Here is a 55,745-nt window from a genome sequence, read left to right as displayed (position 1 = left end):
GCAGGTTTCAGGCGGGTGTTGCGCGATGGTCACTGCTCGCGGCTAAGATTGTCGCTCACGCGGCTCTTTGTTGCGTCTGCGAGCAGGCCGTGGCTACGATTCCGGCCAATCGCGCAGCGTATGTCTCCAGGGAAAACATCGATGAGATCGAACGGCCGTCACACCGCCGGCGCCAGCCAGTTGTCCGCCCTCCGTGCATGGGCGATGGGGCTGATCCTGCTGTCAGCTGTTGCCATCAACCCGACCCCCGCCAGGGCCGCGCCGAGCCAGGCCGCGGCCGCGACCACCCACGTCTATCTGCTCCGTGGCGTGCTCAACATCTTCTCGCTCGGGCTCGACACGATCGGCGCCCGGCTCCAGGCGCAGGGCATCCCGGTGACGGTCGCCAATTTCGTGTCCTGGTCCTCGCTCGCCGACGAAGCCGCGGCCGCCTACAAGGCCGGCCGGCTCAAGACCATCGTCCTGGTCGGCCATTCCTCCGGCGCGACCGCGCTGCCGGACATGATCGCCAAGCTCAACCAGCTCGGCGTGCCCGTGAAGCTCGCGATCGGTCTCGACTCCGTGTTCAAGACCAAGCTCTCGACCGGGGCCGAGCGCTACATCAACATCTATATCGGTGACGGTCCCGGCGAGCCGGTGCGGGCCGCGGCGGGCCTTCGCGGCAAGCTCGACAATGTCGACGTGCGCGGCTCCGGCGTCGGTCACATCTCGATCGACAAGAACGAGGCGATCCAGCGCCGCGTCATCGCCGAGATCGATGCCGCGATCATGCGCTCGCGCGCTCCGGCCTTGCCGGTCGCCGAACACGGCGCCCCGCGGCAGGCGCGCTCGGCGGCCGCGACCGCCCCGGCCAGGAACTGAGGCAAACCAGGAGCTGAGGCAAATCGACTCGGCTTCGGCGCCGCAAAATCCGCCAAATCCGCGGTCATGAAGCCCCGGGGGAGGCCTTTGCCTCCCGCGGTGGGACTGCTGGACTGATGATTGATCTGAGGCGACTAGTCGTGCTGGCAGCGATTGCGCTGCTCGCCTGGGGCCCCGGCGTAGCCGCTGCCTCGCCCGCCAAGTCCAAGACCAATGCGGCCGTACCTGCCGCGCCGCCGCCCCCGCCATTCGAGCCGTTGCCGCCGCCGAAGGTCTACCTGTTCCGCGGTGCCATGGGGCCGATCTTCTCGACCGGGATGGACCGGCTCGAAGAGAAACTGACGAAGGCTGGCTTCTCGGCCAACGTCTACGAATTCACCATCTGCCGGTGGATCGGCGATCGCGCCATCTCCAGCTATAAGGAATCGCCGGCGCCGATCGTGTTGATCGGCCATTCCATGGGCGGGCTGTGCTCGATCGTCATCTCCGAGATGGCGGCCAAGGAAAACATTCCGATCAGCCTCGTCATCGCCATCGACCCCGCGCACGCGACCGGCGACGTGCCGCTCAATGTCGAGCGCTTCATCAACATCTTCCTGTCCGACAGCGTGCTCGGCGGCGGCGACGTCGTCGCGGTGCCCGGATTCCGCGGCCATTACGCGAGCTACGACCTGAAGGAAAACGCGCGCGTTTCCCACATCAATATCGAGAAGTCCGACGACATCCATCGCCAGATCGTCGAGATGGTGACGCGGCTGCCGCGCATTCCACCGCAGACAGAAGCCGATGCCGTGCCGCTGCGTTATCTCGTGCCCGCGGATACGTTGGTCGAATTGTGGGATTCCGGTGTGCGGGTCCCGGTGCGCCGCGGCGACACCATGGAGAGCATCGCCGCCGCCAATCGCGTGCCGCTGTGGACGCTCGCGCAGAGCAATTCGCTTGCGGAGAATGCACAGCTCACGCCCGGGCAAACCATCATCGTCCCGCGCCACCTGACGCCGCCCGAGCCAGCAGCCGCGATGGCGATGCCGCCGGCGGCTCCGGCAAAGCGGAAGTAGCTGCTTCGCTCCTCCTCCCATGCGAGGAGAGGAGAGCGCTACTCATTCGTTCCGTGGATCGCCTCGACCACGGCGTCCGTGACTTCCTTCGTCGTCGCCTTGCCGCCGACGTCGGGCGTCAGCACGCCGGCCGCGCAGACGCGCTCGACCGCCGCCATCAGGCGGGCTGCGGCGTCCTTCTCGCCGAGATGCTCGAGCATCTGCGCGCCGGTCCAGAAGGTCGCGACCGGGTTGGCGATGCCCTTGCCGGTGATGTCGAAGGCCGAACCGTGGATCGGCTCGAACATCGAGGGGAAGCGGCGCTGCGGATCGATGTTGCCGGTCGGCGCCACGCCGAGGCTTCCCGCCAGCGCACCGGCAAGGTCCGAGAGGATGTCGGCGTGCAGATTGGTCGCGACGATGGTGTCGAGGCTCTTCGGATGCAGCGTCATGCGCACCGTCATGGCGTCGACCAGCATCTTGTCCCAGGTGACGTCGGGGAATTCGCTCGCGACCTCGGCGGCGATCTCGTCCCACATCACCATGCCGTGGCGCTGGGCGTTCGACTTGGTCACCACGGTCAGGAATTTGCGCGGGCGCGACTGCGCGAGCTGGAAGGCATAGCGCATGATGCGGGTGACGCCGACGCGGGTGAACACGGCGACTTCGGTGCCGACCTCTTCCGGCAGGCCCTTGTGGGCGCGACCGCCCATGCCGGCATATTCGCCTTCCGAATTCTCGCGCACGATCACCCAATCGAGGTCGCCGACACCGACATTGCGCAGCGGCGAGGCGACGCCGGGCAGGATCTTCGTCGGCCGCACATTGGCGTATTGGTCGAAGCCCTGGCAGATCGGCAGGCGCAGCCCCCACAGCGTGATGTGATCGGGCACATCAGGCGCGCCGACCGCGCCGAAATAGATCGCGTCGAACTTCTTCAACTCGGCGAGACCGTCGGCCGGCATCATGACGCCGTGCTTCTTGTAATAGTCCGAACCCCAGTCGAACGTCTTGACGTTGAAGGCGAGATCGCCGCTGCGCTTTGCCAGAGCCTCCAGCACGCGGATCCCGGCCGAGATCACCTCGGGGCCGATGCCGTCGGCGGGAATGGCTGCGATCGAATGAGTGCGCATGAGGACCTCCATCGGGACACATCAGCGGTTCGCGCCGGCGGGTCGCGCTCCAGGCCGCAGCAAGGCCTGGTAGGCTGGCAAGGCAAACCAATTCGGGCTGGCTTATACAGAAAATGTTGCGCTATGACATCAGCCAACGAGAAAGCAGGATGCCATGGCTGGACAGGAAGCCTCGAACGAATTGCGGGTTGCCATCGCAGGGCTGGGCTCGATCGGCACCAAGGTCGCGACCGCGCTCGATCAGGGCATCGAAGGACTGAGCCTGTCGGCCGTCGCCGTGCGCGATCCCGCCAAGCATCAGGCTTTCATCAGCAGCCTGCGCCGCCCGCCGCAAGTTCTGCCGATCGAGCAGCTCGGCGATGCTGCCGACATCGTGGTCGAATGCGCGCCGAGCCATCATCTGCGGTCCATCGTCGAGCCGGCGGTGAAGCGCGGCAAGGCCGCGGTCGTGGTCAGCGTCGGCGGCCTGCTCGACAATTTCGACCTCGTCGATCTCGCCCGCGCCAATGGCGGCCGCATTCTCGTGCCGACCGGCGCGCTGATCGGGCTCGATGCCGTCAACGCCGCCGCGGTCGGCACCATCCGTTCGGTGCAGATGGTGACTCGCAAGCCGATCGACGGGCTGAAGGGCGCGCCGTTCATCGTGCAGAACAACATCGACATCGACAATCTGCGCGAGCCGCTCAAGCTGTTCGAAGGCAGCGCGCGCGAAGCGGCGAAGGGCTTTCCGGCGAACGTCAACGTCGCCGTCGCGCTGTCGCTGGCGGGCATCGGTCCCGATCGGACCCGGATCCAGGTTTGGGCCGACCCGACCGTGACGCGCAACGTTCACCGCATCGAGGTCGAGGCGGATTCGGCGCGGTTCTCGATGGGCATCGAGAATATCCCGTCGGAGAATCCCAAGACCGGCCTGATCACTGCGCTTTCGGTGATTGCGCTGCTGCGCAAGCAGCGCGCCACGCTGTGCGTGGGGACGTGAGCTCCTACGCCCCCGTCACACGCCAGATCACGTTGCCGACGTCGTCGGCCATCAGCAGCGACGTCTTGTCGGGGCCGATCGCAACGCCGACCGGGCGGCCATAGGATTCCTTCTCGTCGGGTGACAGGAAGCCCGACAGGATGTCGCGACCGGGACCGGACGGCTTTCCGTTCTCGAACGGGACGAACACCAGCTTGTAGCCGGACAGCTTGCTGCGATTCCACGAGCCGTGCTGGCCGATCACCATGCCGTCGCCGAAGCCGGGCAGGGTTCCTGCGGGCATCCAGCACAGGCCGAGCGAGGCGGTGTGGCCGCCAAGCGCGTAGTCCGGCTGAAGCGCCTTGGCGACCATCGCCGGATCCTGCGGCACGCGGTCGTCCACCGTCTTGCCCCAATAGCAATAGGGCCAGCCGTAGAAGCCGCCGTCGCGCACCGAGGTGAGATAATCCGGCGGCGTCTCGTCGCCGAGCCCGTCGCGCTCGTTGACGACGGTCCAGAGCACGTTCGTGCTCGGCTCCCAGGCAAGGCCCACGGGATTGCGCAGGCCCGCGCCGAAGATGCGGTGCGTGCCGGCGACGAGGTCGAGCTCGTACACCGCGGCACGACCTTCCTCGACCTCCATGCCCATCTCGGCGATGTTGCTGAGCGAGCCGACGCCGGCATAGAGCTTCTTGCCGTCGGGACTGGCGAGCAGGCTGCGCGTCCAGTGTCCGCCCGGCTTGAAGGTCGTGAGCCTTCTGCCCGGCGCGGTGATGCGGTCGGCGCCCGCGACATAGGGAAACGCCATCACGCCGTCGGTGTTGCCGACATAGAAGGTGTCGCCGACCAGCGCCATGCCGAAGGGCTGGCTGAGGTTCTCCATGAAGGCGCCGCGGTGTTCGGCGACGCCGTCGCCGTCCTTGTCGCGCAAGAGCGTGATGCGGTCGGCGGACACGCCAAGCGCGGCGGCGCGGCGCATCGTCGCCTGCATCGCATAGTGGAACACGCTGCGGGGGGCGCCTGCGATCTGGGTCGCTTCCGCGATCAGCACGTCGCCGTTCGGCAGCACCTCGATCCAGCGCGGATGGTCGAGCCCGGTCGCGAACGCATTGACCTTGAGTCCGGGAGCAACGGTCGGCTTCTGGCCCTCGCTCCAGCCGCGCGCGGTCGGCATCTTCAAGGTCGGGATCGCGCCTTGCGGCTTCGCTTCCGGAATGGCGGGGGTCCCTCCCCAAGCCGGCGCGGGCTCGGTGCCCGTCATCTTGCGCCATTGCAGCGCCACGCCGCCGATGATCGCGACGAACTGCGCGAAGATGCTGGAGAAGGTCATGAGGAGCCCCTGTTTGCGCGCGCATCCAACTGGCTGGCGCGGCAGACGTCAACCGGTGCGGCCTGCCGCCGGGGCCTAATCCCGCGGAATGGCAGCCGATCGAATTTGCATGGGAGAAGCGTCGGGGAGTCGTGCCCGGAGATCAGTGGCCAATCTGCCGCTCGAGCTGCCGTGCCGTGCGAAAATCGTCGAGGTGTTGGATGTTCGGCGCCAGAGCGGCCTCCCTGGACAGCAGGTGATAGACCCGCGCCACCGTGCGCTGCTTCTGCTTCGATCGCCCAGGCGGCAGCGCCCGCGCCTTGCGCAGGGCGGCGATCGCGTGCGCGCGAAAATAATCGTAGGCATCCGACATGGCTCGATGCTCTGCGCATGTTGCAGGTGTCGAAGGGCTAACGGGCGAATGGAGGGGCGGTTCCTTGTCGCTGGACGATACGTCCGTGCCCCGGACGCGGCGCAGCGCGTCTTCGCGGTGCGCTGCAGAGCCGGGGCCCATATCACAGCGTTCCTATGTTGCCTTGGGTCCCGGCTCTGCGCAGCAGCGTTGCACGCTGCAGCGCGTCCGGGACACGAGAGTGAGGCGGTTGCTACGCCCTTAACGCGGCGACAGGAACGGGATGATCATCGGCACGCGGCGGCAATAGGCGCCGTAGGCGTCTTCGCCGAGCTCCTTGGAGAGGAACACCTCTTCCATCCGGCCCTTCTGCCACATGCCGAGCGAGATCAGGATGGCGCCGAGGATCGTCGTCACCAAGCCGATCGCAACGCCGGTCACCAGCATACCGAAGATCAGGCCGGTGTAGATCGGGTGACGGACGATACCGTAGGGGCCGGTGTCGATGACGCGGTGGTCTTCCTTGTGGGTGATGGTGTTGGACCAGAATTTTCCGAGATGCAGCCGCCCCCACCAGGCGAAGGCAATGCCGGCGACTGAGAGGACCGCAGCGATGATGATGCCGGTGTTGCCGAGCACCCAAAGCGGCTTCCAACCCATGGCTTCCGCAATGAACGGTGTGTACAGAATGCCGCCGACCAGGATCGGCAAGCGATAGCGCTGAGACTCCAGCGTCATCACCTGCTTCTTGGTCTGCCCCTGCCAGAACGAGGCGCCGACCCAGCTGGCCAGAAAAGCGAGCCAGATCAGGGCGAGCAATTGCGTCGGCCAGGTCGTGGTCCAGCCGCCCCAGGCGACAGAGAGAAGCTTGCTGAAATCGAAGGACATGAAGGTTCTTTGCGTTGGGGGCGGCTTCAGCCCGCGCGCGAGGAGAGCGCGCGATGTTCGATGGCGCCGGTGGGCTGCTGGCCGTTGCGGGCGAGCAGGTGGGTGATGGTTTCGCGCAGGACCGGCTCGATCGGACGCGGCGAATAGCCGAGCTCGGTGCGCGCCTTGCCGATCGAAAGATCGCTCGCGGCGAGCGCGATGCGCACGCCTTCGGCGGTGCCGTTCGGGGGCTTGCGCGTGAAGTTGTCGGCCAGATATTCGAGCATGATGCCGGAGAGCTCGGCGAGCTTGCCGGGCACGACGATCGGGTACTGCCGGCGGCCGCTCATCGCCGACATCATCCGCAGGATGTTGCCGAGCGGAACGCAGTCGCCGCCGAGGATGTAGCGCTGGCCCTGGCGGCCGCGTTCCATGGCCAGCACCAAGCCCATGGCAACGTCGCGAACGTCCACGAGGTTGACCAGGAAGTTGAGATGCGGCTGCACCTTCTTCTGGAGGAAGTACCAGAGCATCGCGGTCGGCGGCGTCAGATTGTGGTCGGCGGCGCCGATCGGCATGGTCGGCGTGCCGATCACGAGCGGAAAACCGCTGGCCGCGGCCTTGGCGGCGCAATGCTCGGCGAGCGACTTCGAGCGCGTATAGGCGCCGGGCATGGCGTCGGCCGGCTGCAGCGCCTCTTCGGCGGGAACGCCTTTGAGGTCGGAATAGGGGAACAGGATCGATTCCGTCGAGCAGTGCAAGAAGCGCGACACGCCGCGCTTCATTGCGGCCGCGAGCACGATCTCGGTGCCGCGGCAATTGACCTCGTGAAAGTCCTGCTTGTTGGCGACCCACATGCCGGGCAGGCCGGCGAGGTGATAGACCTGATCGACCCCGGCAAGCGCCGCATCGACGGCGGCGCCATCCAGCACCGAGCCATGGACGTGCTCGACGTCGGCGTTCGCCGCGGCCGGCGCACGGACGTCGAGAACACGCACCCGCTGTCCACGGGCGCGGAGCGCTTCGACGAGATGATGTCCGATGAAGCCAAAGCCACCGGTAACCAGGACGAGAGCCATGCAGAAGGTTGCTGTTTCGCTTCTAGAGCTATCGGGTTGAAAGGGAATTGGTCGGAAGAGGCGCCAGAATCGCGGCAAGGTCGCGACGGAAGCCCAAGGCAATGAACAATTTTGCCATCACGAACATCGGTCCAAGGAAAAGATGCGAAGGAAAAGTGAACAGCGAGGCTTCGCGCCCCTCAAAAACCTTGTGGCCGATGGTCTGCGCGGCGAGGCCGAGCACCACCAGCGTGGCGAAAATCGCCCACATCGCCGCGGTGCTGACCTGCGCCGCGATGCTGGACGCAACCGAGAACAGCACGATGGAGATCGCCAGAATGCCGATCCCGAGCGCCACATCGAGCAGCAGCCAATAGACCAGAACCGGCAAGGCCAGGATCACCGCCAGGCTGACATCGAAACCGAACAGCGGAAGCCTGACCAGCGTCAGCGGCAGCACCGCGCCGGTGAACAACAGGAGAATGCCGACCACATGCATCGCCGTGTTGCGGGGATCGCGATGGTACTCGACGTAAACGGCAAGTTGGCGCTGAAACAAGCCACCCATTTTGGTCTCATGCAACACGGGATCGGGAAGGGCGAACAGTCGCTATAGCACTGGACCGGGCGGTGCACAAACCGGCACTATTGTCGCGCAAGGCGGCATTGGTGCGCGGCAGACAGGCACCAAAACGAGCAGGATTTCAAGAGGTTCCGCCAGGCACGCAGCCGGATCCGCTCAGCGCTTCTTGGCGGGCTTTTTCGCCGCAGGTGCCGCCGCCGCCGGATGTGGCGCCTCCTCCGGCAGCTTGGCATAGGTCAGGATTTGCAACTGGCCGTTGACGGCCGAAGTCGGCTTGGCCCGGTCGAGCAATTGCTCCTCGCCGAGGCCGATCGGATGCAGGCGCTTGGTCGAGATCTTGAACGTGTTCACCAGCACGTCGCGGATCGCGTCGGCGCGGCGCTGGCTCAGGATCGCATTGGCCTCGCGCGTCTTCGAATTGGATTCGACATGGCCGACGATCAGGAACGTGTAGGGCAGCAGCGAGGAATGAACCAGCGCGTCCGCGATGCGGCCGACGGTCTGGTAGGAGGCCGGCTGGATGATGGGCGTGTCGGCATCGAACTGGATCTGCGCATTGAAGGCCGGCAGCCTGGCGAGATCGGGCGCGATCAGCGGCCGGTTCACGGGTCCCGGATCGTTCTTGATCCTGGTCTTGGCGCGCTCCATCACCTGCTGCTTCAGCGCGGGCAGATCGACCTCGGAAGCCTGCTCGAAACGGTTCAGCTTGGCGACGATGTCGTCGCGGGTCGGTGCCGCCGTCTGCGCACGTGCAGGGCCGGCGAGCAGCGCGAAGCCCAGCGCAATGCCCAGTGCCGCGATGGTGAGCCGTTTCGCGCGCATCAGCGATACCCCGCGTCGTCGACGGCCTTAAGGCAGTTGTTGCTGATGCCCTTGGGGGTCGAGACCAGGCAGGGGACCGACTTGCTGGTCTCCTTGGTCGAGCCGCCGCAGACCTTGACGATCTCGCGCTGGCAGGCGTTCGCCACGGTGACGCGCGCGGCAACGCGTTTCTGGATGGCATCGAAGACGCCGAGATAGTCGCTCGCGCATTGCGGCGAGAGCACGTCGCGGTTGCGCGACAGGCATTCCTTCAGCCGGTTTGAATCCGGGTTGACGCCGCGGCAATTGGCGACGATTTCCGCGCCGCAGCTCGCCGCCAGCTTGCCGATCGAATCGCCAAAGCTCATGGTCTCCGCCGCCGCCAGCGACGGCATCCCCAATGCCAGCAAGATCAGTGCGATGCCCCGGACCATGGCCGCATCTGATACGGGGAAGTTGGCGATGGTCAAGACCTGTTCGGCGCAGAACCGTCGAAGGCGAGGGGAGTGCGGCGAACAATCCTCACTCGGCGGCGTCGAGGGGCGGCCATTCAATCAAGGCGACCGTGTGGTCTCTGAGGTCGTCGGCCACATCGGCGTCTGCCTTGAGCTCCTCCAGCGTCCGCGGCGGGGGAAGCGCGCGGCCGTCCGCGGCGAGGTCCTGAGCGTAGAGCGCGAGGGCCTCGGGCGCATTCTCCAGCGCTTCGTCGATATCGTCACCTCCCGAAAAGCAGCCGGGCAGGTCCGGAAACCACAGGCTCACGGCTTCGTCCGGATCGGTATCCTCGATGATGGCGACGTACTGAGCCAAATCGGGGCCTCACGCCCGCTGCACAAAACTGTCCACGACCTTCTTCTCGCCGGCCTTGTCGAAGGCGATGGTGAGCTTGTTGCCGTCGATCTTGGTGACGCGGCCGTAGCCGAACTTCTGGTGGAAGACGCGATCGGACAGCGAGAATTCCGACGTCGTGCCGGTCGACTTGGCGACCAGTTCGCCCTCGATCGTCAGCGGACCGCGACGCCGCGAGGCGAAGCTGCCGAAATCGGGACCGGCCGATGAGGACGATGAGAACGTCGCGGTCTCGTCCTCGAAGCCGCCGTAACCGCCGCCGCTATTGCGGCCGCCGCCGCGGTTGCGGTTGGCCTGGGCGCGCTGCCAACCAGGCGTGGTGTAGCTGGAGCCGAACGCCTCCATGTCGTCGAAGCGCGAGGCGCCGTAGCCGCCGGTGCCGCCCCAGGCCGAGCCGCCCTTGGACTCCGTGATCTCGACATTGGCCGCCGGCAATTCGTCGAGGAAGCGCGAGGGGATCGTGGTCGACCAGGTGCCGTGGATGCGCCGGTTGGTGGCGAAATAAATCATGGCGCGGCGGCGGGCGCGGGTCAGGCCGACATGGCCGAGCCGGCGCTCTTCTTCCAGGCCGGCGCGGCCTTGCTCGTCCAGCGTGCGCTGGCTCGGGAACAGGCCTTCCTCCCAGCCGGGCAGGAACACGTTGTCGAACTCGAGCCCCTTGGCCGAATGCAATGTCATGAGCGACACCGCATCCTCCTCGGCGCCGCCCTCGCGATCCATCACCAGCGAGATATGTTCGAGGAACCCTTGCAGGTTCTCGAACTCCTCCATCGAGCGCACCAGCTCTTTCAGGTTCTCCAGCCGGCCCGCGGCGTCCGCCGAACGGTCCTTCTGCCACATCTCGGTATAGCCGCTCTCGTCGAGCACGATCTGGGCAAGATCGGTGTGTGCGGTGACCTCGCGCTGGGCGCGCCAGCGGTCGAACTGGGCGACGACGTCGCGAAGCGAGCCGCGCGCCTTCGGCTTCAGCTCGTCGGTCTCGACCACCGCGCGTGCCGCCTCGAACAGGGGGATGCGGCGCTTGCGGGCGTGGTCGTGCAGCATCTGCACCGTGGCGTCGCCGAGACCGCGTTTGGGCACGTTGACGATGCGCTCGAAGGCGAGGTCGTCGGCCGGGGAGTTGATGACGCGCAGGTACGCCAGCGCATCGCGGATTTCCGCGCGCTCGTAGAAGCGTGGGCCGCCAATGACGCGGTAGGGCAGGCCGAGCGTGACGAAGCGGTCTTCGAACTCGCGCATCTGGTAGGAGGCGCGCACCAGGATCGCGATCTCGTTGAGTTTCTCGCCGCGGCGCTGCAGCTGCTCGATCTCCTCGCCGATGCCGCGCGCTTCCTCCTCGGAATCCCACGAGCCGGTGACCGTGACCTTCTCGCCGTCCTGGTCCTCGGTGCGCAGCGTCTTGCCGAGCCGGCCTTCATTGTGCGCGATCAGGTGCGAGGCGGCGGCGAGGATGTGGCCGGTCGAGCGGTAATTGCGCTCCAGGCGAATGACCTTGGCGCCGGGGAAATCGTGCTCGAAGCGCAGGATGTTGTCGACCTCGGCGCCGCGCCAGCCATAGATCGACTGGTCGTCGTCGCCGACGCAGCAGATGTTCTTGGTGGGAGCTGCCGTAGCCGCGGCGATCGCCGCTTGCTCCGTCATGCCAGGGCGATGCGCAGCATCGAACCCGGAATTTCGAGATTCCGGGTTCGCGTCTTCGACGCGCCCCGGAATGACTGTCGGCGGGGCGGGCTTCGCCGGCGCCTGCGAGAGCAGCCGCAGCCACAGATATTGCGCGACGTTGGTGTCTTGGTACTCGTCGACCAAGATGTACTTGAAGCGCTGCTGGTACTGCCGGAGGATATCCGGGTGCTCGCGGAAGATGCGGATGTTCTCCAGCAGGAGATCGCCGAAATCGGCCGCGTTCAGAATCTTCAGCCGCTCCTGATAGCTCGCATAGAGCTTGCCGCCCTTGCCGTTGGCGAACGTGGCGGCTTCGCCCGAGGGCACCTGCGAGGGCGTCAGGCCGCGGTTCTTCCAGCCGTCGATCAGGCCGGCGAGCATGCGCGCCGGCCAGCGCTTGTCGTCGATGTTCTCGGCTTGAAGCAGCTGCTTCAGCAGCCGGACCTGGTCGTCGACGTCGAGCACGGTGAAGTTCGACTTGAGCTGCGCCAGCTCGGCATGGAAACGCAGGATGCGCCCGCCGATGGAGTGGAAGGTGCCGAGCCACGGCATGCCTTCGACGGCGTGGCCGAGCATCTGGCCGAGCCGGTGCTTCATCTCGCGCGCGGCCTTGTTGGTGAAGGTCACCGACAGGATCTCGGCGGGACGGGCGCGGCCCTGGCTCAGGATATGGGCGATGCGCGTCGTCAGGACGCGGGTCTTGCCGGTGCCGGCGCCGGCCAGCACCAGGACCGGGCCGTCCAGCGTCTCCACCGCCTCGCGCTGCTCCGGATTGAGCCCGGACAGATATTGCGGGCCCACCGAGGCCCGCGCACGCGCGGCGATGCCGCCGGCTGCGGGCTGGTGGTCGGGTACGCTGGTGATCTTGCTCGGCTCGGTCATGCGAATCATTGGCCCCACGATGGCACCGCGGGGTGGCGGAAGGGAGCCTTCTAACAGGGATGATGCCTATATGGGGCGGCGAAAAGAGGTTTTCCACGTGCGTGGCGGGCCAATTTGTTCCCGCGCGCCTTGCGAATTTCCTCCTTGACCGGGTCGGAACCATCGTTCCCGCCTTGAGATTGTCTGGCAGATGGTGCGGCAAGCCGCGCCGGACGCAGACAACATCAAGACGAGGGTTTGACCATGCTAGGCTGGGTTGTGACGTTTCTGGTTATCGCACTGATCGCCGGCATCCTGGGCTTCGGCGGCGTCGCCGGCGCTTCGATCGAGATCGCCAAGATCATCTTCTTCATCGCGGTCGTTCTGTTCCTGGTCTCGGCCGTCGTCGGCCTCGCCCGCGGCCGCAACAGGGTATAGCGCTTATCGCTTCGAGGGCATCGCCACGTTCCGGCCGATGCCCTCGGGGCGTGCTACCGCGCTGTGGGCCCTTGTGACCGCAGCGATGCGCTCGCGAATATCCGGCGGAAACGGCGCAACGCGGCGCGCATTCATGTCCATGTGCAGGGACATGTTCTCGGACGTGGCTGACAGCCAGCCCTCGGTTGCGTGCCGCATCTCCTCGAACGTGTGCAGCCGCTTGTCGTCGGCTTCCAGCACCCAGGCGAAGATCTGCACGGGATCGCCGAGGTGGATCTCGCGCAAATATCGCACGTGGCATTCGGCGGTGAAACTCGAGCCGCCTCGCTCCTTCATGTAGGCCGGCCCCATCCCGAGCTCGAGCCAAAGCTGGTCGATCGCGCGGTCGAACATCACGTTGTAATAGGCCATGTTGAGATGGCCGTTATAGTCGATCCATTGCGGCTCGATCTGCATGATCGAGGCGCGGAATGGCGCGGCTTTGGGCGTTAGTGCGGCAGTCTCCGGCATGTTTCCTTCCAGCTATGCGTCCGGTCGCTTGACTTGACCGGATTTATGTCCTTTGCCACGGTTCTTCTGTCGGGAGGAATTCCGTGGGCACCACCATCACCAATAATCCGCCGCGGCCGGAGCCGAAAGCCCTCGCGAGCGCGCTGGAGCAGCTCGCCGCACGTTTCGGCAACCGCCTCATCACCTCGCAGGCCGTGCGCGAGCAGCACGGCCATACCACCACCTGGCTTCCCAACCAGCCGCCTGACGGCGTGGTGATGGCGCAGGAGACCGCCGACATCCAGGACGTGGTGCGGATCTGCGCCAGGAACCGCGTCCCCGTCATTCCCTTCGGGACCGGCACCTCGCTCGAGGGCCAGGTCAACGCGCCCGCGGGCGGGATCTCGATCGATTTGCGCGACATGAACAAGGTGCTCGCGGTGCATGCCGAGGACCTCGACTGCGTGATCCAGCCCGGCGTGACCCGCAAGGCGCTCAACGAGCATCTGCGCGACCAGGGCCTGTTCTTCCCGATCGATCCCGGCGCCGATGCTTCGCTCGGCGGCATGGCCTCGACCCGCGCCTCCGGCACCAACGCGGTGCGCTACGGCACCATGCGCGACAGCGTGCTGGCGCTGAAGGTGGTGCGCGGCGACGGCGAGATCATCACCACGGGCACGCGCGCCAAGAAGTCGTCCGCGGGCTACGACCTCACGCATCTGTTCGTCGGCGCCGAAGGCACGCTCGGCATCATCTCGGAATTGACCATCCGCCTGCGCGGCATCCCCGAGACGATCGCGGCGGGCGCGGTGTCGTTCGCGAGCGTGCACGGGGCCTGCCAGGCCGTGATCCTGGCGATCCAGACCGGCATTCCCGTGGCGCGCATCGAGCTGCTCAACGCCGCGCAGGTGCAAGCCTGCAACGCCTATTCGAAGCTGACGCTGCCGGAGACGCCGCTGCTGCTGATGGAATTCCACGGCAGCGAGATCGAGGTCGCCGAGCAGTCCAAGGCGTTCGGCGAGATCGCCCGGGATTGCGGCGGCGGCGATTTCTCCTGGACCACCAAGCCGGAAGACCGCACGAAACTGTGGCAGGCGCGGCACGACGCCTATTGGTCCGTGAAGGCGCTGCGGCCCGGCGACAGCATCGGCGTGGTCGCGACCGACGTCTGCGTGCCGATCTCGCGGCTCGCCGACTGCGTCAGCGAGACCGAGGAGGATCTCAAGCGGCTCGATTTGCTGTCGCCGATCGTCGGCCATGTTGGCGACGGCAATTTCCATTGCTCGCTGGTCTGCGACACCAACGACGCGGACGAGATGGCGCGCGGCGAGGAGTTCATGCATCGCCTGGTCGAGCGCGCGCAGGCGATGGACGGCACCTGCACCGGCGAGCACGGCATCGGCCAGGGCAAGCAGAAATATCTCAAGGCTGAGCTCGGCCCTGAGGCGCTCGACGCCATGCGGGCCCTGAAGAAGGCGCTCGATCCGCTCAACATCTTCAACCCCGGCAAGATCGTGCCGGAGGCGTAGCGCCGGCCCCAGCCAGGGACCGGGAACTTTCGGCAATCCTGCCGGTTCCAATTCCCGCCAATTTCCCATGCCTCGATGGCAGGGCTTTGCGCGGGAGGGTGCGATGGTGCGACCGGTCATGGGAATCGCCGCGGTGGCTTTTGCCTGCATGCTGGCGGGGGCGGCGTTCGCGAAGGGCGGACACGGCGGCGGCCATGGAGGTGGCCATGGCGGCGGACGCGGCGGCGGTCACCACGGCGGCCATGTCCGCGGTCACGGCGGCGGGCATGTGCATGGCGGGCATCATCGCGCGATGCGGTTCACTGCGGGCGCCCGACGCGGCGGCCCCAATTTCGGTCGGATCCGCAATGCCGCGATCCGGCCGGCGAACTTCCGCAACGCCCTGAACGCCAGCGCATTCCGCAATGGCCGGCTGATCAGCAATCCGGCGGCGCGTGCGCAGCTCGCCGCGGCGGCCGCACTGGCCGGCTGGAGCGGCGCAAGCAGCGGCTGGTGGCAACATGCAGGTGGCGGCTACGGCTGGGTCGGGCCGCTGTTCTGGCCGTTCGCCTACAACGACCTCTACGACTACACGATCTGGGGCGACGGGCTCGGCTTCTGGGGTTACGGCTATCCGGACATCTATGCCGGAATATTCGGCCCCTACGGCTATGATCGCCTGTCGGCCTATCTGCCGCAGCAGCCGCAGGGACGACGGCGGGCCCGCACCGCGCCGCTCGATCAGCTCTGCGGCAGTGACCGCCGTGCCATCGCCGGGCTGCCGATCGATCAGATTGCATCCGCGGTGCAGCCGACCGATGCGCAGGGCGCCGCTCTGGATGCGCTCGGCAACGCCTCCGTCGACGCGGCCGCGCTGATCCGCACGTCCTGTCCGACGCAGGCCGCCGCGACGGCGCCGGGCCGGCTCGCGGCGATGCAGCAGCGCATCGAGGCGATGCAGAAGGCGGTCGATCTGGTTCAGCCCGCGCTCGACCGGTTCTATGGTTCGCTCAGCGACGAGCAGAAGGCGCGCTTCAATGCGCTGGCCGAGGATCAGCGTCGCGCGAACAATGCGAGCGGATCGTCGGTGCAGACCTGCAGCGTGCCCGCCGCATTCGATTGGCCTGGCGCCACGATCGAGGAAAGACTTCGCCCCGGCGACACCCAGCGCGCGGCGCTCCAGGTGCTGCAGGATACCAGCACAAGGGTCAGCGCCTCGCTCAAGGCGGCCTGCGAGCCCAATGAGGTGATGACACCGCCGGCCCGCATGGCCACGATCCGCAAGCGGCTCGATGCGATGCTGGAGGGGATCAGGTCGGTGCGCGCGGCGCTCGAAGATTTCTATGCCACGCTCAACGACGAGCAGAAGGCGCAATTCGAGGCGATCGGGCAGCGCCGCACGTCGTGAACGGCGCAAGCCAACGAAGACCATTGGTGGGGGCAATGAAGTGGTTCGCAAGGCGGCAGCCGGCCGACATCTGGGATGAGCCGATCCGGGTGCCGATCGGCGACATCGAAGCGGCGGAGCGCATTCGTCACATCTGCGAGGCTGCGAGAGCGGCTGCGGAGACCGTCGGAGGCTCGGCACGGACTGCCGAGCGCGAGCGTGAGCGCTACGAACGTGCCGCCCGCGTCGCGATGGAAATCGCGATGAAGATCGCAGACGATCTGATGCGCGACGATGCGGTCCGCCGCATCGTCGACCTCTGCATGAAGGCCGACGACGCCAAGACCGCGCAGATCCTGTTTCGGGCGATTCAGGCCGGCTGGGTCCGGGAGGCCGTCCAGCGCGACTATCCGGCGCTGGCGCAATAGGACCGGCTCGCGCGAGGCGCGAGCCGGTGCGACGTCCACGCTGGAGATCGTCTCAGTACCTGCGGTTGTAGTCGCCGCGATAATGGTCGCCGCCGCCGCGGCTGCCCATTCCCACGCCGATGCCGATCCCGATGCCGACGCCTTGCATGATGGCACCGGGCGGCGGGCCGGGGGGCGGGGCGCGCTCGTAAACCACGTCGTCGGGCGGAGGCCGGCGCTTCGGTGGCGTCTCGACCACCTTGCGCTTCGGCGGCGTGTCGTCGACGCGCTTCTTGATCACGGGCGCGACGCTCGGATTGGCCGGCGTTGCCGGCGCTGTCGGGGCCGAGCACGGGCAGGTCGGAGCCATCGCGACCGCGACCGGGGTCGCCGCGGCGGCGACAGGCACGCCATAATTGCGGTTCTGGACGCGCAGCAGCAGCCGGCGGGCGGTCGCGGCGAGGTCGCTGTTGTCCCAGTTGGCCAGATAAGCCTCGAACGAGGCGCGGGTGTTGATCGCGGTGGCGCGCTCCCAGGCCAGCATCTGCCGGCGCCGTTCCAGCACCGTGCGCAGGCGCGGCGTGCGGGCGTCCTGTGCGTACAGCTCGATATAGGCCTGATACGCCTCCACGGTGTCCTCGATGATCACCAGCTCATAGGCGGTCATGGCCGGCTTGCCCTGCAAGGTCTTGCGCCAGTCCTCGACGCTGCGCGTGCCGCCGGCGAGCGCCATCGCGGATGCGCCGGGAACGGCGGGCGTGTTGCCGCTGCTCTCGCCGAAGAACCTGAAGTCGGTGGTCAGCGAGGAGCTTTCCCACGGGATCTGCCGTCCGTCGGTCGATTGCGCGACGGCGACGCGGATGCGCTTGAACACTTCCTCGATCGGCAGATTGGGCTGCTTGGCGACCGTCAGCACGGCCGCCGTGTAGGGGCTGTCGACGCCGTTGCCGTCCTCGGCTTCGGCGCCGGGCGAGGTCGAATAGGAGATGAAGGAGCCGGGCGCGCCGGCCTTGGTGTCGACGATCGCAAGACCGTGGCCGGCGCCGCTCAGCGCGGGGAACGGATTGTTGCGGCAGGCATCGAGCATGAAGATGCGCGCGCGCGTCGGCAGCGCGCCGAGCGTGTTGAGCATGTCGTTTAGCCGGACGCCCTGGAGCGGAATGTCGGCCTCCCGCTTGGGGTCGAGATCCACGGGAACGAGGTAGTTCTCGCCGTCGATCTGCAGGCCGTGGCCGGCATAGAACACCAGCGCGACGGTGTCGGCGCCGCTGGCGCCGACCTTGCCGGCGAAATCCGAGATCGCCGCGCGCATTTCATTCTGTCCCAGATTGGCCGCCGTGGTGACGGTGAAGCCGGCATTGCCGAGCAGCTCCGTCATGCCCTTGGCGTCGTTGGCGGCGTTGGGCAGCTCGGGCACGGTGCGATAGGCGGACTGGCCGATCACCAGCGCAAGCCGCGCTTCGGCCGCGGCCTCCGTCGGCGTCATCAACTGGGCGAGGGCGAAAAAACCGCATGCAACGAGCAGATTGGAAAAGACTGGGTGGCGCATGATGTCACCTCCAACGGCAATACGCGCGATGATGACACTTTTCCTAGGGGGCCGCCATCAATCCGTCTGTGCGCTGGGTCACGCTGCGCGCTGCGGCAAATTGTGACAGGATGCCTGCCGCAGCCGGCGTTGTGCCAGGTTTCGACGGTCGCTGCCGCGGGCATTCGGTGATGGAAGGAGTCCAGTCGTGAAGGTTCTGCTTGCTCACACGCCGGAGATGCGGCGCAACTATTACGGCGACCGCAGCTTGAACGGTCTGCGCGCGGCCGCCGAGGTGATCATACACGAAAGCGACGAACCCCTTGACGCCGCCGGCCTCGTGCAGGCCGCGAAAGACGCCGACATCATCGTCGCCGATCGGATGACGGAAGGCCGTGGCCGGATCTTCGCCGAGCTGCCGCATCTGCGCGCCTTCGTTCGCTGTGCCGTCGATATCCGCAACGTCGATGTGGAAGCGGCCTCGAAGGCCGGCGTGCTCGTCACCCGCGCCGGTCCCGGCTTCGTGCAGGCCGTCGCCGAGCTCGCGCTCGGCTTCATGGTCGATCTCTCCCGCGGCGTGTCGCGGACGACGGCGGACTATCAGGCCGGCCGCAAGCCGGAGGCGCGGATGGGCCGCCAGCTTGCCGGCAGCACGATCGGCATCATCGGCTATGGCAGCATCGGGCGCTATCTCGCCGGGATCGCAAAGGTGCTGCGCATGGAGGTGCTGGTCTCCGATCCCTTCGCCGATGTCAGCGATGCCGCGATCCGGCAAGTCGGCCTCGACGAGCTGCTTGCCTCCTCGGACTATGTCGTCTGCCTTGCGATCGCCAACGAGCAAACCGAGAATCTGATCGGCGCGGCGGCGCTGGCGCGCATGCGGAGAGATGCGTTCTTCATCAACCTCTCGCGCGGCAATCTCGTCGACGAGCCGGCGCTGGCGCAGGCGTTGCGCGAGAACCGCATTGCCGGTGCGGCGATCGACGTCGGCCGCGCGCCGGACCAGATGCCGACACCGGAGCTCGCAAAGCTGCCGAACGTGATCGCCACCCCGCATGTCGGCGGGCTGACGCCACAGGCAATCGAGTATCAGTCGCTGGAAACCGTGCGGCAGGTCGAAGCGATCGTGAAGGGCGAGGTGCCGCCGGGCGCGGTGAACGCCGCGCACTGGACGCGGCGGCCATGAACGGCCCTACAGCCGGTCCACCGCCTTGAACGACCCGTCCTTCTGGATCACCGTCAAGAACACCTTCGGCGGCGCGTCGATCATGCGGACGCCGACGTTGACAATGCTGCCGCTGATCTCGAAGCGGCCGACATCGTTGATGGCGCGCAGCAGGCTTGCGCGGGTCGGCTCAGGTCCGGCCTGCTCCAGCGCTGCGGCCGCGAGGCGGCCGGAGAGGTAGCCTTCCAGCGATACGAAGTCCGGTGTCTGCGTCGGATCGACCGCCTTCTGCGCCGCCTGATAGTCGGCGACGAGCTTGAGCGAGCGGTCCCATGGAAATGGCACGACCTGCGAGACGACGACGCCTTCGCCCTCGGGGCCGAGCTCCCTGGCGAGCGCGTTGGCACCGACGAAGGAGATGTTGACGAAGGTCGGATAGAAGCCGCTGCGGTGCGCGAGCTTGATGAACTCCGCGCAGGGGCCATAGGTCCCGACCATCACGATGGCCTCGGGCTCGGCGCGCTTGATCGTTCGCCAGGCGGCCTTGACCGCGCGGGTGTTGCGCTCGAAGGTGCCTTCGGCGGCGAGCTCGAGGCCGCGCCTGGCGAGCGCGCGCTTCACACTGGTCAGACCGTCGCGGCCGAAGGCATCGTCCTGGTAGAAAATACCGATGCGGGTGAAGTGGCGATCCTCGGTGAGGTGCTTGATCCACGCTTCGGCCTCCGCACCGTAGCTCGCGCGGATGTTGACGACGTTCGCGAGTTCGAGGTCGCGCAGGAATTCCGCACCGCTGAACGGGCCGATGAAGGGAACGTTCCTGGCGCTGGTGATCGGAATTGTCGCCATCGCGGTCGGCGTGCCCACCGCGCCGATCAGCGCGAACACCTTGTCGTCCTCGATCAGCCGCAGCGTCTGGGCCGCCGAACGATCGGGATCGTAGCCGTCGTCGCGGCTGATGAGCTGGAGCTTGCGGCCGTGCACGCCACCCTTGGCGTTGATCTCGGCGAATGCTGCGACGATGCCTTGCCGCATGTGCTGCCCGAGCGCGGAGGAGGGACCTTCCAGCGCGGCGGCCTGGCCGAACAGGACCGCGTCCTCGCTGACGCCGGTCTCCTCGGCCCCGGCCGTGAGCGTGGTCGCTGCCAGGAGCACGCAGGTCAGGATCACGGATCTCGTCGATCGAAATCGATGCATCGGGGCCTTGCCGGATAGTTGGGAAACCTTCCGCAACATATCCCTGCGAGCCTGAACAGCTGGCTAATCGGCACCGTGTCGGCGCTCCGTAGGACTCCGGGCAAAATCGGCAACTTGTTTCCACACTACCGGATCGCTCGCGCACTTCATTAACTAATCCGGTGCATTGCGGCATGATCCGGTTCCGAAATTGTGCAGTTTCTTAACCGCGGTCTTGTTCCGATAGCCAAACCGATGCCTCAACCAGAGGTTCGGTTTGTCGCGGGATAGGGGACGGCGGCTTCGAAATGGGCGGTCACGATCAGCACGATCAGGATCGGAGGCGTATGACCGGATGGTGGCGTGCCGCGCTGCTGCTCGGGCTGTATCGCCCCGCGCTCGTCGCGGTCGGCGTCGGTCTTCTGTTCTCGGTCGTCGGCGCGGCCGCCGTGGCGCGGTGGGAAGATCGCGTCAACAGGATCGAGTTCGAGAACGCGGCCGAGACCGAAGCGATCGTCATGCAGAACGGCATGGGCGAATACATCTCGAGGCTGCTCGCCCTGCGCACGCTGTTCGAATCGACCAACGATGAAGTTACCCGCAGCGAATTCGAGACCTTCAGTGCCCGCCTGTTCGAACGCCATCCCGGCATGCTGCGCGTGGCCTGGGTGCCGCGCATCAACCGCAAGGAGCGCTCCGATTACGAGGCTGCGGCGATTACGGACGGCGTCTCCGGCTATCGCATCAAGTCGCTCCAGGGCGAGAGCTTCGCGACGGCGCCGCAGAGCGACGAATATTTTCCGGTGTTCTATTCGACCCAGCCCAAGACCTCGTCGGTCTACGGCATGGACTACGCCACCGTTCCGGAGCGCCGCGCGATTCTGGAGCGCGCGCGCGACCACGACAGCGTCGCAGCCATCCGCACCCGCCTGTTCGAACCGAGGGAGGGAGGCCGGCTGCCCGACGTCCTCGTTGCCGTTCCGGTCTACGCCAAGGGCACGTCGCGCGAGACGATCGCGGACCGGCGTCGCAATCTCGCCGGCTTCGTGGTCGGAATCTTCGACCTGCCGCTGCTGATTCACGCCATTCGCGTGACCACCGGAGCAAGCCCCGCGGTCAGCATCAATGTCTATCCGCCCTTCACGGGGCAAATCGTCAGCCTGGAGGAGATGCTGCCGGACTATTCGTCGGCGGCAAGGGCGCCGCAGTCGATGCGGGACGTTGCCCGGGCACTGCACTGGTCGGGCGGCCTCAAGATCGGCGATACCGATTGGCAGGTGCGAGCCGTTCCCACCGCCGGCGGTCCGCTGGAGACGACTTACGATCGCGCGGTCGCGGTGCTGATCGTCGGCATGCTGCTCACGCTGTCGCTGTCGACCTATCTCATGCTGGCGAGCCGCAATTCGCGGCGGCTGTCACTGGCCAACCGGCGGGTGCTCGAGCTCGCCCAAACCGACGTCCTGACCGGACTACCGAACCGCGCCTTCTTCCTCAGCCGACTCGACGAGATGAACAACCAGCTGGGGGTGCGGGGACTGCCGTTCTCGATCCTGATGCTCGACCTCGACCGCTTCAAGAACGTCAACGACTCCCTCGGTCACGGGGCAGGCGATGCGCTGCTGCGCCAGGTGGCACAGCGGCTGAAATCCGCATTGCGCGCCACCGACGTGCTGGCCCGGCTCGGTGGCGACGAGTTCGCCATCATCCAGGAAGCCGGTGCGGATCAGCGCGCCTGTGCGACCGAGCTGGCGGCGCGGATCGCCAAGCTGTTGACCGAACCGTTCCTCCTGCCCGGCCACCGCGTCGAGATCGGCACCAGCATCGGCATCGCCATCGCGCCGGATCACGGTAGCGATCAGGAGCAATTGCTGAAGAAGGCGGACCTTGCGCTCTATCGCTCGAAATCGGCGGGTCGCAACTGCTTCACCATCTACGACGAGGCGATGTCGGCCGAGCTGGAGGCCCGCAACACGCTGGAGGGGGATTTGCGCGACGCCATCGCGCGCTGCCAGCTGGAGGTGCATTACCAGCCGTTCGTCGACGCTCTCAGCGGAGCGCGGTGCGGCTTCGAGGCGTTGGTGCGCTGGCGGCATCCGACGCGCGGCCTGATCCCGCCGGACCAGTTCATCCAGCTTGCGGAGGAGACCGGGCTGATCGTGCCGCTCGGCGAATTCGTGCTGCGGCGCGCCTGCGCGGATGCGGCCGGCTGGCCCTCCGATCTGTCGGTCGCGGTCAACCTGTCACCGATCCAGTTCAAGGAAGCCGAGCTGTTCGAGATGATCGGCGCGGCGCTCGCGGATTCCGGCCTGCCCCCCCAGCGGCTGGAGATCGAGATCACCGAATCCGTCCTGCTGGAGCGCGGCAGCGAGAACCACGCCTTCATGGAGCGGCTCAAGCGTCTCGGCATCGAGCTCGCGCTCGACGATTTCGGCACCGGCTATTCCTCGCTCAGCTATCTGACCGCGTTCCCGTTCGACAAGATCAAGATCGATAAGTCGTTCATCCGCAATCTCACGCATCAGCCGCGCAGCTCCGCCATCATCTCCGCGATCGTGACCCTGGCGCGCGGGCTCGACATGTCGGTGACGGCCGAAGGCGTCGAGACCCGCGAGGAGTACGAGCGGCTGAAGGCGCTCGGCGTCAATTTCGCCCAAGGCTATCTGTTCGGCCGCCCGCAGCCGATCGAGCGGATCCTGTTCGACGCCCCCGTCAAACGGTCACGGCGCGACGCCGCCTGAGCGCCCGGCGCGACGGGCATGCACGAAAAGCGCTTGACCTGAGCACCCCCGGATGGTCGGAAGGACCGTCCAGGGATGAAACAAGCACATCATGCGGCTTCCGTTCTTCTACGGCTGGGTCGTGGTCGCCGTGACCTTCGTCACCATGGCCATCGGCGTCAACGCGCGCACCGCCTTTTCGCTGTTCTTTCCGCCCATCATCTCGGAGTTCGGCTGGGAGCGTGGCGTGACCGCCGGCGCCTTCTCCTTCGGCTTCGTGGTGTCGGGCGTGGTCAGCCCGCTGATCGGCCGCCTGATGGACCGCGCCGGCCCGCGCGCGGTGATGGAGCTCGGGGTGGTGCTGATGGGCGGCGGCTTGCTGCTTGCGCCGCTCACCAGCGCGCCCTGGCATCTCTATGTCACCATCGGCGTCATGGTCGGTGCCGGCTCGGTGTGTCTCGGCTATTCCGGCCAGTCGCTGTTCCTGCCGAACTGGTTCATCCGCAAGCGCGGCTTCGCCATCGGCATCGCTTTCGCCGGCGTCGGCATCGGCTCGGTGACGCTGCTGCCATGGGTGCAGCACATGATCGAAGCGACCGGCTGGCGCACCGCCTGCACCGCGATGGGCCTGCTCGTCCTGATCGTGCTGGCGCCGGTGAACCTGCTGCTGCACAAGCGCCCGCAGGACATCGGCCTCGAGCCGGACGGCGATGCCGCCCTGGCTGCGGGCAGTGCCCCACCGGTCTCCAACGTGGTCGATCCGGCCTGGGTCAATACCGACTGGACGCTGAAGCGCGCCGTCGCGACCGCGCGCTTCTGGTGGATCGCGCTCGGCTATTTCTCGGGCCTGTACATCTGGTACGCAGTGCAGGTGCACCAGACCAAGTTCCTGCTCGACATCGGCTTCAGCCCTTCCGTCGCGGTGTGGGCGCTCGGCACCGTCAGCCTGCTCGGCATTCCCGGGCAGATCGTGCTGGGCCATGTCTCCGACCGCATCGGGCGGGAGTGGGTCTGGGCGATCAGCTGCGCAGGCTTCGTGATCTGCTTCGCCGCGCTGATCGGCTTGAAGTATCAATCCTCGCTCTGGCTCGTCTATCTCATGGTGCTCGCGCAAGGCGCGCTCGGCTACGGTCTCACCTCGATCATGGGTGCGGTGGTGTTCGAGATTTTCCAGGGCAAGCACCAGGGCAGCATCTTCGGCACCATCATGCTGGCCGCGCTCGCAGGCGGGGCGGCCGGACCATGGCTGACCGGCGTGCTCCATGATCGCACCGGCGACTACACGCTCGCCTTCGGCCTCGCGATCATCGTGAGCGGATTGTCGGCGCTCGCGATCTGGCGGGCATCGCCGGGCAAGGTGAGGGCGGTGGCCGGCCGGCTGCACAAGCCGCAGAGCCGAACCGCGGAGTGAGTTGCGGGCACACACTGCATTACCTGCGCTGCTTTTGCCGAATGTTAAGCATGTCGCGGCTTGGCAGATGCGAGGCGATATTCAAAAACGTCTTGGACACCATCGGAGCGTAGCTTCGGGCCGATTGCCGCTTCTTCCCGATGTTCCCGGTCTCCGATGTCTGCCTCCGATCATCTTGCGACAGAAACTCCGGACGTGCTGTTGGCTGCACTTGAACGCGCCGACGATGGCGTCGTCATTGTCGATGGTGCGCACCGCATCACGCATTTCAACGCCAGTGCGGAGCGGATCTGGAAGCTCGCGCGCACCGACGCGCTCGGCCGCGATGCCGAAATTCTCACCCTCAAATGTCTTCAGGCCGATCCGGTCGCGGAATTCCGCGACGAGATCAGCCTCGTGCGGCACGACGGCAGCCGGATCCGTGCGGCCATATCGCTCTCGTCCATTGCGCATGACGGCGCGACCCATCGCGTCGTGTTCGCGCGCGACGTCACCGCGGATGCCGAGCGCCGCGCCAGAATCGGGCTTCTCCACGCCGTCGCCGATCAGAGCAACCGGGCAGTGATCATCGCCGACACCGAGCAGAACATCGTCTACGTCAACACGGCTTTCACCACGCTGTTCGGCTACAGCAGCGCCGAGGCCGAGGGCCACCGCGCAGATGAGCTCATCGCCGGCCGCCACACCGACCGCAAGGCGATCGCGAAGCTGGTCGAGCGTCTGATGCGTGGCGGCCGCCGCGGCGAGGCCGAGGTGCTCGCCTACGACAAGCACGGCGAGGAGATCTGGATCTGGGCCCGGATCGACGCGTTCCGCGACAACAAGGGTCGGGTCAAGCACATCCTCGCGCTGATCGAGGACATCACCGAGACCAGGCAATTGCGCTCGCTGCAGCAGCTCATCATGGCCTCGCTCGCGGACGAGGTTCCGATTGCCGACATCGCCGATAGGCTGTGCCGCCGCGTCGAGCAGATCGCGCCCGACGTCGTCTGCTCGCTGCTCCACGTCGATGCCGCCGGCCTGCTCCACCCGCTCGGCGGTCCCTCTCTGCCGGAGGAATATTCCCGCGCATTGGACGGCATTGGGATCGGCCCGAATGTCGGCTCCTGCGGCTCTGCCGCCTTCTACGGCGAGCCGGTGCTGGCGACCGACCTCGAGACCGATGCCCGCTGGCAGCCCTACAAGGCCATGCCGCTCGGGATCGGCCTGCGCGCCTGCTGGTCGACGCCGATCAAGTCCAAGGACGGCCGGGTCATCGCGACCTTCGCCTTCTACTTTCGGGAGCCGCGCGCGCCGAGCAACTGGCACCGGCGCATCGTCGAGGCCTGCGTCAATCTCGGCGCCTTCGCGATCGAACGCAAGGAGGCCCGCGCCGAGATCGCGCGGCTCGCCTATCACGACATCCTCACCGGCCTGCCGAACCGCGCGCAGCTGCGGCACCTGATCACCACCGCGATCGATGCCTGCCCGACCGGCAGCCATGTCGCGCTGGCCTTCCTCGATGTCGACCATTTCAAGGACGTCAACGACACGCTCGGTCACGCGGCTGGCGACGAGCTGCTGGTCCAGCTCGCCCAGCGTCTGCGCGAGCAGATCGGGCCCGAAGACATGCTGGGACGGCTCGGCGGAGACGAATTCGTCATCCTGCTGCCGCAACGCAATGCCGAGAGCGCCGCAGGCGTCGCAGCTGACATCACCGAGGCGCTGGCTGTCCCCTTGAGGCTCGGATCGAAGCTGATGCCGATGTCGGCCAGCATCGGCATCAGCCTCTACCCCGACCATGCCACCGACATCGACACGCTGATGCAGCAGGCCGACGCCGCCATGTACATGGCCAAGCAGGCCGGACGCTCGACCTATCGCATCTTCAGTGCCGAGATGAACGGGCTCGCCGAGCAGCGCCTGGCGCTGATCGCAGCGCTCCGCCGCGCCATCGCTGAAGGCGCGCTGAGCCTGAGCTACCAGCCGCAGATCCGCAGCTGCGACGGCGCGATCCACGGCGTCGAGGCGCTGTCGCGCTGGCACGATGCCGTGCTCGGCGACGTCTCGCCGGCAAAGTTCATTCCGCTCGCGGAGGAGTGCGGCCTGATCGAGCAGATCGGCCTGTGGTCGGTGCGCGAAGCCTGCCGGCAGATGGCGAGCTGGCGCCGTGCCGGCCTCAACATTCCCTGCGTGTCGGTGAACCTGTCGCCGATCAATTTCCGCAACGTCACGCTCGCCGCGCGGCTCAAGGACGTCCTCGCCGAATACGACCTGCCGGCGGATGCCCTGATGCTGGAGATCACCGAGGGCGCGTTCATGCAGGACAGCGTCGCCGCGCTGGAGACGATGACCGCGATCCGCGCGCTCGGCGTCGGGCTCGCGGTGGACGATTTCGGCACCGGATATTCCAGCCTCAGCCGCCTTGCGCATCTGCCGATCCGCGAACTCAAGATCGACCGCAGCTTCATGCACGACATCGAGCGCGACGCAGGTGCGCTCGCCATCGCCACCGCCGTTGTGCGCGTCGGCTAGGGCCTCGGCATGACCGTCGTCGCCGAGGGCGTCGAGACCGAGGGCCAGCGCAAGACGCTGGCCGCACTCGGCTGCGACGTCGTGCAAGGCTTCCTCTACGCCCCCGCGCTTCCGCCCGTCGCCTTCGAGCGCTGGCTGATCGAGCACTGCGCCGAGCAGGCGAAGGCGATGCTGGGGAAGCTCGATGTCGCGCCGAGCGGTCCTGGCGCGGTGAGGCGGTCAGCATAATCGTTTGCTCTCTGGCGATATTCTCGGCAATTAGGAACGCATCGGCAGATCGGCGGTTTGCTTGAGTGAGACCTGCCGGAGGGGCGCCACGCCGTATCCAGTCTGGAGACTGCATGGCTGCGACGAAAAGACCGGAAAAGGCCACCCCCTTGGTTCATTCGGCAGGTTTTCGGCCTTCGCAATCGCTGCTCAGAGCCATCACCGCATGGATGGCGCTTCAGGACGAAAGACCCAGCCTGTCCCAGGCCATAGGTCGTTTGGTGGAGCTGGGACTTGCGCACGCCGACGAGGATCGACAGAAGCTGCGCGCCCGCGAGATGGCTGGGGATGCGATCGATCGCATGGCGGACAGCACCACGACGGCCGATGATCGGGCGATCCGCAAGCGGGCTCTGCTCGATGGACCCAAGGAGTTCGACCACGTGCGAATCGATCGAGCCAAACGCAGCAAGCCGGTCCAGGAATAAGGCGAGCACCAGGAAGCCCCGACACCGAGGACTTCGAGCCGCCAGAGACATGAGGACGACAGATGAAACCGCATTCCCCATCGCGTGCAGCGAACGAGGCGAACAGCCACTTCAAGCAACAGGCCGCGGCGAAGCCGGCGACCGATTACGAGAAGGCGGAACAGGCTTTCCAGGCAAATCGGGAACGACTGAAGGCCGAACGGCTGGCGAGGGAGGCTGAACTGCGGAGCCGGTCCGAGAGGACGCCTTAGGCGTCGCACTTCTGCTGCGACAAGCGCCATACCGTCGCGGCGCTGCAGCTAGAGCATGGAAAGCACGACGACGCCGTCCTGGAGCTCGCCTGAAGCAAGCCGTTCCCGCGCCATGCGCTCGAACTCGGTTCGATGCTTCTGCAGATAGCTGAACGCCTGCTTCTGCGTGTTGAACGTCGTGGCAAGCTGGCACATCTGCCGATTGGCGCCGGACGCGAGAAAGAAGGTGATGGTTCCGTGGTCTGGCTTGATTCTAGGCACGATCTGCACCCTCCGGCATGTGATCGGCCCCTCGAGGCAGCGGCAGCTTGAAGACGATTATCCTGCCGGCTTCTTCGAGCGCTTCTTTGGCGCCGGCGTCGGCAAAGCCAGCCGAACTGCTGCGTCAGCCGCTTCCTTGGCCTCGCGCGCGGCTCGCAGCCGCGCCATGTTCTTGCGAACTTCGATGGCCTGCCGTTCGGCGTCGGCCATTGCTCGCGCTCCGTCTTCAGCGGCCACGCGGCGACGATCGGATCGCGCGACGCTTTCGGGTGACGGCTCTGCCGGTTTCTTGGTGCTCATCGTCCACCCGGCTCCGCAAACGACTAAACCCGCTCAATCCTAAGATTGAGCGGGCACGGCGACCGTTTCAGTACATCCGTGAAACGGCGCCACGATATCAAGCCAGCGAGAGATTCTCGGCGCTGACCTTGCCTCGCATCTTGTCGGTCTTGACCTCGAAATTGACCTGCTGGCCTTCTCCGAGACCTGCAAGACCAGCCCGTTCAACGGCGCTGATGTGAACGAACACATCGTTGCCGCCGTCGTTCGGCTGAATGAAACCGAAGCCTTTTTGGCCATTGAACCACTTGACCGTACCTGTCGTCATCTTCTTCTCCAAAGCGCGCGAGCGCATTCCGCGCGACAATCACGCGGTCATCTTCAACTTCGTCGATGTCTTTGGAAAAGGAGCCCGCGGGCGCATTCAACAAGGCACAGCGGCTAATCGAACGACTTCAATATACATGATCCCCAGGATTTTGCAAGGAGCCAGGCCGGTTTGTTTTCGAACGAGCCAATTCGTCTGTTCCGATCGAGGCGCTTTGCGCGGATCCATCGATCTGCCAGCAGGACGTTAGCGATTGACAGCGCTGCATGACAATGGTCACGGTGTCTGATCGCCGTGACAAGCAGACCAGCGTCCGAAGCCGCGACCAACGTCGCCGCCGCTATCCTCGAAATTCGCAATGAAGCTCCTGCGCAATTGGCTGCCTGCAGGACGTGTCGCCCTTCGCAGCCCCCGGTCGGGAGAATCAATTGCACGTACTCGTCAGAGACAACAACGTCGAGCAGGCACTCCGCGTTCTCAAGAAGAAGATGCAGCGCGAGGGCGTCTTTCGCGAAATGAAGCAACGGCGCTCGTATGAAAAGCCGTCCGAGCGAAAGGCACGCGAGAAATCCGAAGCTGTTCGTCGCGCGCGCAAGCTGGCCCGGAAACAAGCGATCAGAGAGGGGGTGCTGCCGGCGCCGCCGAAGAAGAAGCCCTTTGAACGCAAGCCGCCCTTGCCGGAGATCAAGGCACGAACCGAGTAGAGAGAATCGCCGTCGCTATGACCTGAAGTCGATGCCGCGCAGCACGATGCCCGGCGGCGTTCCTTCGAACTCCGTCGCGCGATATTTGCTCGCCGCGCGTGCTTCGATGCGCTCGCGCAGGCGGGCGAACTGAGCTTCGCGCTGTTCGGGCTTGACTTGGGAGCCACGCTCGAGATCGTCCATCGCGGAGGTCGAGACGGCGCAAGGAATCTCCCTGGTGCCGTCATGCATCGAGAACCGGACGATCATCCGGTCGTATTCGTGGCTGATGAAGCGGCCGCTGGTCAATGTCATGGCATGCTCCGTTGCGTGATTGCCAGGCACGATCGCCCCCCCTCAAATCAGCACGGCGACCGGCCGCCTGCGTTCCCGTCGCGCATGGCGCGTTGAGAATGCAGGCGGCGGTCGTTCGCCTCAGCTCTCCCCCGACAGCCGGGCAAAATCGTCGAACAGCGTCGCCACCAGCGCGCGATGGCGCGTGTCCTCGGCGGGCAGGCTCGCGGCATAGAGGTTGAGCAAATGACGGGCCTTCACCGCGGCCTCCGACCAGGACGCGGCGGGCACCGTCATCATACGGTGCTCGAGATCGGCCTCGCGCTCGCGCAGCTCTCTGGCGTTGGCCTCGACCTCGGCCAGCGCACGGCGCAGGTCGGTGGCCTTCTGTGCGGCCATGCCGCGGTGCTTGTCGAGATCGACGGGATGATCAGTCATTGGCGATGCTCGCGTCTGCAGCTTGCGCGTTCGCGAGATCGGCCGGCAAGACGCGGTCGATGCGGTGCCTGCGGAACGGATGCCTGAACGTGACGGTTTCGCGCCGCGAGCGGATGGTCATGCACGCCTGCCTTTCGCAAGTGAAGCCCCAACCGGTGCCGGCTGCCCGCGAGCATGCGCTCTTGGCGCGGCAATAGCCAGCACTATCGCCGCGCCGTCGATGCGGCGCGACGAGGGGGAAGCCGGCTCGCGTCCTATGAAGATGCGCCCTGGCTCGCCGCCAATCCCGTCCGGCGCCGAAGATCGGTGATGGCGCGCAGAAAGCTGTCGGCCGGCGTGGTCTCGGGATCGATCAGCCGGTGCAGGCGGAAGCCGTCCTCCAATGCGAGCACGACGGAGGCCATCCAGGGCGGGTCCAGATTGCCGTTCTTGCCGTTGCTCTTCAGCGTGGCCTCGACGATGTCGGCGACCAGCTTGCGGCGCGCGCGCAGGCGTTTGGCGAGCTCGGGCCGGCGCTTCTCGGCGCGCGCGACGAACAGGATCATCTCGATGTGCAGCAGCGGGGAGCGGCCGAGCGGATCCTGCCGCGTGCGGTCCATCGCCTTCAGCGCGGCGATGAAATCGTCGAGATTGTCGTGCTGGGCGAGGATGTCCATGTTGCGCCGGATCGACTGCTCGACGTGGTCCTCGAGCATGGCGATGATCAGCTCGTCCTTGCTCTTGAAGTTCGAATAGAACGCGCCGCGGCTGAAGCCTGCCGCCGCCGCGATCGCCTCGATGCTGGCGCCGCCGATGCCGTCCTGTTCGAACACGCGCGCGGCCGCCTCGAACAGTTTGTCGCGCGTATCGTCCCTGGTCGGCCTGGTTCTCACCCTTGACATCGGAGCAGGGTAGGGCAGAATGCAACTCGATACAACAATGTATCGAGTTGATAATTTCAAGGGATGGTTACGCCGCGCCAGCATGCAAGCGTCGGCGTATTCGTGTCATGCGGCAACCGGTTTGAGGTCACCATGAACGAGCACGTGCAAGGCGCCGGCGGCGCGCCGCTGTTCAACCCGCTCTCGCCGGACTTCATCCGCGATCCCTATCCGCATTACGACCGGCTGCGCACGCTCGATCCGATCCATGTGACGCCGTTCGGGCAGTTCGTCGCCAGCCGCCATGCCGACGTCAGCCTGGTGATGCGCGACAAGCGCTTCGGCAAGGATTTCGTCGAGCGCTCGAAACGCCGCTACAGCGACAAGATCATGGACGAGCCGGTGTTCCGCAGCATGAGCCATTGGATGCTGCAGGCCGATCCGCCAGACCACACCCGCCTGCGCGGTCTCGTCGTCAAGGCCTTCACCGCGCGCCGGGTCGAGGACATGCGGCCGCGCATCCAGGAGATCGTCGACCAGGCCATCGATGCCGTGATCGACCGCGGCCACATGGACCTGATCGAGGATTTCGCCTTCCGCCTGCCCATCACGATCATCTGCGACATGCTCGGCATCCCCGAGGAGCACCGCGAGGTGTTCTACAATAGCTCGCGCGACGGCGGGCGGCTGCTCGACCCCGTGCCCCTCACGCCGGAGGAGATCAAGAAGGGCAACGAGGGCAACCTGATGGCGCAGATGTATTTCCAGCAGCTGTTCGAGCTGCGCCGCAAAAATCCCGCCGACGACCTCATCACCCAGCTGGTGCAGGCCGAGGAGGACGGCAACAAGCTCAGCAACGAGGAGCTGACCGCCAACATCATCCTGCTGTTCGGCGCCGGCCACGAGACCACGGTCAACCTGATCGGCAACGGCCTGCTCGCGCTCCATCGCAACCCGGACCAGCTCGCGCTACTCAAGGCGCGCCCCGAGCTGACGGAGGGCGCGATCGAGGAATTCCTGCGCTACGATTCCTCGGTGCAGATGACCGGACGTGTCGCGCTGGAGGAGATCGAGGATCTCGGCGGCAAGCGGATCCCCAAGGGCGAGACCGTGCTGTGCCTGCTCGGCTCGGCCAACCGCGATCCGGCGGTCTATCCTGACCGGCCCGACCGGCTCGACGTCACTCGTCAGAACGTCAAGCCGCTGTCGTTCGGCGGCGGCATCCATTTCTGCCTCGGGGCCCAATTGGCGCGCATCGAGGCCGAGATCGCCATTGCCACGCTGCTGCGGCGGCTGCCGGACTTGCGCATCGACGACGTCGAGAACCCGGAATGGCGGCCGACCTTCGTGCTGCGCGGCCTGAAGCGGCTGCCGGCGAGCTGGTGAGGTTTCGGGGCTGATTCTGCACGCGCTGCCCTCATCCTGGGGGCCCGCGAAGCGGGCGTCTCGAAGGATGGCCGCGGGCGAGAACGGGGCCTGCATGGTTCGAGACGGCGCTTGGTACGCCTCCTCACCATGAGGGTCGCCTTCCAGCGTTAACCTCCGCGCGCAACAGTCGCTGTGACTTCGCCACACTTCCCCCTATATAAGGGGCTGTTCCGGCACGCCTGAAGTCCGCTAAGGCCAGGGTTTGGTCCGGGTGCCGGTTTGGCCGAGGGGAGACCCGTGCAGACGACGCTGCTCGGATTGGCGATTGCCTTCATCATTGCGCTGCTGGCCGCGCTGATCGGGCCTTACTACGTCGACTGGAACCAGTTCAGGCCCCAGTTCGAGGCGGAGGCCGGCAAGATCATCGGCGTGCCGGTGCGGGTCGCGGGCGAGCTTGACGCGCGGCTCCTGCCGGCGCCGACGCTGCGGCTGCGCCAGGTCACCTTCGGCGGCAACAACGATCTCGGCCGCCTGCGCGCCGACAAGCTCGACGTCGAGTTCAGCCTCGGCTCGCTGATGCGCGGCGAATGGCGCGCCACCGAGCTTTCGGTGGGCGGCATGGCGGTCGATCTCGGCCTCGATGCGCGCGGGAGGGTCGATCTGCCCTCCACCGCGAGCGGCACCTTCAATCTGGCCTCGCTCGCCATCGAACGGCTCAATCTCACCGGCCGAATCGCCCTGCACGATGCCGCCAGCCGCTCCACGCTGGAGCTGAACGACATCGCCTTTTCCGGTGACGTCCGCTCGCTCGCGGGCTCGGTGCGCGGCGATGGCGGCTTCACCGCCAATGGGGTGCGCTATCCGTTCCGCGTCTCGTCCGGCCCGAGCGCCGACGGCAACGCCACCCGTCTCCACCTCAACATCGATCCCGGCGAGCGCGCCATCCTCGCTGATCTCGAAGGCGTGCTCGCCTTCGACAATCGCCTGCCGAAATTCGACGGCGCGCTGACGCTGGCGGTGCCGGCGGCCAAGAAGGCCGGCGCGGCCGGGCCGACCCCCTGGAAGCTCACGACCAAGCTCAGGGCGGATCCGGCCGGGGCGAAGTTCGAGCAGATCGACGCCAGCTTCGGCCCTGAAGACAGCGCGCTGAAGCTCGGCGGCGTCGGCGACCTCAAATTCGGCGCCTCGCCGCTGCTGCGCGCGGTGCTGTCGGCGCGGCAGGTCGATGCCGACAGGCTTGCCGCCAAGAATATGGACAAGGACGATGCCGAGCCGCTCCGCATCCTGCCGGCGCTACGGGCAGGGCTTGCGGCCATTCCGCAGGCGCCGATCCCGGCCCAGATCGAGTTCAACTCCGACCAGATCATGCTCGGCGGCCGTCCGCTGCAGAACATCACGACCGAGCTCCAGACCGACGGACGGTCCTGGACCTTCCAGCGCCTGGAGCTGCGCGCGCCCGGCATGACGCAGCTCTCGCTCAACGGCGCAACGCCCGGCGCCGACAGTTTCAGCGGCCGCCTCAGCGTCGAATCCTCCGATCCCGACACGCTGGTGGCCTGGCTCCAGGGCCGCAGCGAGGTCAGCCGCCGCAGCACGCGGCCGCTGCGCCTCGCCGGCGAGGTCACGATCGCCGCCAACCATCTCGCCATCGACAGGCTGAAGGCCGACATCGAAGGCGGCACCGTGGAAGGCCGCATCGCCTTCGTGCAGACGGGCGCGAGCAAGGGCTCGCGGATCGACGCCGACCTCAAGGCCGACCGGCTCGATCTCGACACCGCCGTAAGCTTCGTGCGCGCGCTCGCGGGACCGCAGGGCGAGTGGCCGGAGGAAGCCAAGCTCTCGCTCGATATCGGCCGCGCGATCTCCGCCGGGCAGGAGCTGCGTCCGTTCACTGCAAAGCTCGCTTACGGCCCCGCCGCGCTGTCGCTGGAGCAGCTGCGCTTCGGCCAGGCCGGCGGCGTGACCACCGTGGCGAGCGGCAGCTTCGACCGCGCCAGGATCACCGGCAAGCTCGCGCTGCAATCCTCGGCCAATTCGCTGCGCGAGCTCACCGCACTGATCGAGCCGTTTGCGCCCGCGCTGCGCGCGCGCATGGATGCCATCCCAGCTGCATCAGGCGCGACCCGTCTCAAGCTCGATCTCAGCCTCGACAAGAACGCCGAGCATGCCGATCGCAGCAATGCCCGCGCCGTGCTCGAGCTCGACGCGCCGCAGCTCAAGGCGACCGCGGCGCTGGCGGCGCAGACGCCGGCTGCCGCGATCGGCGGCATCGACCTCGAGCGTCTGCGCAGCAGCGACTTCACGCTGGACTCGAAGGTGTCGACGCCGCAGGCCGGCGCGTTGCTGGCGCTGCTCGGGCTCGATCGCATGGTGGCCGCAGGCGAGGGCGCTTCTCAGCTGGAGGGCAAGCTGACCGGCACCTGGCGGCGGCCGCTGCAACTGAGCGCGAAGCTGAGCGGCGGCGGGCTGGATGCCGACGCGCAGGGCAGTGTCGAATTGTCGGAGCCGAAGGGCAGCGTGAACTTGCGCGTGCGCAACGTCAATCTGGCGCCGCTGCTCGGGACCAGCCGGACCGACAAATCGGTGCAGAACGTCAGCCTGTCCTCCCGCCTCACGCTGACGGGCAATCGGCTGACCTTCGACGATCTCGACGGCAATGCGGCCGGGGCACATCTGCGCGGCCATCTGGCGGTGATGCTGGATGCCGACAGGAGCGTCGACGGCGAAGTCGGCCTCGATACGCTCGATCTTGCGCCGGCGCTTGCGATGGCGATCGGCGCGGCCGGGCGTGATGCGAGCGAGCCGCTCAGCGCTGGGCTCGTCACCGGCTGGCGCGGCCGGATCGCCTTCCAGGCGTTGCGCGGGACGTTGCCCGGCGGCATCGAGCTGCGTCCGTTCGGCGGCACGCTCCGCGGCGACGGCCAGTCGTTCGCGCTCGATGGGCTCAAGGGCACGCTCGGCGGCGGCGAGATGTCGGCGAGCTTCGACGCGCGCAACAGCGCCAATGGCCTCGCTGTGAATGCGCGTATCGAGTTCGCCCATGTCGATGCGGCGGCGCTGCGCTACCGCGAGCTTGCGCTGCCGAAGGGACGCGCCTCGGTGCAGATGGCCCTGACCAGCCAGGGCCGCAGCGTCGCAGCGCTCACCGGCGCGCTCGCCGGCAACGGCACGGTGACGCTTGAGGCCGCCGAAATCGGCGGCCTCAATCCGCGCGCCTTCGAGATCGCGATCCGCGCCAGCGACGGCGGCCAGGTCGCCGACGACAACCGCCTGCGGCAGCTGGTCGAGCCCGCGCTTGCCGCCGCACCGATCGCGGTGGCGTCGGCCCAGATTCCCTTCACGATCCGCGACGGACGCTTGCGCGTCGGCGCGACGCCGCTGGAAGCGAAGAATGCCCGCGCCATCGTCTCCGGCGGCTACGACATTCCCGCCGACCAGGCCGACATCCGCGCCAGCCTGACGCCGATCATGACCGGCCTCTCCGGCGCCCCGCCGGAGATTCAGCTGTTCGCCGCGGGTCCGCCCGACAAGCTCAACCGCACCATCGATCTTGCGCCGCTGTCGTCCTGGCTGGCGGTGCGCACGATCGACCGCGAGACGCGCCGGCTGGACGCGATCGAACGCGGCGAGCCGCCGCCGGCCACCGCGGCGCTGCCGACGCTGGTGTCGCCGGATCCGACGCCCGAGCAGGCGCCCGCGCATGTGCCGCTTCCCGGCCAGGATCCGCGCCGCCCGCCCGCAAAGCCAAAGGCTGCGCCGACGCCGAGACCGCCGCAAGCGGCTCCCGCTGCCCCAAGTCCTTCACTCACGAGCCCTTCACTCACGAGCCCGCCGCTGGCGAGCCAGCAGCTCGCGCCGCTGCCGCCGGCCATCGACGTCAAGCCTGCCCCGGGCCCGCCGCCGGCCAAGCCGAGGCCAAAGCCGCCGCTGGTGCTGACGCCGCAGAATCCGTGAGGCGGATTGGTTTGCACCGCCCGAGCCGCGAGCTTGCTTACCTCTCCCGCTTGCGGGAGAGGTCGCGCCGAAGGCGCGGGTGAGGGCTTTCTCCTCTAGGGGATTGTCCCGTTGCGGAGACACCCTCTCCCCAACCCTCTCCCGCAAGCGGGCGAGGGAGCGCACCGTCGTTCTTCTCCCGCCCCTTAACCCATTCCCTCGCATTTGAATGAATTTTGCCCGGCAAAACTGATTTGCCGATTTTACCGAATTCTCGCGTTTCCTCTCTAGCGTCGGTTCCAGAGGAATTCGGCGTCGCGTCGATTGCGGCGCAACGGTCCGCAAGAGAACGACCAAGAACTGGGGTGATCGAGATGAACGGGGCGAAATCGCTTCTGCAGGATCTGGACGACGCGATCGCGCGCGGCACCGAGGAAAGCCGGGCGAAGGCGTTGTGGCATGCGACCGACATTCTAATCACCGGCCGCTACAGCGACGACGAGATCAGCACGTTCGGCGAGGTGATCGGCCGGCTCGCCGAAGAGATCGAGGTCGCGGCGCGAACGCAGCTGTCGGAGGTGATGTCGGCGTGCGATCACGCGCCCCTGAACGTGATCGAGAAGCTCGCCCTCGACGACGAGATCGCGGTCGCCGGTCCCGTGCTGCGCGACTCCAATCGCATCGACGACAGGATGCTGGTCGAGAGCGCCATGACCAAGGGCCAGTCGCATCTGCTCGCGATCGCCCAGCGCAAGTCGATCGGCGAAGCCGTGACCGACGTGCTGGTCAAGCGCGGCAATCAGGAGGTCGTCACGTCGGTCGCCAAGAACGAGGGCGCTCGCTTCTCCGGCTCGGGCCTGTTGCACATGGTCCGCCGCGCCGAGGGCGATTCGATCCTCGCCGAGCAGCTCGGCCTGCGCAAGGACGTGCCGCGCCACATCTTCCAACAGCTGATCTCGAAGGCCTCGGAAGACGTCCGCCGCCGCCTCGAGACCGAGCGGCCCGAGATGATGGCGCAGATCCAGAGCTCGGTGACCGAGGTCACCGGCGACCTTCAGTCCAAATTCGGTCCGTCCTCGCGCAGCTATTTCGTTGCCAAGCGCGTGGTCACGACGCAATACCGCCAGGGCAATCTCAACCAGGATTCGATTTCGAACTATGCCCGCCAGCATCGCTTCGACGAGGTCCAGATCGGCTTGTCGCTGCTCTCGTCGCTGCCGGTCGACGTGATCGAGCGCGCGCTGATGGACCGCAATCGCGAGATGATCCTGGTCTTGTGCAAGGCGCTCGACTTCTCCTGGGACACGACGATGTCACTGCTCTTCCTCGGCGCCAAGGATCATCTGATCACGGCGCGCGAGCTCCAGGACAACGAGCGCGAATACGGCCGGCTCAAGATCGAGACCTCGCGCAGCATCTTGAAGTTCTACCAGTCGCGCAAGACCGGCGCGGGTGCCGATGCGGGCCGTCAGCCCGAGCTCCAAGTTCACTGACAGGGACATGAAGGACAGGGGAGTATCTGCAATGTTGCCTCAATTCGGCACCGCCGTTCGCAAGAAGAACCTCAACAGCGCCGCCCCCGGCGATCTCGGTGGCGGAGCGCCGGACAAGGCCTCGGTCGACGCGGCTTGGCTCGTGCTCGAAGCCGCCAATGATCTCGGCGACCACGCCGCGATCGAAGCCTGTCGCCGCGTCATCGACGCCGAGCTGACCGGTACGGTGGCCCGCAGCGCCGACGTCGATCTCGTGCTCGGATATTTCCGGTAGAGCTCCGCAGCCCGAGGGCACACGGCCCGATCAGGGCTGACGTCAACAGGACCCGGAGCGCTGGGATTCTGGGTTGAGCCCAAGGTTCGACTTTGCCGTGCTCAGCGCCGCGGCCAGCTCGTCGATGTGGTAAGGTTTCGCCAGGATCTGGATACCCGCCCTCTGCGCTTCATGGACCGAGGCTTCGGCGTATCCACTGGTCAGCAGCACCGGGATGTCACTTCGCCGCTTCTTGATTTCCCGCGCGAGCTCGACCCCGTTCATGCCGCCAGGCATCATGATGTCCGAAAAGATCAGGTCGACGGAGCGACCATCGGCCAAAGCGCCGAGCGCCGCCGCGGCGCTTGCGGCGCGCGTGACCTCGTAACCGAGTTGGCCGAGCATCTCGCCGACCAGAGCGGCGACCTCGTCGTCGTCTTCGACCAGGAGGATTCGGCCATGATTGCTCTTCTTCGGCCGTATGCGGGTGAGGTCGATGAGATGCCGCTCCTTCGAAGGAACGTCGAACGATCGCGGCAGGTACAGTTCGATGCTGGTGCCGCGGCCGACTTCCGATTGAATTCGGACGGTGCCCCGTGACTGGGTGGCGAATCCATGGACCTGCGCGAGCCCGAGCCCCGAACCCTTGCCGACGTCCTTGGTCGTGAAGAACGGTTCGAAGACGCGGGACAGGATCTCGGGAGCCATGCCGACACCGGTGTCGACGACGGACAGCCGGACATAGTCGCCCGAGATCTGATCGTCGTTCAGGCCTGGCAGATTTTCTCCGCGCACGACGATGGTTCCGCCATTGGGCATGGCATCGCGGGCGTTGACGGCGAGGTTCAGGATGACCAGCTCGAGCTCCCCCGGATCGACTTCGACCGGCCATAGTGAGTCCGGGAAATCGAATTCGACGTGGACGTCGCCTCGCAGGCTGCGATCGAGCAGCTCCCGCATGCCGCCGATCTGTGCAGCGACATCGACGGGCTCCGGCCGGAGCTTCTGCCGGCGCGAGAATGCGAGGAGCTGCCTCGTCAGGCTGGCGCCGCGCTGCGCGGCCTGGATCATGCCGTCCATGAGCCGCCGGCGCCGGTTCGGGTCTGCCTGGCGATCGAGCATGTCGAGGCCGCCGGAAATCACCATCAGCAGATTGTTGAAGTCGTGCGCGACACCGCCGGTGAGCTGGCCGATCGCCTCGATCTTCTGGGCCTGGCGCAGCGTTTCCTCGACGCGGGCGCGCTCGTTCATTTCGAGACGCAGCTGCTCGTTGGCCTCCTTCAGCTCGCGTGTGCGCTCGACCACCAGCTGCTCGAGCTCCTGCGCCGTCTGCTCACGGGCCTGCAGCAGGGCCCGGATTTCATACTGGCGCCGCCGCGCCCTCATCGCGGATTGAACCGCGCTGGTCAGCGTGATCGGCTGAACCGGACGTTCGAGCAGCGAAACGTTGCGGAGAAGTTCGACGATGCTGCGTCGCCACGCAACCACGGCCGGCTGCTCTCGATGGCTGGTGAGGACGACAAAGGGGAGGTCGGACCACGGCGGTTGCGCCGCGATCCATTGTGCCAGCGGCGCCGTGTCCTTTCCGAACAATCCTTCCTCGGCGAGAACGACGGCGCCCACGCCTTCGCTCATCGCGCTGACGAGCTCGGGCAGGCTTCGGCAGTTCACCGCTTCCAGATGGGAGCTGCGGAAGAGCTCGGCTGATGCCGGCCCGTCGCGTCCGATCGGGGCGAATATGAGAACGCGGCCATCGCGAGCCGCGTTCATTCGATCGGTCCTTCCGGGAGCGCGGTACCGGTAAAATGCGGATTGCCGGAAAAGATGCCGCTGAAATCCTGAAGGGGCGGGCCGAGCTTGATCCCGGTGTTGCCGAGCCGGAACTCGCGGATGGTGTGCTCATGATTGCCGCTGCGCTTCTTGACGACGGACAGAGCGCGCCGCACCGTGCCGCCGAACTCGAAATAGCGCAACATCAGCACCGCATCGCTCAAATAGCTGAGGTCGAGCGGCGTATCCATCGGGCCCACGATTCCATGCTGCGCGAGGATCAGGATGGAGAGCACGCCCTGCTGCGCCAGATAGCTGAGCAATTCATGCATCTGCAGCACGAGAAAGCGCTCGTCCGGCATCGCGTTCAAATAGCCGTTCAGGCTGTCGATGACGACGATGCGGGCGCCGTCGACCTCGACGCTATGACGCAGCGTCGATGCGAACTCGCCGGGCGACAATTCGGCAGGATCGATTTGTTGAAACCGGATTTTGCCGGAATCGAGGTGCTTTTGCAGAGGCAGGCCGAGCGTCCGGGCCCGCGCTTCGATCGTTCCCCGGCCCTCGTCGAACGCGAAGAAGACGGCGTGCTCGCCGCGTTCGGCCGCCGCGATGGCATAGGCGAGCGCGAGCGACGACTTCCCCACGCCGGCAGAGCCGAGCAGGAGCACGTTGGTGCCGCGCTCGATCCCGCCTCCGAGGAGCCGATCGAGCTCGGCGTTTCCACTGGACATGGACTCGCCGGGAAACGCCTTGTGATGCTCGGCTGCGACGAGCCGCGGGAAGATGCGCAGACCCCCTGATGAAATTGTAAAATCGTGGTATCCGCCGCGGAATCGAATGCCGCGCATCTTGATCACGCGAAGCCGGCGTCGCTCCGCGCCGTAGTCGATCGCGAGTTGCTCGAGCATGACGACGCCGTGTGCGATCGAATGCAGCTGCAGATCGTCCTGGGAGGAGGACAGATCGTCGAGCAGCACGACAGTGCAATTGCGGTTGGTGAAGAAGTGCTTCAAGGCCAGCACCTGGCGGCGGTAGCGAAGCGGGTTCTGGGCCAGCAGGCGCAGCTCGGACAGGCTGTCCAGCACGACGCGGGTGGGATTGAGCCGCTCGACCTCCTTGAAGATGAGGCCGGTCGTTTCGCTGAGCTCCATCTCGGCAGGATGGAAGACCGTGAGCTCCCGATCGGGGTCGAGTGTCGTCTCCGGCGGGACCAGCTCGAAGATGTCCACGCCTTGCAGAGACCAGCCGTGCCGATGCGCGACAAGCTCGAGTTCCCGCCGCGTCTCGGAGAGGGAGATATAGAGCACACGTTCGCCGTCGCGCGCGCCCCGGAGAAGGAATTGCAGCGCGATCGTGGTCTTGCCGGTGCCTGGACGTCCCTCGTAGAGATACATCCGGTTGGGGTCCAAGCCGCCGCCCAGGATGTCGTCCAGGCCTTCGCTGCCCGTTGAAATTCTCGGCAAATCCCTGAGGGCACTGGCCGAAGCAGCCCCTGATGGATCGGTCATTGAACCCCCTCAACACATGTCGGAAGAGCGCTGGGCCCCAGGCGTCGAGAGGCTGGGGCCGGGACCAAACGAGGTCCTTACGAGGAACTCTTGAGCGGCGAGCGGGTTCCCGGGCCGGGGGCTTGTCTGGCTGTGGGCAGTGGCGGCGGCGGCAGCAATGTCGGTTCAAAATTGAACACAGTCTCGCCGGTCAACGCGCGCCGATCCGGTCATTGCAACGTTCTGCGGTGGATGCGGTAGATCACCACCTCCTTGCCATGACGGTTCGTGCTCCGCTCGAGCAGGTAATTGGATTTCTCCAGCACGCGGCGCGATGCGCCGTTTGCGACGTTCACGATGCCGATGAGGGATGGCAGGGCGAGCTCGGACAGGCCGATGCGCGTTATCGCGGTCGCCGCTTCGGTGGCGTGTCGTCTTTCATGCCGCTGTCGTTGCGGCCAATGATGACATCATGCCGCTGTTTCGCCCGACGGAGCAACCGGTGCGGAGTGTCGGCGAGATGATTTTCGCGCCCAACTCAAGCCATTGATTTCACTGACCCCGTCTACTGTGCATGGGGTTGTTTTTTCAGTTTTGGCTTCAGGGGTCTATCCCGCCCCCAGCGCGACGGCGACGTTGTACGTCACGAAGCTCGCGGCGTAGGCCAGCACCAGCATGTAGGTGAAGGTCACACCCATCCAGGCCCAGCTGCCGGTCTCGCGCCGGATCACGGCCAGCGTGGATGCGCATTGCGGGGCGAAGATGTACCAGGCCAGCATCGACAGTGCGGTGGCGAGCGACCATTTCGTCGCCAGCACCTGGCCGATCTGCTCGGTCGCTTCCTGGCCCCCTTCGATCGCGTAGACGGTGCCGAGCGCTGCCACCGCGACCTCGCGCGCCGCCATGCCCGGGATGAGCGCGACCGCGATCTGCCAGTTGAAGCCGACGGGCGCCAGCAGCGGCTCGAGCGCCTTGCCGATCATCGCCGCCAGGCTGAAGTCGATCGCGGGCCCGGTGGCGCCCGCCGGCGGCTGCGGGAACGAGGCCAGGAACCAGATCAGAACCATCATCGAGAAGATGGTGGTGCCGGCGCGCACCAGGAACATCTTGGCGCGGGTGTAGATACCGATCGCGATCGATTTCAGCCGCGGCATCTTGTAGTCCGGCAGCTCCAGCATGAACGGCGCCGGCGCAAAGTCGCGCAGCATGAAGAACTTGATCAGGAACGAGACGATCAGCGCGCTGGCGATGCCGGCGGCGTAGAGGCCGAACATCACGAGGCCCTGCAAATTAATGAAGCCCCAGATTTCCTTCGCCGGAATGAAGGCGGAGATGATCAGCGTGTAGACCGGGATGCGCGCCGAGCAGGTCATCAGCGGCGCGATCAGGATCGTGGTCAGCCGGTCGCGCTTGTTGTCGATCACGCGCGTCGCCATGATGCCGGGGATGGCGCAGGCAAAGCTCGACAGCAGCGGAATGAAGGCGCGGCCGTGCAGGCCGGCGCCGCCCATGATGCGGTCCATCAGGAACGCGGCGCGCGCCATGTAGCCGAAATCCTCCAGCAGCAGGATGAACAGGAAGATCAGGATGATCTGCGGCAGGAACACGATGACGCTGCCGACGCCCGAGATCACGCCGTTCTCCAGGAAGCTCTGCAAGAGGCCCTCGGGCAGGGTGGCGTGCACGAGCTCGCCGAGCGCGTCGAAGCCGGACTTGAGCAGGTCCATTGCCGGTTGCGCCCAGGCGAACACCGCCTGGAACATCACGAACAGGATCAGCGTCAGCACGACGAGGCCGCCGACGGGATGCAGCACGACCGCGTCGATCCGCGCGGTCCAGGTGTCGGGTCTCGCAGGCAGGCTGACGCAGTCGGCGATGATGCGGTCGGCCTCGCGCTGGGTCGCGCGCAATTCGGCGACGCTGAGCGCGCGCCAGCTGTTCGCCTCCGTCTCGGCGGCGAGCTTCGCCGAGATCTCGTCGGTCAGCTTCAAGAGCTCGGCCGTGCCGCCCTTGCGCACCGCGATCGAGGTGACCACGGGCAGGCCGAGCTCCTTGGCGAGCCGCTCGACGTCGACATTGATGCCGCGGCGGGCCGCGATGTCGAACATGTTGAGCACGAGGACCATCGGCCGTCCGGTGCGCTTGAGCTCGAGCAGCAGGCGGATGGTCAGCCGCAGATTGGTCGAATCGGCCACGCACAGCACGAGATCGGGCACGGCCTCGCCGGAGGCCTTGCCGAGCACGAAGTCGCGGGTGATCTCCTCGTCCGGGCTGCGGCCGCGCAGCGAATAGGTGCCGGGCAGGTCGACCACCGAGACCTGGCGCCCCAGGGGGGTGACGAAGAAGCCTTCCTTGCGCTCGACGGTGACGCCGGGATAGTTCGCGACCTTCTGCCGGCTGCCGGTCAGGGCGTTGAACAGCGATGTCTTGCCGCTGTTTGGCGTGCCGACCAGGGCGAGATGCAGCAGGGGTAATTCCATGGGATCAAGGCCTGGCAAACGGCTTGTGATGAGGCGTCCGGCCGCAGGCTAAGCGACGATGACCGCCATGGCTTCGCGGCGGCGGACCGCGATCGTGATGCTGTCGACCCGCACCGCAATCGGATCGCGCCCGACCAGCCCCTCGTGCAGGACCTCGACCCGGGCGCCCTCGACGAAGCCGAGCTCGATCAGGCGGCTCTCGAGCTCGATGTCGGAAAGCGCCGAGCCCGTCTGGCTAGCGGACAGGTGCTGGATGACGCCGGAATAGCCGCGCTGGGCCAGGCCGAGCGGCATGTGCGGGCGCGTGTCGTTGGTGTCGGTCATGCCCTGTATTTTCAACGCAAGGCATTGAGGTCAAGCGCGGGCGCTCGCTGAAACCGCACCTTAGAGTGATTTTAAAAAGCGCGGATGGCGGGGCGCCTCACAGGCGCCCCCGAGGGCTGGCTATTGGGCCGGGACCTTGTCCGGCTGGGCGGCCATCGCCCGGCTCTTGAAGTAGTCCAGGACGAACAGGCGGATCGCCGACGACAGATTGCCCTGCTGGCGGTTGTTGTCGATCTCGCCGACCAGCTCCGACAACGTCATGTTGCGCAGGCCGGAGATCTCCTTCATGCCGTTCCAGAACGCCTCTTCCAGGCTGACGCTGGTCTTGTGCCCGGCGACGACGATCGACCGCTTCACGACGGGCGACTTCATGGCTGCTCCTCGCGGTCGATCTGATGCCGGTCCAGGTGCGCCTTCGCCTTGTCCGCGCGCGTCTCCTCCGCCGACCGTTCCGCCTTCGTGCGGCCGAACTTCGACCGGTTGGCGTCCGCCTGCTTCGCCGAGGCTTCCCGCTCGGCGCGCTTCCTGAAACGATTCAGGTTGATGACGTTCCCCATGCCGCGTCTCCATCATCCGATCCTCGTCAGGCGGGATGAAACATTCAGAAACAGGGCGCCGCGTTGCGCCCTACAAGACTTGATCGCCATTCGCTCGTCCTCGTCAATCAGCCCCTTGGGCCATCAAAGGATGAATTCGGCCCCGTCGGGGGGGCGGAAGGGTTGCGTAGCACGCCGTCCCGCCGGAACATTGACGGTAATCAAATCCCACCCCCAAAGCCGCACATTTCTGGGCGCAGGGGGTCCGTATCATTACGGATGGCTATCGGAATTCGGAATTTATCCCGGGCTGGTCATCTTCTCCGGGCGTACCAGGCGATCGAACTCGTCGGCCGAGACGAAGCCGAGCCGCAGCGCCTCCTCCTTCAACGTGGTTCCGTTGGCATGGGCCGTCTTGGCCACCTTGGCGGCGTTGTCGTAGCCGATCTTCGGGGCCAGCGCCGTCACTAGCATCAGCGAGCGCTGCATCAGCTCGTCGATGCGCTTCTCGTCGGCGCGGATGCCGCTGACGCAATGCTCGGTGAAGGATCGCGCCGCATCTGCCAGCAGGCGGATCGAGTGCAGCATGTTGTAGGCCAGCACGGGCTTGTAGACGTTGAGCTCGAAATGGCCCTGGCTGCCGGCCAACGTGATCGCGGTGTGATTGCCGAACACCTGGCAGCATACCATGGTCATCGCCTCGCACTGGGTCGGATTGACCTTGCCCGGCATGATCGAGGAGCCCGGCTCGTTCTCCGGCAGGATCAGCTCGCCCAGCCCCGAGCGCGGGCCGGATCCGAGCAGGCGGATGTCGTTGGCGATCTTGAACAGGCCCGTCGCCACCGAATTGATGGCGCCATGCGCCAGCACGTAGGCATCGTTCGAGGCCAGCGCCTCGAACTTGTTGGCGGCGCTGGTGAAGGGGAGTTTCGTGATCGCGGCGACGTGCTTTGCGAACAGCTTAGCAAAGCGCGGCTTGGAATTGAGGCCGGTGCCGACGGCGGTGCCGCCCTGCGCGAGCGGATAAAGCTCCTTCACCGCGGACTTGAGCCGGGCGATGCCGCTTTCGACCTGCGCGGCGTAGCCGGAAAACTCCTGGCCGAGCGTCAGCGGCGTCGCATCCTGGGTGTGGGTGCGGCCGATCTTGACGATCTTCGCAAACGCCTTCTCCTTCTTGCGCAGCGCGCGCAGCAGTTCGGTGAGCGCGGGGATGAGATCGGCATTGATGCGGCTGGCGGCCGCGATGTGCATCGCGGTCGGGAACGAATCGTTCGACGACTGGCTCATGTTGACATGATCGTTCGGATGCACCGGCTTCTTGGCGCCGAGCTCGCCGCCGAGCAGTTGGTTGGCGCGGTTGGCGATCACCTCGTTAAGGTTCATGTTGGTCTGCGTGCCGGAGCCGGTCTGCCACACGACCAGCGGAAAATGGTCATCCAGCTTGCCCTCGATCACCTCGCGCGCGGCGCGGATGATGGCGTCGGCGCGGCGCTTGTCGAGCAGGCCGAGCTCCAAATTGGACTGCGCGGCGCCGAGCTTGACGATGCCGAGCGCGTGCACGAGCGCGATCGGCATGCGATCCGTTCCGATGCGGAAATTCTGGCGCGAGCGTTCGGTCTGGGCGCCCCAATAGCGATCGGCAGGGACCTCGATGGGCCCGAAACTGTCGGTCTCGGTGCGGGTCGCGGGAGGAGCGGTCTTCGAGCGGGAAGCTTTGGCCATGAGCACATCCATTCCGCCGCGCGAAACGCCGCGCGGCCTCTTCATGTGCTCTTCTATATAGGCAGTTTGGCCGGCCGCGACGGCTACAAAGCCAACCTAGATCATTTCTTGCGGAAACGATCGAGCCGCACCACCTCGGCGCCGCCCTGGCTCGGCGGGGTCGGCTCTTCCGCGGTCTCCGCCTTTTCAGTGGCGGCGGGCACCGCTACGGCCGAAGGGGCAGGGGCCGCCGGCAAAGTCTCCGGCGCGACCTCGGCGACATCGGACGTGTCGAACTGGAGGCCGAACTTCACGGACGGATCGAGGAAGCTCTTGATGGCGCTGAACGGCACCACCAGCCGCTCCGGAATGCCGCCGAAGGACAGGCCGACCTCGAAGCGGTCCTCGAGCACGGTCAGATCCCAGAACTGGTGCTGTAGGATGATCGTCATCTCTTCCGGATATTGCGCGAGCAGCCGCGGCGACAGCTTCACGCCCTCGGCCTTCGATACGAAGGTGATGAAGAAATGGTGCTCGCCGGGCAAGCCATGGGCCGCGGCATCAGTCAGCACCTTCCGCAGCACGCCGCGCAGCGCGTCGCGGGCCAGCACATCGTATCGGATATGATCGGTCGCCATGGTGGTCCTGTTGCGTCCCCGAAGCCGGACCCTACCGACTCGACTCGCCAAGCCGCAACAATATCGCGCCTGACGGGTCAGCAGGAGTCCCCGCCGGAGAAGAAAGAAAGGCAAGTGGAGGCTTCTGTTGCCAGGTGCCTCCGAACCCCGCCTAACGGAGCTTAACCCGTTAGGACTTTAAGATGGTCTTTCAAACTGCGTTACGCAGCCTGAGCAACCGGAGCAAAGTTGTCGTTGGCAACTATTGCAGTAGCCCGATAACGGCGGAACAATACCGGGAAAAAGTACGCCCTTTACGCCCTCGTCGATCCTATTTCGCCCCCGCCAAAGCCCGCTTCCGGGTAGCCGGTTGGTGGGCTTTGGTGGAGGCGCCGGGTACCGCCCCCGGGTCCGAATGGTTTATTGCGACGACCGTTTATTTCCATAGCCGGCGAACCGGCACTCCCAATATAGGGCGCAAGGGTTTCGAAAAACAGGGGTTTTGCATGCCTCTCCCAAGGTTCTCTTTGGATAGGTTCCGCACCGAGGCGGGCCTGATCTTGGCCGGGTCGGCGCCGGCGGTCTAAGCTTCTGAGATGTCCGAGGATTCAGCGCCGGCCGGCCAACCATCAGATCGACTGCCGGAGCAGCCGGCGCCCGGCGTTCCCGCGCCCGGCCTGCTGGAACTGTTTCTGGCCTTCGCCAAGATGTCGCTGGCCGGTTTCGGCGGGGTCCTGGTGTTTGCCCGGAGGGCCATCGTCGAGCAGCACCGCTGGATGACAGCGGACGAGTTCAACGAGACCTTCGCGCTCTGCCATTTCCTGCCCGGGCCCAACATCGTCAATCTGTCGATGGTGTTCGGATCGAGGCTGCGCGGCATCGCGGGCGGGATTGCCGCCTTTGCCGGGCTGCTGCTGCCGCCGACACTGATCATGATGGTTCTCGCGATCATCTACGCCCGTGTTGGCGACCTCGACGTGCTGCGCCGCAGCCTCGCGGGCATCTCCTGCGCGGCCGTCGGTCTCCTGATCGCGGTGGTCTTCCGCATGATGACGCCGCTGCTGAAGCGGACGGATTCCCTCGCGCTGATCCTGATGCTCGGTGTGTTCCTCGCCATCGGCGTGCTCCGCCTGCCGCTTCAGGCGGTGCTGCTGGTCGCGATCCCCGTGAGCATCGGCGCCACTTATTTCCTGCGGCGGAAAGTAGCAGCATGAACGCCGACAATCCGATCTGGGCCCTGATCGCCACCTTCGGACTGATGTCGTTGTTCGCAGTCGGCGGCGCGGCGGCGGCGGTGCCCGAGATGCATCGCATCGCGGTCGAGGTGAATCACTGGATGACCGACAAGCAGTTCACCGATGCGTATGCGATCGCGCAGCTCTCGCCGGGTCCGAACGTTCTGATCGTGACGTTAATCGGCTATGCCGTCGCCGGCATTCCCGGCGCGCTGGCGGCGACGCTGGCGATGTGCCTGCCAACGGCGCTGCTTGCCTATTATGTGAGCCGGCTGCTGAATCGGCCCAGCCAGTCGCGCTGGCCTGGCTTGATACAAGCTGCACTGGTTCCGCTCTCGATCGGATTGATGGCGGCGAGTGCCCTGATCCTGGCCCAGTCGACCGATCGCACGATTGCTGCACTGCTTCTGACCGCAATGGTTGCGGTGATCGCATCCATCTCGCGCATCAATCCATTGTGGCTGCTGCTTGCCGGCGGGCTGTTGGGTTTTGCTGGCATTGTGTCATGAAAATCGCTAGGCAGTGTTCCGGGCGGGGGGATCCAGTTCCAGCCGATTTAGAACAACAGTGCTCGTGACTTACGGGTCGCGGAGGAGACAGGCATGGCCGACACGATGGGCCACTCAGCGACGGCCACCCGAAATACCCGGTTGGCGCTCGGTTTTTGTCTGCTGGCGATTGCGCCGCAGATATTCGAATTGATCTGGTCGATCGGGACGATCTTCGGCTGGGGCACCGGCCGCGGCCCCGGGACGGTGGTCACCAGTCACGTGACGGCGCTGCTCGCAGGCGCGCCCAGTGCCATCTTCGGATCGTTCGGCGGCGGCACCAAGAAGATGCCGTCCGAGGTCCTGCTGGCCCTGATCTATTCCTATCCGCTGCTGGTCGTGGCGATCCTGACGCTGTTCATGACGGTACGGTCGGCGCAGGATTATGTCGGCGGCGTCGTCCTGATGGCGGTTGCCCTGTTCGCGCTGTGGGCGGGAAGCGATCTGCAGGGCATGCGGGGCTTCTCCTTCGGCGCCGGCACCGCGCCGCGCATGTTCGGCGGACTGCTGGTTGCCTTGTCCGCGGCCATCGCCCTGACCGGTCTTCTGACAGATGGGCCGTCGATGGCCCATTATTCCTGGCGGGGACCGCTGTTCGTGGTCGCCGCGATCCTCTTCTTCGCCCTGTCGATCCGGTCTCTTGGCCTCGTGGTCACGGCCTTCACGAGCTTCATGATCGCAGCGGCGGGCTCGCAGGAGACGCGGTGGCTGGAAGCGCTGATCGTCGGCGCCTGCCTGACGATCGGCTGCGCAATCCTGTTTCCATACATTCTCGGACTGCCGATGCCGATGTACCCGCGTTTCCTGATCCAGTGAGGGCGTGATGGATATTTTTGCCAACCTCGCTCACGGCTTCGCCGTCGCGTTCTCCCCGATCAATCTCTTGATGTGTCTGATCGGCGCTCTCGTCGGAACGCTGGTGGGCGTGCTCCCGGGCATCGGCACCATCGCGACCGTCGCGATGCTGCTGCCGATCACCTTCGGACTGCCGCCGGTCGGCGCGCTGATCATGCTGGCCGGCATCTATTACGGTGCGCAGTATGGCGGCTCGACCACGTCGATCCTCGTGAATATTCCAGGCGAGGCGACATCGGTGGTGACCGCCATCGACGGCCATCAGATGGCCAAGCAGGGCCGTGCCGGCCCGGCGCTGGCGATCGCCGCGATCGGCTCGTTCTTCGCCGGCTGCGTCGCGACCGTGCTCATCGCCGTGCTCGGCGCGCCGCTGACCAAGCTCGCTTTGGCGTTCGGTCCGGCTGAATATTTCTCGCTGATGGTGCTCGGCCTCATCTTTGCGGTCGTGCTGGCCAAGGGCTCGGTGCTGAAGGCGATCGCCATGATCGTGTTCGGCCTGTTGTTGTCGATGGTCGGCTCGGACATCGAAACCGGCGCCTCCCGCATGGCCTTCAACATTCCGGAGCTCGCCGACGGCCTCGGCTTTGCGACGGTGGCGATGGGCGTATTCGGCTTCGCGGAGATCATCCGCAATCTCGACGCCGGCGCCGAGATGAGCCGCGACCTCGTACAGCAGAAGATCACCGGCCTGATGCCGACCAAGAAGGATCTGACCGACTCGACGCCCGCGATCCTGCGCGGCACCGTGCTCGGCTCGATCCTCGGCATCCTGCCCGGCGGCGGCGCGACGATTGCATCCTTCGGCGCCTATACGCTCGAGAAGAAGCTCGCCAGGGATCCCTCGCGGTTCGGCCGCGGCGCGATCGAGGGCGTGGCAGGGCCGGAGAGCGCCAACAACGCCGCCGCGCAGACCTCCTTCATTCCGCTGCTCACGCTCGGCATCCCGCCGAACGCGGTGATGGCGCTGATGGTGGGCGCGATGACCATCCACGGCATCGTGCCGGGCCCGCAGGTGATGCAGAAGCAGCCGGATCTCGTCTGGGGCATGATCGCCTCGATGTGGATCGGCAACCTGATGCTGATCATCATCAACCTGCCGCTGGTCGGAATCTGGGTGCGGCTGCTGCGCGTGCCCTATCGGCTGATGTTCCCCTCGATCGTGATCTTCTGCGCGATCGGGATCTATTCGGTGAACAACGCGCCGGTCGACGTCATCCTCGCCGGCGTGTTCGGTCTGGTCGGGTACTGGCTGATCAAGCACGATTTCGAGCCGGCACCTCTGCTGCTCGGCATGGTGCTGGGACCGTTGATGGAGGAGAACCTGCGCCGTGCGCTGCTGATCTCGCGCGGCGACTGGAGCGTGTTCCTGACGCGTCCGTTGTCGGCAGTGCTGCTGGCGGTCGCGGCGAGCCTCCTCGTCCTTACCGTGCTGCCTTCGCTGCGATCGAAGCGCGACGAGGTGTTCACCGAATCCGAGAATTGAGCACCGCATCTGTGCCGACGCAGCGCACCTGCGTCGGCACGCCGCATTCGGAAGTCGAATCGACTTGTGTGACGGCTTCGTGAAATGAAAATGTGGGCCCTTGTGGCCGGCATTAGTTTGTCCCGGGGGACCGATATGACGACCATTCGCACGCTGGTTTCGGGCACATGTGCCGCAGCAATTGCCTCGCTATGCGCCTTTGTCGCACCGGCAAAGGCCCAGACCTATCCGACCCGCAGCATCACCATGATCGTGCCGTTCGCGGCCGGCGGACCGACCGATGTGATCTCGCGCATCGTCACCGGGCACATGGCGCAGACGCTGGGGCAGAGCATCATCATCGAGAACGTGGTCGGCGCCGGCGGCACCACCGCGACCACGCGCGCCGCGCGTGCGGCCAATGACGGCTATACGCTGATCACCGGGCACATGGGCACGCATGCCGCCTCGGTGCCGCTCTATCCGAAGCTCGCCTATCATCCCGAGAAGGATTTCGAGCCGATCGCGTTGCTCGCAGGCACGCCGATCCTGATCCTGGCACGCAAGGATTTCCCGCCCAAGGACCTGAACGAGTTCGTGACTTACGTGAAGGCCAACGCCGAGAAGGTGAACGCGGCGCATGCCGGCGTCGGCTCGGTCTCGCACGTCTCGTGCGAGCTCCTGCACTCGATCCTCGACGTCAAGCCGGTCAGCGTGCCCTTCAGCGGCACCGGACCTGCGATGAACGCGCTGGTGGCGGGTCAGGTCGACTACATGTGCGACCAGATCGTCAACGCCGTACCGCAGATTAACGCCGGCACCATCAAGGCCTATGCGATCGCCACGGCCGAGCGTAATCCGTCGCTGCCGAACGTGCCGACCACGGCTGAAGCCGGCCTGCCGAAATTCCAGGCCCAGGCCTGGAACGCGATGTTCGCGCCCAAGGGAACCTCGCCTGCCATCGTGGCGAGCCTGAACGCAGCCGCCATCAAGGCGCTCGACGACGAGACCGTGAAGAAGCGCCTGCTCGAACTCGGCAGCGTCATCCCGGCGGCAAAGGACCGCACGCCGGAGGCGCTGGCGACCCTCGTCAAGAACGAGATCGCGAAGTGGAGCCCGGTGCTGAAGGCGGCAAATTAGGCAACGCGATCAGGTCGATAGGAGAGGGGCGGGACGCCGGGTTCCGCCCCTTGTCGTTTGCGCCGGGAACGCTCACTTTTCCGGGTATAATCGGTGCGGACAGCGAATCGCCGCTGTTGCAGCGCGGGGGTGGCCGTTAAGTTCGCCGCCTTCCCAAAGGCATAGTCGCACATGCACCAGTATCAGGACCTGCTCGAGCGGATTCTTTCAGACGGCGCGGAGAAAACCGACCGCACCGGCACAGGCACGTTCTCGGTGTTCGGCCATCAGATGCGCTTCAATCTGTCGGCCGGCTTCCCGATGCTGACGACCAAGCGGCTGCCGCTGAAGGCGATCGTGCATGAGCTGTTGTGGTTCCTGAAGGGCGACACCAACGTCAAATATCTGCGCGACAACGGCGTCACGATCTGGGACGAGTGGGCGGATGCCAATGGCGATCTCGGCCCGGTCTACGGCCATCAATGGCGCTCCTGGCCCGCGCCCGACGGCCGCAGCATCGATCAGATCGCGAACGTGGTCGACATGATCAAGCGCAACCCGGACTCGCGCCGCCTGATCGTCTCGGCGTGGAATCCGGCCGACGTCGACAAGATGGCGCTGCCGCCGTGCCATTGCCTGTTCCAATTCTATGTCGCCAATGGCAAGCTGTCGTGCCAGCTCTACCAGCGGTCGGCCGACGTCTTCCTCGGGGTGCCCTTCAACATCGCCTCTTACGCGCTGCTGACCATGATGGTGGCGCAGGTCACCGGCCTGAAGCCCGGCGACTTCGTGCATACGTTCGGCGACGCCCATCTCTATTCCAACCATCTGGAGCAGGCAAAGCTCCAGCTCAGCCGCGCGCCGCGTGCGCTGCCGGCGATGCGGATCAATCCTGAAGTGAAGGACATCTTCTCCTTCCGCTTCGAGGATTTCGAGCTCGTCGGCTACGACCCGCACCCGCACATCAAGGCGGAAGTCGCGGTCTGACGCCGATGTCGTTGACCATCCGCCGTGCGCAGCCCGGAGAAGCGGGGCTCGTCCTCTCCTTCATCCGCGAGCTCGCCGAGTACGAGAAGCTCTCGCACGAGGTCGAGGCGACCGAGACCGACGTCGCTGACGCGCTGTTCGGCGAAAGACCGCAACTCTATTGCGCGATCGCCGAGTGGGATGGTGAGGCCGTCGGCTTCGCGGCCTGGTTTACGAATTTCTCCACCTTCAGCGGCCGCCACGGCATCTATCTCGAAGATCTCTACGTGCGGCCGTCGCATCGGGGCAGGGGGCTCGGCAAGGCGCTGCTGGTTTATCTCGCGAAGGAATGCGTCGACAACGGCTGGGCGCGGTTGCAATGGGCGGTGCTCGACTGGAACGCGCCGTCGATCGCGTTCTACAAATCGCTCGGCGCCGTCATGATGGACGACTGGACGCTATGCCGCGTCGCCGGGCCTGCGCTGACGCGGCTTGCCGGGAGCTCTACCTGATGGAGATCGTGTTCGTCGTCGCGATCGCGGAGAACGGCGTCATCGGCGCGGGCAATGCGATGCCGTGGCGATTGAAATCCGACATGGCGCGCTTCAAGGCGCTGACCATCGGCAAGCCCGTGATCATGGGCCGCAAGACCTTCGAATCGCTGCCCCGCCGTCCCCTGCCGGGCCGCACCAATATCGTGATCACGCGCGATCCGGCCTATCGTGCTGACGGGGCCATCGTCACGACATCCGCCGCCGACGCCGGCGCGGTTGCGCGCGGTGATGCCCTGCGACGTTCGGCCACTGACATTGCGGTAATCGGCGGCGCCGAGATCTTCCGGCAATGGCTCGATCGCGCCGATCGCCTCGAAATCACCGAAGTCCACGCGCGGCCCGAAGGGGATACGCATTTCGACATCGACAAGGGCGAATGGGACGAGGTCGACCGTATCCGCCATCCTGCCGGTCCCAACGACAGCGCCGACTTCTCCTATGTGACATATCGTCGGCGGCGCGGCCATTAACCGCTTTCGTCAATGTTTACATTGACATTTTCGTGCCCGAGCATAGCTCGGAAGACGGTCAGGGCCGCGTTGTAAGGGACCTGCCTGTCCCCTATAAAGCCGGACCGGACAAAGCGGGCGGGGGCAATTCCACCCTGCCGAGGAGAGCGACGAATGCCGTGGAAGAATCAGGGCGGTGGCCCATGGGGCTCGGGTCCAAAGGGACCATGGGGCTCCGGTCCGCAACCGGTCGGGCCGAGGCCGCCGGATCTGGAAGACCTTCTGCGGCGCGGCCAGGACCGCCTCCAGCAGATCATGCCGGGCGGCTATTTCTCCGGCATCGGCATCACGCTGATCGTCCTGCTCATCATCGCGTTCTGGCTGCTGTCGGGCTTCTTCCGCGTGCAGTCCGAAGAGCTCGGCGTCGTGCTGCGCTTCGGCAAGCATGTCCGCACCGTGCAGCCGGGCCTGAACTATCATCTGCCTTATCCGATCGAGACCGTGCTGCTGCCGAAGGCGCTGCGCGTCAACACCACCTCCATCGGCATGACGCTGATCGACGATCCGGCGCGGCGCGGCCGCTCCATCCGGGATGTGCCTGAGGAGAGCCTGATGCTGACCGGCGACGAGAACATCGTCGACGTCGACTTCACCGTGCTCTGGCGCATCAAGCCCGATGGCGTCGGTGACTTCCTCTTCAACATCCAGAACCCCGAGGGCACCGTGAAGGCGGTCGCCGAGAGCGCGATGCGCGAGGTGATCGGCCGGTCGCAGATCCAGCCGATCCTGACCGGCGCGCGCAACGTCACCGAACAGGGCGTCCACGAGCTGATCCAGAAGACGCTGGACAGCTACGGAGCGGGCATCCTCATCACCCAGGTGCAGATGCAGAAGGTCGATCCGCCCGCGCAGGTGATCGACGCCTTCCGCGACGTCCAGGCGGCCCGCGCCAATCAGGAGCAGTTGCAGAACGAGGCGCAGACCTACGCCAATCAGGTCATCCCGCAGGCGCGTGGACGCTCAGCCAAGATTCTGCAGGATGCCGAAGGTTACAAGGAGCAGGCGGTCGCCGAGGCCAAGGGCCAGAGCGCGCGCTTCCTGAAGGTTTACGACGAGTACAAGAAGGCGCCCGACGTGACGCGTGAACGGATCTATCTGGAGACGATGGAGCGCGTGCTCGGCGGCGCGGACAAGCTCGTCTATGACGGCGGCAATTCGGGCCAGGGCATCGTGCCCTATCTGCCGCTGGGCGAATTGACCAGCAAGCGACCGCCTACCGCCGGGCAGCCCTCGAGCGGAGGCAACCGATGAGGTCTCCGGTCACAGGTTTCGTCACCCTGCTCGCGCTCCTGCTCGTCGCGGTGCTCGGCTACATGTCGCTGTTCACGGTGCAGCAGACCGAGCAGACCATCGTGCTCCTGTTCGGCCGCCCCGT

At 66.0% G+C, this 55,745-nt stretch carries 54 protein-coding genes, 1 other RNA gene and 2 pseudogenes (1 of these 57 only partly in view); 27 read left to right on the top strand and 30 right to left on the bottom strand.

Annotation, left to right across the window (positions count from 1 at the left end; genetic code table 11):
- Positions 1-141 precede the first annotated feature (141 nt).
- Both DCM79_RS20485 and DCM79_RS20480 read left to right on the top strand, forming a co-directional pair.
- Positions 142-861: a hypothetical protein gene (locus DCM79_RS20485; RefSeq protein ID WP_257176065.1), complete on the top strand. Its 720-nt coding sequence runs from the start codon at positions 142-144 to the stop codon at positions 859-861.
- A gap of 116 nt (positions 862-977) precedes the next feature.
- The gene (locus tag DCM79_RS20480) at positions 978-1,919 is read left to right on the top strand and encodes a LysM peptidoglycan-binding domain-containing protein (RefSeq protein ID WP_257176064.1); all 942 of its coding nucleotides are present in this window, start codon (positions 978-980) and stop codon (positions 1,917-1,919) included.
- Positions 1,920-1,957: 38 nt separating this feature from the next.
- On the opposite strand, the gene DCM79_RS20475 is transcribed toward DCM79_RS20480, so the two are convergent.
- Positions 1,958-3,031: a tartrate dehydrogenase gene (locus tag DCM79_RS20475; RefSeq protein WP_257176063.1), complete on the bottom strand. Its 1,074-nt coding sequence runs from the start codon at positions 3,029-3,031 to the stop codon at positions 1,958-1,960.
- Between the two features lie 154 nt (positions 3,032-3,185).
- Between DCM79_RS20475 and DCM79_RS20470 the strand changes: the two genes are divergently transcribed.
- Positions 3,186-4,010 (top strand): aspartate dehydrogenase, encoded by an 825-nt coding sequence (locus tag DCM79_RS20470; RefSeq protein WP_257176062.1) that lies wholly within the window; start codon positions 3,186-3,188, stop codon positions 4,008-4,010.
- Positions 4,011-4,014: 4 nt separating this feature from the next.
- Here DCM79_RS20470 and DCM79_RS20465 read toward each other — a convergent pair whose 3' ends face one another.
- The 9 genes from DCM79_RS20465 to DCM79_RS20425 form a co-directional block, all read right to left on the bottom strand.
- Positions 4,015-5,319: a sorbosone dehydrogenase family protein gene (locus DCM79_RS20465; RefSeq protein ID WP_257176061.1), complete on the bottom strand. Its 1,305-nt coding sequence runs from the start codon at positions 5,317-5,319 to the stop codon at positions 4,015-4,017.
- Between the two features lie 142 nt (positions 5,320-5,461).
- The gene (locus tag DCM79_RS20460; protein WP_257176060.1) at positions 5,462-5,671 is read right to left on the bottom strand and encodes a hypothetical protein; all 210 of its coding nucleotides are present in this window, start codon (positions 5,669-5,671) and stop codon (positions 5,462-5,464) included.
- 240 nt (positions 5,672-5,911) lie between these two features.
- Complete coding sequence (locus DCM79_RS20455; protein ID WP_028138041.1) at positions 5,912-6,538, bottom strand: isoprenylcysteine carboxylmethyltransferase family protein; 627 nt, start codon at positions 6,536-6,538, stop codon at positions 5,912-5,914.
- 26 nt (positions 6,539-6,564) lie between these two features.
- The gene (locus tag DCM79_RS20450; protein ID WP_257176059.1) at positions 6,565-7,596 is read right to left on the bottom strand and encodes an NAD-dependent epimerase/dehydratase family protein; all 1,032 of its coding nucleotides are present in this window, start codon (positions 7,594-7,596) and stop codon (positions 6,565-6,567) included.
- Positions 7,597-7,624: 28 nt separating this feature from the next.
- Positions 7,625-8,143, bottom strand: coding sequence for a DUF962 domain-containing protein (locus DCM79_RS20445; RefSeq protein WP_257176058.1), 519 nt, complete (start codon positions 8,141-8,143; stop codon positions 7,625-7,627).
- 171 nt (positions 8,144-8,314) lie between these two features.
- A complete protein-coding gene (locus DCM79_RS20440) occupies positions 8,315-8,980 on the bottom strand; it encodes an OmpA family protein (RefSeq protein WP_257176057.1) in 666 nt (221 codons plus the stop codon).
- A complete protein-coding gene (locus DCM79_RS20435; RefSeq protein ID WP_028138037.1) occupies positions 8,980-9,393 on the bottom strand; it encodes a hypothetical protein in 414 nt (137 codons plus the stop codon). Before DCM79_RS20435 ends, DCM79_RS20440 begins: the two co-directional genes overlap by 1 nt.
- Before the next feature lie 88 nt (positions 9,394-9,481).
- Positions 9,482-9,769, bottom strand: coding sequence for a type II toxin-antitoxin system HicB family antitoxin (locus tag DCM79_RS20430; RefSeq protein WP_257176056.1), 288 nt, complete (start codon positions 9,767-9,769; stop codon positions 9,482-9,484).
- A gap of 9 nt (positions 9,770-9,778) precedes the next feature.
- Entirely contained in the window at positions 9,779-12,361 is a 2,583-nt protein-coding gene (locus DCM79_RS20425) for an ATP-dependent helicase (RefSeq protein ID WP_257176055.1), read from the bottom strand.
- A 234-nt stretch (positions 12,362-12,595) separates the two neighbouring features.
- Between DCM79_RS20425 and DCM79_RS20420 the strand changes: the two genes are divergently transcribed.
- On the top strand, positions 12,596-12,769 hold the full coding sequence (locus DCM79_RS20420) for a DUF1328 domain-containing protein (RefSeq protein ID WP_028138034.1): 174 nt from the start codon (positions 12,596-12,598) through the stop codon (positions 12,767-12,769).
- 3 nt (positions 12,770-12,772) lie between these two features.
- On the opposite strand, the gene DCM79_RS20415 is transcribed toward DCM79_RS20420, so the two are convergent.
- A complete protein-coding gene (locus tag DCM79_RS20415) occupies positions 12,773-13,279 on the bottom strand; it encodes a thioesterase family protein (protein ID WP_257176054.1) in 507 nt (168 codons plus the stop codon).
- Positions 13,280-13,362: 83 nt separating this feature from the next.
- On the opposite strand from DCM79_RS20415, the gene DCM79_RS20410 reads away from it, so the two are divergent.
- The 3 genes from DCM79_RS20410 to DCM79_RS20400 all read left to right on the top strand — a co-directional run bounded on the left by DCM79_RS20410 (position 13,363) and on the right by DCM79_RS20400 (position 16,581).
- Complete coding sequence (locus DCM79_RS20410; RefSeq protein ID WP_257176053.1) at positions 13,363-14,787, top strand: FAD-binding oxidoreductase; 1,425 nt, start codon at positions 13,363-13,365, stop codon at positions 14,785-14,787.
- A 103-nt stretch (positions 14,788-14,890) separates the two neighbouring features.
- Complete coding sequence (locus tag DCM79_RS20405; RefSeq protein WP_257176052.1) at positions 14,891-16,174, top strand: Spy/CpxP family protein refolding chaperone; 1,284 nt, start codon at positions 14,891-14,893, stop codon at positions 16,172-16,174.
- 35 nt (positions 16,175-16,209) lie between these two features.
- Positions 16,210-16,581 carry a hypothetical protein gene (locus DCM79_RS20400; RefSeq protein ID WP_257176051.1) on the top strand — a complete coding sequence of 124 codons (372 nt, stop codon included), beginning with the start codon at positions 16,210-16,212 and terminating at the stop codon, positions 16,579-16,581.
- Positions 16,582-16,633: 52 nt separating this feature from the next.
- On the opposite strand, the gene DCM79_RS20395 is transcribed toward DCM79_RS20400, so the two are convergent.
- Positions 16,634-18,109, bottom strand: coding sequence for a caspase family protein (locus DCM79_RS20395; protein ID WP_257176050.1), 1,476 nt, complete (start codon positions 18,107-18,109; stop codon positions 16,634-16,636).
- 187 nt (positions 18,110-18,296) lie between these two features.
- On the opposite strand from DCM79_RS20395, the gene DCM79_RS20390 reads away from it, so the two are divergent.
- Positions 18,297-19,274, top strand: a complete 978-nt coding sequence (locus tag DCM79_RS20390) for a hydroxyacid dehydrogenase (protein WP_257176049.1) — start codon at positions 18,297-18,299, stop codon at positions 19,272-19,274.
- Positions 19,275-19,280: 6 nt separating this feature from the next.
- Here DCM79_RS20390 and DCM79_RS20385 read toward each other — a convergent pair whose 3' ends face one another.
- Positions 19,281-20,447, bottom strand: a complete 1,167-nt coding sequence (locus tag DCM79_RS20385; protein ID WP_257176048.1) for an ABC transporter substrate-binding protein — start codon at positions 20,445-20,447, stop codon at positions 19,281-19,283.
- A 326-nt stretch (positions 20,448-20,773) separates the two neighbouring features.
- Between DCM79_RS20385 and DCM79_RS20380 the strand changes: the two genes are divergently transcribed.
- From DCM79_RS20380 to DCM79_RS20365, 4 genes and pseudogenes are all read left to right on the top strand, one after another.
- Positions 20,774-23,164 (top strand): EAL domain-containing protein, encoded by a 2,391-nt coding sequence (locus tag DCM79_RS20380; RefSeq protein WP_257176047.1) that lies wholly within the window; start codon positions 20,774-20,776, stop codon positions 23,162-23,164.
- Positions 23,165-23,255: 91 nt separating this feature from the next.
- Entirely contained in the window at positions 23,256-24,554 is a 1,299-nt protein-coding gene (locus DCM79_RS20375; RefSeq protein WP_257176046.1) for an MFS transporter, read from the top strand.
- Between the two features lie 156 nt (positions 24,555-24,710).
- A pseudogene (locus DCM79_RS20370) lies at positions 24,711-27,296 on the top strand (EAL domain-containing protein).
- A 113-nt stretch (positions 27,297-27,409) separates the two neighbouring features.
- On the top strand, positions 27,410-27,763 hold the full coding sequence (locus tag DCM79_RS20365) for a hypothetical protein (RefSeq protein WP_257176045.1): 354 nt from the start codon (positions 27,410-27,412) through the stop codon (positions 27,761-27,763).
- A 299-nt stretch (positions 27,764-28,062) separates the two neighbouring features.
- Here the strand turns inward: DCM79_RS20365 and DCM79_RS20355 are convergent, their stop codons facing one another.
- From DCM79_RS20355 to DCM79_RS20345, 3 genes are all read right to left on the bottom strand, one after another.
- Entirely contained in the window at positions 28,063-28,284 is a 222-nt protein-coding gene (locus DCM79_RS20355; RefSeq protein ID WP_257176044.1) for a hypothetical protein, read from the bottom strand.
- Positions 28,285-28,332: 48 nt separating this feature from the next.
- Positions 28,333-28,575, bottom strand: a complete 243-nt coding sequence (locus tag DCM79_RS20350; RefSeq protein WP_257176043.1) for a transcriptional regulator — start codon at positions 28,573-28,575, stop codon at positions 28,333-28,335.
- A 97-nt stretch (positions 28,576-28,672) separates the two neighbouring features.
- Positions 28,673-28,882: a cold-shock protein gene (locus DCM79_RS20345; protein ID WP_028138021.1), complete on the bottom strand. Its 210-nt coding sequence runs from the start codon at positions 28,880-28,882 to the stop codon at positions 28,673-28,675.
- A gap of 428 nt (positions 28,883-29,310) precedes the next feature.
- Here DCM79_RS20345 and rpsU point away from each other — a divergent pair, with 428 nt between their 5' ends.
- The gene (gene rpsU, locus DCM79_RS20340) at positions 29,311-29,586 is read left to right on the top strand and encodes a 30S ribosomal protein S21 (RefSeq protein WP_257176042.1); all 276 of its coding nucleotides are present in this window, start codon (positions 29,311-29,313) and stop codon (positions 29,584-29,586) included.
- A gap of 15 nt (positions 29,587-29,601) precedes the next feature.
- Here the strand turns inward: rpsU and DCM79_RS20335 are convergent, their stop codons facing one another.
- The 4 genes from DCM79_RS20335 to DCM79_RS20320 form a co-directional block, all read right to left on the bottom strand.
- The gene (locus DCM79_RS20335; RefSeq protein ID WP_257176041.1) at positions 29,602-29,880 is read right to left on the bottom strand and encodes a DUF1488 domain-containing protein; all 279 of its coding nucleotides are present in this window, start codon (positions 29,878-29,880) and stop codon (positions 29,602-29,604) included.
- Between the two features lie 120 nt (positions 29,881-30,000).
- A complete protein-coding gene (locus DCM79_RS20330; RefSeq protein ID WP_257176040.1) occupies positions 30,001-30,297 on the bottom strand; it encodes a hypothetical protein in 297 nt (98 codons plus the stop codon).
- Complete coding sequence (locus DCM79_RS20325) at positions 30,290-30,418, bottom strand: hypothetical protein (protein WP_257176039.1); 129 nt, start codon at positions 30,416-30,418, stop codon at positions 30,290-30,292. The genes DCM79_RS20330 and DCM79_RS20325 overlap by 8 nt, the downstream gene beginning before the upstream one ends.
- 133 nt (positions 30,419-30,551) lie before the next feature.
- Positions 30,552-31,178, bottom strand: coding sequence for a TetR/AcrR family transcriptional regulator (locus DCM79_RS20320; RefSeq protein WP_257176038.1), 627 nt, complete (start codon positions 31,176-31,178; stop codon positions 30,552-30,554).
- A gap of 132 nt (positions 31,179-31,310) precedes the next feature.
- Between DCM79_RS20320 and DCM79_RS20315 the strand changes: the two genes are divergently transcribed.
- The 4 genes from DCM79_RS20315 (at position 31,311) to DCM79_RS20300 (ending at position 38,225) form a co-directional block, all read left to right on the top strand.
- A complete protein-coding gene (locus DCM79_RS20315) occupies positions 31,311-32,543 on the top strand; it encodes a cytochrome P450 (protein ID WP_257176037.1) in 1,233 nt (410 codons plus the stop codon).
- A gap of 279 nt (positions 32,544-32,822) precedes the next feature.
- Positions 32,823-36,479, top strand: a complete 3,657-nt coding sequence (locus DCM79_RS20310; RefSeq protein WP_257176036.1) for an AsmA-like C-terminal region-containing protein — start codon at positions 32,823-32,825, stop codon at positions 36,477-36,479.
- A 353-nt stretch (positions 36,480-36,832) separates the two neighbouring features.
- Positions 36,833-37,951, top strand: coding sequence for a DUF2336 domain-containing protein (locus DCM79_RS20305; protein WP_257176035.1), 1,119 nt, complete (start codon positions 36,833-36,835; stop codon positions 37,949-37,951).
- Between the two features lie 31 nt (positions 37,952-37,982).
- Entirely contained in the window at positions 37,983-38,225 is a 243-nt protein-coding gene (locus DCM79_RS20300; RefSeq protein WP_028138011.1) for a hypothetical protein, read from the top strand.
- Positions 38,226-38,267: 42 nt separating this feature from the next.
- Here DCM79_RS20300 and DCM79_RS20295 read toward each other — a convergent pair whose 3' ends face one another.
- The 10 genes and pseudogenes from DCM79_RS20295 to ssrA all read right to left on the bottom strand — a co-directional run bounded on the left by DCM79_RS20295 (position 38,268) and on the right by ssrA (position 47,622).
- Positions 38,268-39,974, bottom strand: coding sequence for a response regulator (locus DCM79_RS20295; RefSeq protein ID WP_257176034.1), 1,707 nt, complete (start codon positions 39,972-39,974; stop codon positions 38,268-38,270).
- Positions 39,971-41,485 (bottom strand): ATPase domain-containing protein, encoded by a 1,515-nt coding sequence (locus DCM79_RS20290; RefSeq protein ID WP_257176033.1) that lies wholly within the window; start codon positions 41,483-41,485, stop codon positions 39,971-39,973. The genes DCM79_RS20295 and DCM79_RS20290 overlap by 4 nt, the downstream gene beginning before the upstream one ends.
- 209 nt (positions 41,486-41,694) lie before the next feature.
- Positions 41,695-41,901 (bottom strand): annotated as a pseudogene (locus tag DCM79_RS20285) (GNAT family N-acetyltransferase); the annotation flags it as partial.
- Positions 41,902-42,072: 171 nt separating this feature from the next.
- Positions 42,073-43,944 carry a ferrous iron transporter B gene (locus DCM79_RS20280; protein ID WP_257176032.1) on the bottom strand — a complete coding sequence of 624 codons (1,872 nt, stop codon included), beginning with the start codon at positions 43,942-43,944 and terminating at the stop codon, positions 42,073-42,075.
- A 48-nt stretch (positions 43,945-43,992) separates the two neighbouring features.
- Positions 43,993-44,268: a FeoA family protein gene (locus DCM79_RS20275; protein WP_257176031.1), complete on the bottom strand. Its 276-nt coding sequence runs from the start codon at positions 44,266-44,268 to the stop codon at positions 43,993-43,995.
- Positions 44,269-44,388: 120 nt separating this feature from the next.
- The gene (locus tag DCM79_RS20270; RefSeq protein ID WP_025038043.1) at positions 44,389-44,640 is read right to left on the bottom strand and encodes a ribbon-helix-helix domain-containing protein; all 252 of its coding nucleotides are present in this window, start codon (positions 44,638-44,640) and stop codon (positions 44,389-44,391) included.
- Positions 44,637-44,825, bottom strand: coding sequence for a DUF4169 family protein (locus tag DCM79_RS20265; RefSeq protein WP_135162941.1), 189 nt, complete (start codon positions 44,823-44,825; stop codon positions 44,637-44,639). Before DCM79_RS20265 ends, DCM79_RS20270 begins: the two co-directional genes overlap by 4 nt.
- A 279-nt stretch (positions 44,826-45,104) precedes the next feature.
- The gene (gene fumC / locus DCM79_RS20260) at positions 45,105-46,538 is read right to left on the bottom strand and encodes a class II fumarate hydratase (protein ID WP_257180802.1); all 1,434 of its coding nucleotides are present in this window, start codon (positions 46,536-46,538) and stop codon (positions 45,105-45,107) included.
- Positions 46,539-46,627: 89 nt separating this feature from the next.
- Positions 46,628-47,143 (bottom strand): SspB family protein, encoded by a 516-nt coding sequence (locus tag DCM79_RS20255; RefSeq protein ID WP_028138004.1) that lies wholly within the window; start codon positions 47,141-47,143, stop codon positions 46,628-46,630.
- A gap of 113 nt (positions 47,144-47,256) precedes the next feature.
- Positions 47,257-47,622: a transfer-messenger RNA gene (ssrA, locus tag DCM79_RS20250) on the bottom strand.
- A 96-nt stretch (positions 47,623-47,718) separates the two neighbouring features.
- On the opposite strand from ssrA, the gene DCM79_RS20245 reads away from it, so the two are divergent.
- From DCM79_RS20245 to hflC, 10 genes are all read left to right on the top strand, one after another.
- Positions 47,719-48,336 (top strand): chromate transporter, encoded by a 618-nt coding sequence (locus DCM79_RS20245; protein ID WP_257176030.1) that lies wholly within the window; start codon positions 47,719-47,721, stop codon positions 48,334-48,336.
- A complete protein-coding gene (locus DCM79_RS20240) occupies positions 48,333-48,866 on the top strand; it encodes a chromate transporter (RefSeq protein WP_028138002.1) in 534 nt (177 codons plus the stop codon). Before DCM79_RS20245 ends, DCM79_RS20240 begins: the two co-directional genes overlap by 4 nt.
- A 93-nt stretch (positions 48,867-48,959) precedes the next feature.
- Entirely contained in the window at positions 48,960-49,721 is a 762-nt protein-coding gene (locus DCM79_RS20235) for a tripartite tricarboxylate transporter TctB family protein (RefSeq protein WP_257176029.1), read from the top strand.
- Positions 49,722-49,728: 7 nt separating this feature from the next.
- Positions 49,729-51,243, top strand: coding sequence for a tripartite tricarboxylate transporter permease (locus DCM79_RS20230; protein ID WP_257176028.1), 1,515 nt, complete (start codon positions 49,729-49,731; stop codon positions 51,241-51,243).
- A gap of 135 nt (positions 51,244-51,378) precedes the next feature.
- Positions 51,379-52,362, top strand: coding sequence for a tripartite tricarboxylate transporter substrate binding protein BugD (locus tag DCM79_RS20225; protein ID WP_257176027.1), 984 nt, complete (start codon positions 51,379-51,381; stop codon positions 52,360-52,362).
- Positions 52,363-52,533: 171 nt separating this feature from the next.
- Positions 52,534-53,328 (top strand): thymidylate synthase, encoded by a 795-nt coding sequence (locus DCM79_RS20220; RefSeq protein WP_257176026.1) that lies wholly within the window; start codon positions 52,534-52,536, stop codon positions 53,326-53,328.
- 5 nt (positions 53,329-53,333) lie between these two features.
- Entirely contained in the window at positions 53,334-53,819 is a 486-nt protein-coding gene (locus DCM79_RS20215; protein ID WP_257176025.1) for a GNAT family N-acetyltransferase, read from the top strand.
- Complete coding sequence (locus tag DCM79_RS20210) at positions 53,819-54,331, top strand: dihydrofolate reductase (RefSeq protein WP_028137996.1); 513 nt, start codon at positions 53,819-53,821, stop codon at positions 54,329-54,331. The genes DCM79_RS20215 and DCM79_RS20210 overlap by 1 nt, the downstream gene beginning before the upstream one ends.
- Before the next feature lie 153 nt (positions 54,332-54,484).
- Positions 54,485-55,621, top strand: a complete 1,137-nt coding sequence (hflK, locus tag DCM79_RS20205; RefSeq protein WP_257176024.1) for an FtsH protease activity modulator HflK — start codon at positions 54,485-54,487, stop codon at positions 55,619-55,621.
- Positions 55,618-55,745 carry the 5' end (the start) of a protease modulator HflC gene (gene hflC / locus DCM79_RS20200; RefSeq protein ID WP_257176023.1) on the top strand. Its footprint extends 769 nt past the window's final position, so 128 of the gene's 897 nt are visible here — the first part of the coding sequence; it begins with the start codon at positions 55,618-55,620; its stop codon lies off the right edge, out of view. Before hflK ends, hflC begins: the two co-directional genes overlap by 4 nt.

Source organism: Bradyrhizobium sp. WBOS07 (genome assembly GCF_024585165.1).
Taxonomy (GTDB): Bacteria; Pseudomonadota; Alphaproteobacteria; order Rhizobiales; family Xanthobacteraceae; genus Bradyrhizobium; species Bradyrhizobium japonicum_B.
The sequence above is the reverse complement of the archived record's forward strand: the minus strand, read 5'-3'. Positions and strand labels throughout refer to the sequence as shown.

Bases quoted from the DNA above. Each gene is read 5' to 3' on its own strand.
- DCM79_RS20485 (WP_257176065.1), top strand. From the start codon at position 142: ATGAGATCGAACGGCCGTCACACCGCCGGCGCCAGCCAGTTGTCCGCC.
- DCM79_RS20480 (WP_257176064.1), top strand. From the start codon at position 978: ATGATTGATCTGAGGCGACTAGTCGTGCTGGCAGCGATTGCGCTGCTC.
- DCM79_RS20475 (WP_257176063.1), bottom strand. From the start codon at position 3,031: ATGCGCACTCATTCGATCGCAGCCATTCCCGCCGACGGCATCGGCCCC.
- DCM79_RS20470 (WP_257176062.1), top strand. From the start codon at position 3,186: ATGGCTGGACAGGAAGCCTCGAACGAATTGCGGGTTGCCATCGCAGGG.
- DCM79_RS20465 (WP_257176061.1), bottom strand. From the start codon at position 5,319: ATGACCTTCTCCAGCATCTTCGCGCAGTTCGTCGCGATCATCGGCGGC.
- DCM79_RS20460 (WP_257176060.1), bottom strand. From the start codon at position 5,671: ATGTCGGATGCCTACGATTATTTTCGCGCGCACGCGATCGCCGCCCTG.
- DCM79_RS20455 (WP_028138041.1), bottom strand. From the start codon at position 6,538: ATGTCCTTCGATTTCAGCAAGCTTCTCTCTGTCGCCTGGGGCGGCTGG.
- DCM79_RS20450 (WP_257176059.1), bottom strand. From the start codon at position 7,596: ATGGCTCTCGTCCTGGTTACCGGTGGCTTTGGCTTCATCGGACATCAT.
- DCM79_RS20445 (WP_257176058.1), bottom strand. From the start codon at position 8,143: ATGGGTGGCTTGTTTCAGCGCCAACTTGCCGTTTACGTCGAGTACCAT.
- DCM79_RS20440 (WP_257176057.1), bottom strand. From the start codon at position 8,980: ATGCGCGCGAAACGGCTCACCATCGCGGCACTGGGCATTGCGCTGGGC.
- DCM79_RS20435 (WP_028138037.1), bottom strand. From the start codon at position 9,393: ATGGTCCGGGGCATCGCACTGATCTTGCTGGCATTGGGGATGCCGTCG.
- DCM79_RS20425 (WP_257176055.1), bottom strand. From the start codon at position 12,361: ATGATTCGCATGACCGAGCCGAGCAAGATCACCAGCGTACCCGACCAC.
- DCM79_RS20420 (WP_028138034.1), top strand. From the start codon at position 12,596: ATGCTAGGCTGGGTTGTGACGTTTCTGGTTATCGCACTGATCGCCGGC.
- DCM79_RS20415 (WP_257176054.1), bottom strand. From the start codon at position 13,279: ATGCCGGAGACTGCCGCACTAACGCCCAAAGCCGCGCCATTCCGCGCC.
- DCM79_RS20405 (WP_257176052.1), top strand. From the start codon at position 14,891: ATGGTGCGACCGGTCATGGGAATCGCCGCGGTGGCTTTTGCCTGCATG.
- DCM79_RS20400 (WP_257176051.1), top strand. From the start codon at position 16,210: ATGAAGTGGTTCGCAAGGCGGCAGCCGGCCGACATCTGGGATGAGCCG.
- DCM79_RS20395 (WP_257176050.1), bottom strand. From the start codon at position 18,109: ATGCGCCACCCAGTCTTTTCCAATCTGCTCGTTGCATGCGGTTTTTTC.
- DCM79_RS20385 (WP_257176048.1), bottom strand. From the start codon at position 20,447: ATGCATCGATTTCGATCGACGAGATCCGTGATCCTGACCTGCGTGCTC.
- DCM79_RS20380 (WP_257176047.1), top strand. From the start codon at position 20,774: ATGACCGGATGGTGGCGTGCCGCGCTGCTGCTCGGGCTGTATCGCCCC.
- DCM79_RS20375 (WP_257176046.1), top strand. From the start codon at position 23,256: ATGCGGCTTCCGTTCTTCTACGGCTGGGTCGTGGTCGCCGTGACCTTC.
- DCM79_RS20365 (WP_257176045.1), top strand. From the start codon at position 27,410: ATGGCTGCGACGAAAAGACCGGAAAAGGCCACCCCCTTGGTTCATTCG.
- DCM79_RS20350 (WP_257176043.1), bottom strand. From the start codon at position 28,575: ATGAGCACCAAGAAACCGGCAGAGCCGTCACCCGAAAGCGTCGCGCGA.
- DCM79_RS20345 (WP_028138021.1), bottom strand. From the start codon at position 28,882: ATGACGACAGGTACGGTCAAGTGGTTCAATGGCCAAAAAGGCTTCGGT.
- DCM79_RS20335 (WP_257176041.1), bottom strand. From the start codon at position 29,880: ATGACATTGACCAGCGGCCGCTTCATCAGCCACGAATACGACCGGATG.
- DCM79_RS20330 (WP_257176040.1), bottom strand. From the start codon at position 30,297: ATGACTGATCATCCCGTCGATCTCGACAAGCACCGCGGCATGGCCGCA.
- DCM79_RS20325 (WP_257176039.1), bottom strand. From the start codon at position 30,418: ATGACCATCCGCTCGCGGCGCGAAACCGTCACGTTCAGGCATCCGTTC.
- DCM79_RS20320 (WP_257176038.1), bottom strand. From the start codon at position 31,178: ATGTCAAGGGTGAGAACCAGGCCGACCAGGGACGATACGCGCGACAAA.
- DCM79_RS20315 (WP_257176037.1), top strand. From the start codon at position 31,311: ATGAACGAGCACGTGCAAGGCGCCGGCGGCGCGCCGCTGTTCAACCCG.
- DCM79_RS20305 (WP_257176035.1), top strand. From the start codon at position 36,833: ATGAACGGGGCGAAATCGCTTCTGCAGGATCTGGACGACGCGATCGCG.
- DCM79_RS20300 (WP_028138011.1), top strand. From the start codon at position 37,983: ATGTTGCCTCAATTCGGCACCGCCGTTCGCAAGAAGAACCTCAACAGC.
- DCM79_RS20295 (WP_257176034.1), bottom strand. From the start codon at position 39,974: ATGAACGCGGCTCGCGATGGCCGCGTTCTCATATTCGCCCCGATCGGA.
- DCM79_RS20290 (WP_257176033.1), bottom strand. From the start codon at position 41,485: ATGACCGATCCATCAGGGGCTGCTTCGGCCAGTGCCCTCAGGGATTTG.
- DCM79_RS20280 (WP_257176032.1), bottom strand. From the start codon at position 43,944: ATGGAATTACCCCTGCTGCATCTCGCCCTGGTCGGCACGCCAAACAGC.
- DCM79_RS20275 (WP_257176031.1), bottom strand. From the start codon at position 44,268: ATGACCGACACCAACGACACGCGCCCGCACATGCCGCTCGGCCTGGCC.
- DCM79_RS20270 (WP_025038043.1), bottom strand. From the start codon at position 44,640: ATGAAGTCGCCCGTCGTGAAGCGGTCGATCGTCGTCGCCGGGCACAAG.
- DCM79_RS20265 (WP_135162941.1), bottom strand. From the start codon at position 44,825: ATGGGGAACGTCATCAACCTGAATCGTTTCAGGAAGCGCGCCGAGCGG.
- fumC (WP_257180802.1), bottom strand. From the start codon at position 46,538: ATGGATGTGCTCATGGCCAAAGCTTCCCGCTCGAAGACCGCTCCTCCC.
- DCM79_RS20255 (WP_028138004.1), bottom strand. From the start codon at position 47,143: ATGGCGACCGATCATATCCGATACGATGTGCTGGCCCGCGACGCGCTG.
- DCM79_RS20245 (WP_257176030.1), top strand. From the start codon at position 47,719: ATGTCCGAGGATTCAGCGCCGGCCGGCCAACCATCAGATCGACTGCCG.
- DCM79_RS20240 (WP_028138002.1), top strand. From the start codon at position 48,333: ATGAACGCCGACAATCCGATCTGGGCCCTGATCGCCACCTTCGGACTG.
- DCM79_RS20235 (WP_257176029.1), top strand. From the start codon at position 48,960: ATGGCCGACACGATGGGCCACTCAGCGACGGCCACCCGAAATACCCGG.
- DCM79_RS20230 (WP_257176028.1), top strand. From the start codon at position 49,729: ATGGATATTTTTGCCAACCTCGCTCACGGCTTCGCCGTCGCGTTCTCC.
- DCM79_RS20225 (WP_257176027.1), top strand. From the start codon at position 51,379: ATGACGACCATTCGCACGCTGGTTTCGGGCACATGTGCCGCAGCAATT.
- DCM79_RS20220 (WP_257176026.1), top strand. From the start codon at position 52,534: ATGCACCAGTATCAGGACCTGCTCGAGCGGATTCTTTCAGACGGCGCG.
- DCM79_RS20215 (WP_257176025.1), top strand. From the start codon at position 53,334: ATGTCGTTGACCATCCGCCGTGCGCAGCCCGGAGAAGCGGGGCTCGTC.
- DCM79_RS20210 (WP_028137996.1), top strand. From the start codon at position 53,819: ATGGAGATCGTGTTCGTCGTCGCGATCGCGGAGAACGGCGTCATCGGC.
- hflK (WP_257176024.1), top strand. From the start codon at position 54,485: ATGCCGTGGAAGAATCAGGGCGGTGGCCCATGGGGCTCGGGTCCAAAG.